The 47,771-nt window shown below is 68.9% G+C and carries 51 protein-coding genes; 27 read left to right on the forward strand and 24 right to left on the reverse strand.

The window, feature by feature from the left end; all coding sequences use genetic code 11:
- Window positions 1–10: 10 nt before the first annotated feature.
- Together tnpA and ACO1BU_RS23405 are read right to left on the reverse strand one after the other, a co-directional pair.
- Complete coding sequence (gene tnpA, locus ACO1BU_RS23400; RefSeq protein ID WP_424138381.1) at window positions 11–403, reverse strand: IS66-like element accessory protein TnpA; 393 nt, start codon at window positions 401–403, stop codon at window positions 11–13.
- Window positions 404–588: 185 nt separating this feature from the next.
- Window positions 589–1,038 carry a MaoC/PaaZ C-terminal domain-containing protein gene (locus ACO1BU_RS23405; protein ID WP_424138382.1) on the reverse strand — a complete coding sequence of 150 codons (450 nt, stop codon included), beginning with the start codon at window positions 1,036–1,038 and terminating at the stop codon, window positions 589–591.
- 66 nt (window positions 1,039–1,104) lie between these two features.
- Between ACO1BU_RS23405 and ACO1BU_RS23410 the strand changes: the two genes are divergently transcribed.
- Window positions 1,105–1,410: a hypothetical protein gene (locus tag ACO1BU_RS23410; protein ID WP_424138383.1), complete on the forward strand. Its 306-nt coding sequence runs from the start codon at window positions 1,105–1,107 to the stop codon at window positions 1,408–1,410.
- The gene (locus ACO1BU_RS23415; protein ID WP_424138384.1) at window positions 1,350–1,754 is read left to right on the forward strand and encodes a hypothetical protein; all 405 of its coding nucleotides are present in this window, start codon (window positions 1,350–1,352) and stop codon (window positions 1,752–1,754) included. Before ACO1BU_RS23410 ends, ACO1BU_RS23415 begins: the two co-directional genes overlap by 61 nt.
- A 12-nt stretch (window positions 1,755–1,766) precedes the next feature.
- Here the strand turns inward: ACO1BU_RS23415 and ACO1BU_RS23420 are convergent, their stop codons facing one another.
- Both ACO1BU_RS23420 and ACO1BU_RS23425 read right to left on the reverse strand, forming a co-directional pair.
- Window positions 1,767–2,201 (reverse strand): DUF2171 domain-containing protein, encoded by a 435-nt coding sequence (locus tag ACO1BU_RS23420; RefSeq protein WP_424138385.1) that lies wholly within the window; start codon window positions 2,199–2,201, stop codon window positions 1,767–1,769.
- Between the two features lie 47 nt (window positions 2,202–2,248).
- A complete protein-coding gene (locus ACO1BU_RS23425; RefSeq protein ID WP_424138386.1) occupies window positions 2,249–2,458 on the reverse strand; it encodes a hypothetical protein in 210 nt (69 codons plus the stop codon).
- A gap of 176 nt (window positions 2,459–2,634) precedes the next feature.
- On the opposite strand from ACO1BU_RS23425, the gene ACO1BU_RS23430 reads away from it, so the two are divergent.
- Window positions 2,635–3,984 carry a GDSL-type esterase/lipase family protein gene (locus tag ACO1BU_RS23430; RefSeq protein WP_424138387.1) on the forward strand — a complete coding sequence of 450 codons (1,350 nt, stop codon included), beginning with the start codon at window positions 2,635–2,637 and terminating at the stop codon, window positions 3,982–3,984.
- A 45-nt stretch (window positions 3,985–4,029) separates the two neighbouring features.
- Here ACO1BU_RS23430 and ACO1BU_RS23435 read toward each other — a convergent pair whose 3' ends face one another.
- Together ACO1BU_RS23435 and ACO1BU_RS23440 are read right to left on the reverse strand one after the other, a co-directional pair.
- On the reverse strand, window positions 4,030–4,977 hold the full coding sequence (locus ACO1BU_RS23435) for a dihydrodipicolinate synthase family protein (protein ID WP_424138388.1): 948 nt from the start codon (window positions 4,975–4,977) through the stop codon (window positions 4,030–4,032).
- Window positions 4,974–5,684: a ribonuclease activity regulator RraA gene (locus ACO1BU_RS23440; protein ID WP_424138389.1), complete on the reverse strand. Its 711-nt coding sequence runs from the start codon at window positions 5,682–5,684 to the stop codon at window positions 4,974–4,976. Before ACO1BU_RS23440 ends, ACO1BU_RS23435 begins: the two co-directional genes overlap by 4 nt.
- A 131-nt stretch (window positions 5,685–5,815) precedes the next feature.
- Here ACO1BU_RS23440 and ACO1BU_RS23445 point away from each other — a divergent pair, with 131 nt between their 5' ends.
- A complete protein-coding gene (locus ACO1BU_RS23445) occupies window positions 5,816–6,229 on the forward strand; it encodes a hypothetical protein (protein ID WP_424138390.1) in 414 nt (137 codons plus the stop codon).
- 6 nt (window positions 6,230–6,235) lie between these two features.
- Here ACO1BU_RS23445 and ACO1BU_RS23450 read toward each other — a convergent pair whose 3' ends face one another.
- The 5 genes from ACO1BU_RS23450 to ACO1BU_RS23470 form a co-directional block, all read right to left on the reverse strand.
- Window positions 6,236–7,180 (reverse strand): protein-methionine-sulfoxide reductase heme-binding subunit MsrQ, encoded by a 945-nt coding sequence (locus tag ACO1BU_RS23450; RefSeq protein ID WP_424138391.1) that lies wholly within the window; start codon window positions 7,178–7,180, stop codon window positions 6,236–6,238.
- Entirely contained in the window at window positions 7,177–7,782 is a 606-nt protein-coding gene (locus ACO1BU_RS23455) for a hypothetical protein (protein ID WP_424138392.1), read from the reverse strand. The genes ACO1BU_RS23450 and ACO1BU_RS23455 overlap by 4 nt, the downstream gene beginning before the upstream one ends.
- Before the next feature lie 65 nt (window positions 7,783–7,847).
- Complete coding sequence (locus ACO1BU_RS23460) at window positions 7,848–9,080, reverse strand: CaiB/BaiF CoA transferase family protein (protein WP_424138393.1); 1,233 nt, start codon at window positions 9,078–9,080, stop codon at window positions 7,848–7,850.
- 2 nt (window positions 9,081–9,082) lie between these two features.
- Window positions 9,083–10,057, reverse strand: a complete 975-nt coding sequence (locus tag ACO1BU_RS23465; RefSeq protein WP_424138394.1) for a Bug family tripartite tricarboxylate transporter substrate binding protein — start codon at window positions 10,055–10,057, stop codon at window positions 9,083–9,085.
- A 20-nt stretch (window positions 10,058–10,077) separates the two neighbouring features.
- Window positions 10,078–10,968, reverse strand: coding sequence for an HpcH/HpaI aldolase/citrate lyase family protein (locus ACO1BU_RS23470; protein WP_424138395.1), 891 nt, complete (start codon window positions 10,966–10,968; stop codon window positions 10,078–10,080).
- Window positions 10,969–11,034: 66 nt separating this feature from the next.
- Here ACO1BU_RS23470 and ACO1BU_RS23475 point away from each other — a divergent pair, with 66 nt between their 5' ends.
- Window positions 11,035–11,634 (forward strand): HD domain-containing protein, encoded by a 600-nt coding sequence (locus tag ACO1BU_RS23475; protein WP_424138396.1) that lies wholly within the window; start codon window positions 11,035–11,037, stop codon window positions 11,632–11,634.
- A gap of 23 nt (window positions 11,635–11,657) precedes the next feature.
- Here the strand turns inward: ACO1BU_RS23475 and ACO1BU_RS23480 are convergent, their stop codons facing one another.
- Complete coding sequence (locus ACO1BU_RS23480) at window positions 11,658–13,211, reverse strand: winged helix-turn-helix domain-containing protein (RefSeq protein ID WP_424138397.1); 1,554 nt, start codon at window positions 13,209–13,211, stop codon at window positions 11,658–11,660.
- Window positions 13,212–13,433: 222 nt separating this feature from the next.
- Here ACO1BU_RS23480 and ACO1BU_RS23485 point away from each other — a divergent pair, with 222 nt between their 5' ends.
- Both ACO1BU_RS23485 and ACO1BU_RS23490 read left to right on the forward strand, forming a co-directional pair.
- Window positions 13,434–14,426, forward strand: coding sequence for a D-2-hydroxyacid dehydrogenase (locus tag ACO1BU_RS23485; RefSeq protein ID WP_424138398.1), 993 nt, complete (start codon window positions 13,434–13,436; stop codon window positions 14,424–14,426).
- Between the two features lie 154 nt (window positions 14,427–14,580).
- Window positions 14,581–15,408, forward strand: a complete 828-nt coding sequence (locus ACO1BU_RS23490; RefSeq protein ID WP_424138399.1) for an MBL fold metallo-hydrolase — start codon at window positions 14,581–14,583, stop codon at window positions 15,406–15,408.
- A 16-nt stretch (window positions 15,409–15,424) separates the two neighbouring features.
- Here ACO1BU_RS23490 and ACO1BU_RS23495 read toward each other — a convergent pair whose 3' ends face one another.
- The 6 genes from ACO1BU_RS23495 to ACO1BU_RS23520 form a co-directional block, all read right to left on the reverse strand.
- A complete protein-coding gene (locus ACO1BU_RS23495; RefSeq protein ID WP_424138400.1) occupies window positions 15,425–16,621 on the reverse strand; it encodes a phosphoglycerate kinase in 1,197 nt (398 codons plus the stop codon).
- Window positions 16,622–16,682: 61 nt separating this feature from the next.
- Window positions 16,683–17,729 carry a type I glyceraldehyde-3-phosphate dehydrogenase gene (gap, locus tag ACO1BU_RS23500; protein ID WP_424138401.1) on the reverse strand — a complete coding sequence of 349 codons (1,047 nt, stop codon included), beginning with the start codon at window positions 17,727–17,729 and terminating at the stop codon, window positions 16,683–16,685.
- Between the two features lie 123 nt (window positions 17,730–17,852).
- Window positions 17,853–19,904, reverse strand: coding sequence for a transketolase (tkt, locus tag ACO1BU_RS23505; protein ID WP_424138402.1), 2,052 nt, complete (start codon window positions 19,902–19,904; stop codon window positions 17,853–17,855).
- Between the two features lie 337 nt (window positions 19,905–20,241).
- Window positions 20,242–21,486, reverse strand: a complete 1,245-nt coding sequence (locus ACO1BU_RS23510; RefSeq protein ID WP_424138403.1) for a Zn-dependent hydrolase — start codon at window positions 21,484–21,486, stop codon at window positions 20,242–20,244.
- Between the two features lie 68 nt (window positions 21,487–21,554).
- Entirely contained in the window at window positions 21,555–22,193 is a 639-nt protein-coding gene (locus ACO1BU_RS23515) for a glutathione S-transferase family protein (RefSeq protein WP_424138404.1), read from the reverse strand.
- Between the two features lie 46 nt (window positions 22,194–22,239).
- Window positions 22,240–22,815 carry a TetR/AcrR family transcriptional regulator gene (locus ACO1BU_RS23520; RefSeq protein ID WP_424138405.1) on the reverse strand — a complete coding sequence of 192 codons (576 nt, stop codon included), beginning with the start codon at window positions 22,813–22,815 and terminating at the stop codon, window positions 22,240–22,242.
- Window positions 22,816–22,966: 151 nt separating this feature from the next.
- Here ACO1BU_RS23520 and ACO1BU_RS23525 point away from each other — a divergent pair, with 151 nt between their 5' ends.
- The 7 genes from ACO1BU_RS23525 (at window position 22,967) to ACO1BU_RS23555 (ending at window position 31,060) form a co-directional block, all read left to right on the forward strand.
- Window positions 22,967–24,247, forward strand: a complete 1,281-nt coding sequence (locus tag ACO1BU_RS23525) for an MFS transporter (RefSeq protein WP_424138406.1) — start codon at window positions 22,967–22,969, stop codon at window positions 24,245–24,247.
- A 580-nt stretch (window positions 24,248–24,827) separates the two neighbouring features.
- On the forward strand, window positions 24,828–25,607 hold the full coding sequence (locus tag ACO1BU_RS23530) for an aldolase (RefSeq protein ID WP_424138407.1): 780 nt from the start codon (window positions 24,828–24,830) through the stop codon (window positions 25,605–25,607).
- Window positions 25,540–26,499, forward strand: coding sequence for a DMT family transporter (locus tag ACO1BU_RS23535; RefSeq protein ID WP_424138408.1), 960 nt, complete (start codon window positions 25,540–25,542; stop codon window positions 26,497–26,499). The genes ACO1BU_RS23530 and ACO1BU_RS23535 overlap by 68 nt, the downstream gene beginning before the upstream one ends.
- A gap of 45 nt (window positions 26,500–26,544) precedes the next feature.
- On the forward strand, window positions 26,545–27,729 hold the full coding sequence (locus tag ACO1BU_RS23540; RefSeq protein ID WP_424138409.1) for a class I SAM-dependent rRNA methyltransferase: 1,185 nt from the start codon (window positions 26,545–26,547) through the stop codon (window positions 27,727–27,729).
- A gap of 104 nt (window positions 27,730–27,833) precedes the next feature.
- Entirely contained in the window at window positions 27,834–28,304 is a 471-nt protein-coding gene (locus ACO1BU_RS23545; protein ID WP_424138410.1) for a MarR family winged helix-turn-helix transcriptional regulator, read from the forward strand.
- Window positions 28,301–29,950 (forward strand): MFS transporter, encoded by a 1,650-nt coding sequence (locus tag ACO1BU_RS23550; RefSeq protein WP_424138411.1) that lies wholly within the window; start codon window positions 28,301–28,303, stop codon window positions 29,948–29,950. The genes ACO1BU_RS23545 and ACO1BU_RS23550 overlap by 4 nt, the downstream gene beginning before the upstream one ends.
- An 18-nt stretch (window positions 29,951–29,968) precedes the next feature.
- Window positions 29,969–31,060 (forward strand): HlyD family secretion protein, encoded by a 1,092-nt coding sequence (locus ACO1BU_RS23555; protein WP_424138412.1) that lies wholly within the window; start codon window positions 29,969–29,971, stop codon window positions 31,058–31,060.
- Window positions 31,061–31,091: 31 nt separating this feature from the next.
- Here the strand turns inward: ACO1BU_RS23555 and ACO1BU_RS23560 are convergent, their stop codons facing one another.
- Genes ACO1BU_RS23560 through ACO1BU_RS23570 form a run of 3 tightly spaced genes read right to left on the reverse strand, consistent with a single transcriptional unit; the run spans window position 31,092 to window position 34,405 of the window.
- The gene (locus ACO1BU_RS23560) at window positions 31,092–32,195 is read right to left on the reverse strand and encodes a patatin-like phospholipase family protein (protein WP_424138413.1); all 1,104 of its coding nucleotides are present in this window, start codon (window positions 32,193–32,195) and stop codon (window positions 31,092–31,094) included.
- Window positions 32,192–32,983: a 3-hydroxybutyrate dehydrogenase gene (locus ACO1BU_RS23565; RefSeq protein ID WP_424138414.1), complete on the reverse strand. Its 792-nt coding sequence runs from the start codon at window positions 32,981–32,983 to the stop codon at window positions 32,192–32,194. The genes ACO1BU_RS23560 and ACO1BU_RS23565 overlap by 4 nt, the downstream gene beginning before the upstream one ends.
- 51 nt (window positions 32,984–33,034) lie before the next feature.
- On the reverse strand, window positions 33,035–34,405 hold the full coding sequence (locus ACO1BU_RS23570) for an FAD-dependent oxidoreductase (RefSeq protein ID WP_424138415.1): 1,371 nt from the start codon (window positions 34,403–34,405) through the stop codon (window positions 33,035–33,037).
- A gap of 300 nt (window positions 34,406–34,705) precedes the next feature.
- Between ACO1BU_RS23570 and rpmH the strand changes: the two genes are divergently transcribed.
- From rpmH to argB, 6 genes are all read left to right on the forward strand, one after another.
- Window positions 34,706–34,840: a 50S ribosomal protein L34 gene (gene rpmH / locus ACO1BU_RS23575; RefSeq protein WP_424138427.1), complete on the forward strand. Its 135-nt coding sequence runs from the start codon at window positions 34,706–34,708 to the stop codon at window positions 34,838–34,840.
- Between the two features lie 41 nt (window positions 34,841–34,881).
- Entirely contained in the window at window positions 34,882–35,223 is a 342-nt protein-coding gene (gene rnpA / locus ACO1BU_RS23580; RefSeq protein ID WP_424138428.1) for a ribonuclease P protein component, read from the forward strand.
- Window positions 35,220–35,453 carry a membrane protein insertion efficiency factor YidD gene (gene yidD, locus ACO1BU_RS23585; protein ID WP_424138416.1) on the forward strand — a complete coding sequence of 78 codons (234 nt, stop codon included), beginning with the start codon at window positions 35,220–35,222 and terminating at the stop codon, window positions 35,451–35,453. The genes rnpA and yidD overlap by 4 nt, the downstream gene beginning before the upstream one ends.
- A gap of 12 nt (window positions 35,454–35,465) precedes the next feature.
- Window positions 35,466–37,229 (forward strand): membrane protein insertase YidC, encoded by a 1,764-nt coding sequence (yidC, locus tag ACO1BU_RS23590; protein WP_424138417.1) that lies wholly within the window; start codon window positions 35,466–35,468, stop codon window positions 37,227–37,229.
- Window positions 37,226–37,897: a ribosome biogenesis GTP-binding protein YihA/YsxC gene (yihA, locus tag ACO1BU_RS23595; RefSeq protein ID WP_424138418.1), complete on the forward strand. Its 672-nt coding sequence runs from the start codon at window positions 37,226–37,228 to the stop codon at window positions 37,895–37,897. Before yidC ends, yihA begins: the two co-directional genes overlap by 4 nt.
- A 207-nt stretch (window positions 37,898–38,104) precedes the next feature.
- The gene (argB, locus tag ACO1BU_RS23600) at window positions 38,105–38,989 is read left to right on the forward strand and encodes an acetylglutamate kinase (protein ID WP_424138429.1); all 885 of its coding nucleotides are present in this window, start codon (window positions 38,105–38,107) and stop codon (window positions 38,987–38,989) included.
- A gap of 19 nt (window positions 38,990–39,008) precedes the next feature.
- Here the strand turns inward: argB and ACO1BU_RS23605 are convergent, their stop codons facing one another.
- A complete protein-coding gene (locus ACO1BU_RS23605) occupies window positions 39,009–40,130 on the reverse strand; it encodes a DUF2336 domain-containing protein (RefSeq protein WP_424138419.1) in 1,122 nt (373 codons plus the stop codon).
- A gap of 229 nt (window positions 40,131–40,359) precedes the next feature.
- Here ACO1BU_RS23605 and dapD point away from each other — a divergent pair, with 229 nt between their 5' ends.
- Genes dapD through ACO1BU_RS23620 form a run of 3 tightly spaced genes read left to right on the forward strand, consistent with a single transcriptional unit; the run spans window position 40,360 to window position 42,883 of the window.
- Window positions 40,360–41,196 carry a 2,3,4,5-tetrahydropyridine-2,6-dicarboxylate N-succinyltransferase gene (gene dapD, locus ACO1BU_RS23610; RefSeq protein ID WP_424138420.1) on the forward strand — a complete coding sequence of 279 codons (837 nt, stop codon included), beginning with the start codon at window positions 40,360–40,362 and terminating at the stop codon, window positions 41,194–41,196.
- A complete protein-coding gene (gene dapE, locus ACO1BU_RS23615) occupies window positions 41,196–42,323 on the forward strand; it encodes a succinyl-diaminopimelate desuccinylase (RefSeq protein ID WP_424138421.1) in 1,128 nt (375 codons plus the stop codon). Before dapD ends, dapE begins: the two co-directional genes overlap by 1 nt.
- Entirely contained in the window at window positions 42,311–42,883 is a 573-nt protein-coding gene (locus ACO1BU_RS23620; protein ID WP_424138422.1) for a hypothetical protein, read from the forward strand. The genes dapE and ACO1BU_RS23620 overlap by 13 nt, the downstream gene beginning before the upstream one ends.
- 1 nt (window position 42,884) lies before the next feature.
- On the opposite strand, the gene ACO1BU_RS23625 is transcribed toward ACO1BU_RS23620, so the two are convergent.
- Window positions 42,885–44,147: a DNA polymerase IV gene (locus tag ACO1BU_RS23625; protein WP_424138423.1), complete on the reverse strand. Its 1,263-nt coding sequence runs from the start codon at window positions 44,145–44,147 to the stop codon at window positions 42,885–42,887.
- A gap of 56 nt (window positions 44,148–44,203) precedes the next feature.
- Window positions 44,204–45,100 (reverse strand): ROK family protein, encoded by an 897-nt coding sequence (locus ACO1BU_RS23630; RefSeq protein WP_424138424.1) that lies wholly within the window; start codon window positions 45,098–45,100, stop codon window positions 44,204–44,206.
- Window positions 45,101–45,285: 185 nt separating this feature from the next.
- On the opposite strand from ACO1BU_RS23630, the gene ACO1BU_RS23635 reads away from it, so the two are divergent.
- The 4 genes from ACO1BU_RS23635 to ACO1BU_RS23650 are packed head-to-tail and all read left to right on the forward strand — an operon-like array spanning window position 45,286 to window position 47,623.
- Window positions 45,286–45,537: a sulfurtransferase TusA family protein gene (locus ACO1BU_RS23635; protein WP_424138430.1), complete on the forward strand. Its 252-nt coding sequence runs from the start codon at window positions 45,286–45,288 to the stop codon at window positions 45,535–45,537.
- A complete protein-coding gene (locus tag ACO1BU_RS23640) occupies window positions 45,537–46,460 on the forward strand; it encodes a histone deacetylase family protein (protein ID WP_424138425.1) in 924 nt (307 codons plus the stop codon). The genes ACO1BU_RS23635 and ACO1BU_RS23640 overlap by 1 nt, the downstream gene beginning before the upstream one ends.
- A 15-nt stretch (window positions 46,461–46,475) precedes the next feature.
- Window positions 46,476–46,727, forward strand: a complete 252-nt coding sequence (locus tag ACO1BU_RS23645; RefSeq protein WP_424138426.1) for an exodeoxyribonuclease VII small subunit — start codon at window positions 46,476–46,478, stop codon at window positions 46,725–46,727.
- A gap of 8 nt (window positions 46,728–46,735) precedes the next feature.
- Window positions 46,736–47,623, forward strand: a complete 888-nt coding sequence (locus ACO1BU_RS23650; RefSeq protein WP_424138431.1) for a polyprenyl synthetase family protein — start codon at window positions 46,736–46,738, stop codon at window positions 47,621–47,623.
- Window positions 47,624–47,771: the final 148 nt, after the last annotated feature.

Here is a 47,771-nt window from a genome sequence, read left to right on the forward strand (position 1 = left end):
GGGATCGGGATCATCCGCGCAGCGCCCCCAGCACGCGCCGCAGTGCGGAGGGGCTCACCGCCTCCGGCACCCGCACCGCCGTGCCGTCCGGCAGCACGATCTCGATCCGCCCCTCGGGCGCCCCGCCCGGATCAAGCGGTGTGCCGGGCACCGACCCAGCAGCGCACTCCGGCCCCGGAGCGGGCAGTTCGGGCACGACGCGCACCGGCACGAAGCTCGGCATCGCCTCCACAAGGCGTCCACGCCGCTGCGCCTCGCGCCACTGCCAGAGCAGGCCGCGGCTGACGTCGTGCCGCCGGGCCACCTCCGTCAACGACGCCCCGCCCTCGATCTCGGCCAGAATCCGGAGCTTATCCTCCGTCCGCCAACGCCGACGCCGCTCGACCCCGCTGATGATCTCCATCCCACCCACCTGCCCTTACCGACACTCTTACGAACGTCAGTAAGATCAGCGGGCACCCAGGCCAGGGAAGGCGGCCGTCGGCGGATGGGTACTTTCACGCCCTGCTGCTCGGCGTGCAGGCCGTGGTGGACCGGGTCCTGCTCGCCCTGGCCGCGGGCTAGCTCCTGGTCAGCCCGGGAAGCCGATCACCGGCGCAGGTGGTGCAGCCCCGTCGCGTCCAGAACGATGACGCCATCGGTCACGCGCGTCGCCACGTAGCGCAGCCGGGCGGAGCCGCGGTCTTTCCGCGCACGCGAGGGGGTGACCGACACCACCTCCACCGCCACGGCAACCTCCTCATCGGGCCGCAGCGCCGCCGGCCAGCGGATTTCCATGGCGGAGCCTGCCAGGCTGATATCTTTTAGCAACGGGCTGGCCATCAGCATGCCGAAGCAGGCCGAAAGGGTGTGTAGTCCCGCCGCCACCACGGTTCCGAAGATGGAATCCTGCGCCGCTTCCTCGTCCAGATGGAAGGGCTGCGGGTCATAGCGGCTGGCGAAGGCGTAGATCTCCTCGCGCGACAGCGAAAGGCGGCCCAACTCGTAGCGGTCGCCGGGGTGCAGCTCGTCGAGGGACCGGAGGCGGGGGATGGTCATGCGGCATCCCTTACCCTCGCGCCTCGCCCTCTTGAAGGCGCGGCCCGGCGGGGCGACATGCCTTCCATGACCCAGGCTTCGCACCGGCCCCCGGTTCTCGACATGACGCCGGAGGGCGATTTCCGTGACGGCCCGCAGCCGCTGAGCGGTGGCGGCTGGCTCGATCGCGCCTTGCTGCGGCTCGGTGGGGTAGCGGTTCTCGCCATGGCCATGGCGGGCGGGCTGGTGCTCGTCGCCGGGGCCGTGCTGCTTCTCGGGCTGCTGATCCCGGTGGTCATCCTGGCCGGGCTGGTCGGCTTCGTCTCGCTCTGGTGGCGCATGCGCCGGGCGGGGCGCGCCGGCATGCCTGCTTTTGTCGTGATGCGCCGCTGAGTCCTGCGGGATTCACGCCGGATCCTTCGCGGCTTTATGAGGTTGGCCGCGATGGACGGCCTTACACGCTTGATCCCGATCCGCCTGGCGCCCTTGAGGCCCTGAACACCCGCGCGCGCCGCTGGTGGGTCGCGGCTGTCCTGCTGAATGCTCTGACCATGGGGGTGGCCGCAGGTGCTGCGATGCTGGTGTCGCGCAGCGTCGCGGCCTGGTTCGGCATCCTACCGATCCTGACCGCGCCAATGCTGCTCGTTTCGCCCATCATGCGGCGCCGGGGGCTGCGATCGCCACGTCGTATTCACCGCAGCCGCCCGGAGGATTTCCCGCCGCCTGAGATGCCTTGAGGCTGGCCTGGCTCAGCGGGGATTCTCGATCCCGTAATTGGTCGGCCGATGCGGCTCATAGGCTGCACCGGGGGAGCGATGCTCCCGGTCGCCCTTGGGACCATGGGCCTGGGCGCGGCTGCCATGCGGCCCGTCATTCCGCTCCTGGCCGACCTGCGCACCGGCATCCGGATCGAGGGAAAGCCGCTGCTGCATCTCAGCTTCCGAGACGCAGGCCTCGTTTGCCTGAGCTGCGGGCATGGAAAGCCGTACCATCCCGCCATCCAGCCCCGCCACGGTGGTCAGCGGAAGATAGCGATGAACGCCCCCCGCAGCCGGGTCGTTCTTCGCTAGCTTTATGAAGTCGCCCTCCACATGGTCCACCATGCCGAATGGCTTCCCGTCGCTGCCGACGACGGGCATGTGGTCCTGGATCTCGCCATTGGCGAGCTTGGCCGCGTTGACCATGCGCTACTCCTTGATTCCCTGTGGACCTGCTGGAATGCCGTGGAGGCTTACTGCCGGCCGGGCGAAGTCCCGTCCGCGCGGGAGGTCTGGCCAGCCTTGCGGTTGTCGGGGGAGGGGTCCTCACCCCGCAGCTTGGCATTTCCGACGATGTCCACCTCGGGACCTCCGGGCTTGCTGTTGCCGCCACCCTTGCTGTTGCCGGCGGCCGGCATCTCGCCGGCCTTCTCCTGGTAGGCGCTCTTCCCTTTATCAGCCATTGCCAAACTCCTGCGCCGGGCTCTTGTTGTTTCGTCCCAACGCGCGGGCGCCCCGGGGTGTTTCGGTAAGGAGGGCCGGTTTCCTCTCCCGAAACATTGGAAGGATGCCGCTTGCCGGGCGTCCCGCCAGATGGAAGCCTCCTCGCGACGGCCATAGAGCCGCGGAGGAACACGCCATGCATCGTCGCAGTCTCGGCCAGGGGGCACTGGCCGCCATCCTCGCCCAGGCCATCGCTCCTGATCTTCTGGCGCAAGATGCGCCCGGTGGGGCGGGCTGGGTGACCAGCTGGGCCGGTTCGGTTCAGGGTCCTTACCCCGTCGGCAACCCATCGGCGCAGCCAGACCAGTCCTTCATCTTCCCCGATCGGGCGGAAGGGGCGCGCGACCAGACGCTGCGGATGGTCTTGCGCCCATCGATCTGGGGACGGCAGGCGCGCCTGCGCTTCTCCAATGCCTTCGGGACGCGCCCCCTGGTGCTGGATGGCGTGCATATCGGGCTGCAGCATGGGGGTGGGGTGATTGTGCCGGGGACCAACCGGCCCGTTCGCTTCGGTGGAGCAGAGGCGGTGACCATCCAGCCGGGCGGTCAGGCTTGGTCCGATCCCGTGGAGCTGCCCTTCGCGGCCGATCCGGATACAGCCCTGCTGATGGGGCGCAAGCTCGCCGTTTCCTTCCACGTCGTCGGACCGAGCGGCCCGATGACATGGCATGCTAAGGCCCTGCAGACCTCCTATGCCACCGCGCCGGGCGCCGGCTCGAAGGGCGCAGAGGAGGGAGAGGGCTCCTTCCCCTTCTCGACAGCGTCCTGGTTCTTCCTGGACGCGCTGGACATGACCGCGCCCGCTGGCACCCCCGTCATTGTCGGCTTTGGCGACTCCATCACGGACGGAACGGCCTCGACCATGAATGGAGATGACCGCTGGCCGGACGTCCTGGCCCGGCGACTGAACGCCACGATGGGCAACCGCGTCTCCGTGGTGAATGCCGGAATCGGCGGCAATCAGGTGGTCGGCCCGGCGGAGTACGGCCCGGACAAGCCGTTCCCTGGCGGTCCCTCCGCTCTCTCGCGGCTGGAGCGGGACGTGATCTCGCTCTCCGGCGTGACGTCCGTGATCTGGCTGGAGGGAACCAACGACTTCAGCCGCAACGGCAATGCGCCGTTCGAGAAGGTGCGGGACGGGATGAAGGAGGGCGTCCGCCGCCTGCGGGAGGGCATCCCAGGGGTGCGCGTGATTGGCGCGACTGTTACCTCAGCCCTCGGCAGCACCAGCGCGGCCCATGGCCATGCCGGGCAGGACGAGAACCGGAAGGCGCTGAACGCCTTTATCCGGGATGGCGGGCTGTTTGACGCCGTGGCGGATTTCGATCGGGTGACCCTCGATCCAGCAACGGGCGGGCTGAAGAGGGAGATGATCCCGGATTCCACCACCGGCGGACCGGGCGACAAGCTGCATCCCAACCGCGCCGGCTATCTCGCGATGGGTTCCGCCGTGGAGCTCGCGGCGGTGCTGCCGGCCCGCCGGTAGGGCAATGTGCCGAAGGGCGCGGGCGCGCCCTTCGGCAGGTCACTCTCAGGCGGCCTTCCGGGCGCCGACATCCGCGCGCTTGTCGAAGCGCGCCACGCGGGAGAGCAGGTAGTCCACCTCCTCCCGCGCCTTGGCCGTCAGCCCAGCCCCCGGACGGCGCTGCGCGTCACTGGCCAGCACGCCGCGGCGCATCAGCACATATTTCCGCACGGCGAGGCCGGTCGGCCCCTGCTGCTGCTCGTAGCGGAGCAGCGGCAGATGGGCGTCGAACAGGTCATGGGCCTGGTCGCGCTTACCCTCAGCCTGAAGGCGCACGAGTTCGGCCAGCATGTCCGGGAAGGCGTAGCCGGTCATGGCGCCATCCGCCCCGCGCTCGCACTCGAAGTCGATGAAAAGCCCACCATTCCCGCAGAGGATGGAGATGTGCTTCATCGAGCCGTCGCGCTCGAAGCCGCGCAGGGCGGAGATCTTCTCCAGCCCGGGCCAGTCCTCGTGCTTCACCATCACGCAGTTCGGGTTGGCCTGCACGATCCGGCGGATCACGCCGGGGGTCATGATGACGCTGAAGGTCTGTGGGAAGTCCTGGACGACGAAGGGCACGTCGGGCCCGATCGCCTCAGCCGCCTGGGCGTAGTAGCCGACGATCTGGTCATCGGTCCGGAGCGTGTTCGGGGGGGCGATCATCACCCCCGCCGCGCCTGCATCCATCACCGCCTTGGTCAGCGAGGTCATGGCCGCGAAGCCCGGGGCGGAGACGCCGACGATCACCGGGATGCCGGCCCGCTTGATCATGCGGGAGGCGAGCGAGACGCTCTCCTCCATGTCCAGCTTCGGGGCCTCGCCCATCACGCCGAGCACGGTGATGCCGGTGCACCCGCTCTCCACGCAAAAATCGGTGTAGCGGTCGTTGGAGGCCTCATCGAGCCGGCCGTCCTCGTGGAAGGCCGTGGGAGCGATGGCATAAACCCCCTTGGCCTGGGTGAGGTCCGTCATCCCTGGTTCTCCTTTTTCCAGGCCTCGTAGCGGGCCTTGTTCTCGGCATTGGGCGGATAGAGGCCAGGGAGCGCGGCGCCGCCCTCGACCTGGGACATGATCCAGGTCTCCTGCCTCTCCTGCTCCACGGCGGCCTCGGTCACGGCTTCCAGCAAGGCCTGCGGGATCAGCACGGCGCCGTCCTGGTCCACCACCACCACGTCACCCGGGAACACGGCGACGCCGCCGCAGCCGATCGGCTGCTCCCAGGCCACGAAGGTCAGGCCGGCGACGGAGGGCGGGGCGGCGGCGCCGTTGCACCAGACCGGAAGGCCGGTGCCGAGCACGCCGGCGATGTCCCGCACCACGCCATCGGTGATCAGGGCGGCCACGCCCTTCTTCGCCATGCGAGCGCAGAGGATGTCCCCGAAGATGCCGGCATCCTGCACGCCCATGGAATCGACCACGGCGATGCAGCCCTCCGGCATCGCCTCAATGGCGGCGCGGGTGGAAATGGGAGAGGACCAGCTCTCCGGGGTGGCCAGGTCCTCGCGGGCCGGGACGAAGCGCAGGGTGAAGGCGCGGCCGACCAGGCGGGGCTGGCCCTCACGGATCGGCTTGGTGCCGCGCATCCAGACGTTGCGCAGCCCCTTCTTGAGCAGCACCGTCGTCAGCGTGGCGGTGGAGACGCCTTCCAGCGCCTTTTTGATTTGGGGATCCAGGTCCAAGGGCGGTCTCCTCCGCGATGTGAGCGGCTGGCTTCCGGCTTCGCGCGGGCGGGAATGCGCGTCAAGCGGGTCGGGCTTTGCTGAGGCGGGGTGAGGCACCATCTAGGGCCACAATGGACCGGGCAGGGTGGATGAAGGGGCTTTTGGGGGCGGCATTCTGGGCCGCCATGGCGGTGATGGCACCGGCCGAGGCGCAGGAGCGCCGCATGTTCCGGGTGGGACCCGGACCACGGATCGTCACGGCACCTTTGGATGGAAGCGGGCTCATCCTGGCCGGCCCGTCCAGAATGACCCTGGCGGACCGGGAGACGATCCGCCGCTGGCTGTGTCCCAATGGCGGTTCGCCGGTGCGCGGCCGCCCCGGGCGGTGCGATGGGCGCGGCTCGCCCCGTGGGATCGCGGGCCGTGGCGGCGCCGATTCCGAAGTGGCGGGCTGGTTCGATGACCTGCCTGCCGCAACCCATCGCCAGTTGGCCTGCCCGGAGGGTACCAAGGCGACCGAGGCGCGTGCCAATCCCGGCGTGGTCCGCTGCCTGCCGGGGTAGGCCAGCCTATTCCCGCAACCGGCTGGGCCTCACGATCTGCGGCGGGCCTTTGAAGACCTGTCGCGCGCCCCAAAGCATCCCGGCCAGGGCCGCGACCCCAAAGCCGACGATCAGCACCCAGACGGATGGCCGGATCTCGAATTCCAGGTCGAAATTGGCTGCGAAGATCATGGCGGCTGGCAGCTTCGTCGCCAGCGCGTACCAGAGATATTCCGCTGCCGCCGCGCCGGTTGCTGCCAGTAGGGCAAGCGGGAAGAGCGGCACCGGGTGGCCCCGCCAGCGCGCCGGCACCAGCCGCCACAGCATCAGCCACAGAAAGAAGCCGGTCATCAGCACCGGCTCGGATACGTTGATCTTTGACTGCATGTAGAAATGCAGGATGCCGAGCGCGGTCAACGGATAGGCAAGCCGGTGCAACGGCTTCCATTCCCGCCCGAGCCGCCGCAGCCAACCATCGGTTGAGGTCCAGCCGAGCACTGCGAGGCCGAGCAGCGCTGTGAAGCCGGTGGAGAGATAGGGCCGCTTCACAATCTCCAGCAGCACATGCCCGAGGCGCAGATGCTGGTCCCCGACATAGAGGGCGAGGTGGACGAGGCCGTAGCCAAGCGCCGCGAGCCCGAGCATCCGCCGGATCTGCATGACGCGGGGCCAGCCAAACACCCAGCGCGCCGGCATGACGGCAAGGCTGATGAGCAGGAACCGGATGCACCAGCTTCCGGTCTGGTGCGTCGCTTCGGTCAGCGGCTCCGGCCCGAGATTGTCGGTGGCCCAGATCCAGCCGAGCCAGAGCAGCGGGGCGAAGCAGCCCAGCAGCGTACCGGCCTTGAACCAGGAGAAGCGGCCGCCGCCATCCAGCCAGGGCCAGGGGCCCGGCTTAGGCGGGGGCGGACCTTCCCGCCGCGTGCGGCGTGGACGGGTCGCAGCTGGAGAGGGGAGGGCTGTGTCGCTCACATCGGGGGAACCACGCCGTCCTTCGCCACGGTAATCCGTGCGGCGGAGAGGGTGCCGTCAGCGCCGGCCGAGGCGATCAGGAAGACCTGCACCCCAGGCTTCAGGTCGTCCATGCTGGCCGGGATCGGCGTGACCACCGGCACGTCAGGCGGCACCAGAACCTTCACCTGCTGCCCGCGCGTGGTGAGGGTAAGGCTGCGCCCATCATTGCCCTGAACCGCTGAATCCACAGTGGCGTTCGTCATGGAGGAGCTCGGCGTCAGGTCCCAGGCATAGTGACCTTCGCCGGTGCCTCGCATGGATTCGGGGAAGACGAGCACCTCCAGCGCGCGCCAGACACCGTCTGGGCCGGGTTCCGCCGCCGTTCCGATGAAGGTGCCGGGGGTGACAGAGGAAAGTTCCACCCGGCGCAGAGCTGAGACACCGATATTGTCGGGCAGGTGCACCGTGACCTTCTGCCCTTCCCGAGTAGTGACGGTGAGGTCGCGGCCCGAAAGACCGTCGATCGTGCCCCGGATGCGGCGAGGAGTTCCCTGGGCCAGGGCCGGCAGCGGACCCGCTAGGGCAATGCCTGTGAAGGCCAGAAGCAAGCGCCTGTTCATCGCGTCACTCCGTTTCGCCCCGCCTCATGCCGGGCCATCTCAATCTGCGATAACGCGGGGGAACGTCAGCCGCACACGACCCCTGCCGCGCGCAAACGTTCCAGCTCCCCAGCGCCCAGCGCGGGGCCGAGGATCTCGTCATTGTGCTCCCCAAGCGTCGGCGCCGGCCGGGCGAGGATGCCGGGCGTGCCGGAGAGGCGCGGGACCTCGCCATGCATGGGTATCCAGCCCATCTCGGCATCGGGCACCTCGATCAGGCTCTCATGCTCCGCAACATAGCGGTCCTGCTCCAGCGCAGGGGCATCCATGATCGGGCCGATGGTCACGCCAGCGGCGTCGAAATGCGCCAGGTTCTCCGCCATGCTCCGCTCGGCAACGAAGGCGCCGATGATCGCGTCGAGTGACTCCCAGTTCCGCAGCCGCGCGGCATTGGTGGCAAAGCGCTCGTCCTGCAGCAGCTCTGGCCGGCCGATCGAGGCGAAGAGCTTCGCCGTCATTCCCTGGGTCGAGGAGGAGAGGCAGACCCAGCCTCCATCCTTCGTGCGATAGGCATTGCGCGGCGCTGTGTTGGTGCTGCGGCTGCCGGTGCGCGGCTTGCGGCGGCCCGTCAGGCGCCAGTTCGCGATCTGCGGTTCCATGACCGCGAAGATCGGATCGAAGAGCGAGACATCGATCACCTGCCCCCGTCCATATTCACCCTCCGCCGCGCGCAGGGCGATCATCGCGGCGGAGGCGCCATAGAGGCCGGCATAGGCATCGCCCATGAACATCGGCGGCAGCACCGGCTCGCGATCCTCGAACCCGTTCACGGCCGCAAAGCCGGAATAGCCCTCCACCAGCGTGCCGAAGCCCGGCTTGTGGCGGTATGGGCCGGTCTGGCCCCATCCGGAGACACGCACAATCACGAGCTTCGGATTCAGCGCCAGCAGCGCCTCAGGGCCGAGCCCCATCGCCTCCATCACGCCGGGGCGGAAGCTTTCCACCAGCATCGATGCCGTACTGGCTAGGCGGCGCACGGCCTCCTGGCCCTCGGGCGACTTCAGGTTCAGGCAGATACTCTTCTTGTTGCGGCACCAGGTCTTCCAGGCCGTGGAAATCCCCTCGACCTTCCAGGCGCGCAGCGTGTCTCCCTCGGGCGGCTCCACCTTCACCACCTCCGCGCCGTGATCGGCCAGCACCTTGGTCAGCAGATTGCCGGCCACGAGGCGCGACAAGTCCACCACGCGAACCCCGTCCAGCGCGCCCCGCGCCGCAGGGTCGAATTCACGGCGGCGTAGCCGGGGCTTGTCTTCGGTCATGCTCATTCGACGCGGATATTGGCCTTGGCCGCCACCTCCCGCCACTGGGCGAGGTCGCGCTGCAGAAAGGCATCGCCCTCCGCAGCGGAACGCGGCGTGGGCTGGGCGCCCTCGCTCTCGAGATAGGTGGCAAGGCGGCCGCCGGAGAGCGCCTCATTCGCCACGGCGTTGATCCGGTCCCGGATCGCGGGCGGAATCCCGCGTCGCGCCAGCATGCCCCACCAGATGCCGGCCTCGTAATCGGGAAAGCCGCTTTCGCGCGGCGTCGGCGCCATGGGGCCGCCGGCCGGGCGATTTTCACCGGTCCAGCCCAGCACTTTCACCCGTCCACTGCTGATCACGCCGCGCGCCGAGGGAATGGTGGTGAAGATGACCTGGATCGTGCCGGCTGCAAGATCCGTCGTGGCGGGACCCATGCCGCGATAGGGCACGTGCTGCATCCGCAGCGGCCCCGCCGCGCCGCCCGCCTTCTGGGCGAAGAGTTCGGCGCCCATCTGGTTGATGCTGCCGGGGCCGGAGCTGCCGTAATCCACCTTGCCCGGATTGGCGCGGGCATAAGCCGCCAGCTCAGCCAGGTTGTTCGGCGGAAAACTCGGCGCGGCGACCACGACCAGCGGTGCCACCGCCGCCATCGCCACCGCCTCGAAATCCGCGGCGGGATCGTAGGGCGTGCGCTGCACCGCCGCGCTGGTGGAAAAAGTGGAGGAGGTGACCATCAGCGTGTAGCCATCAGCCGGGGCGCGCGCGACCTCGGCCGAGCCGATGGTGCTGCCGGCGCCCGGCCGGTTCTCGACGACAAAGGGCTGGCCCAGCCGGGCCTGCAGATGCTCCGCCAGTGGCCGCGCGACGGCGTCGTTGCTGCCGCCGGGCGGGAAGGGGACCACCACCCGGACCGGGCGCGAGGGCCAGGGCTCCTCCGCCCGCGCAAGGGCGGGCAGGGCCAGCGCCGCGGCGCCAAGCGCCCTTCGTGTCAGCATACTCATCGTTTCCTCCAGCCTCAGTCCGCGCCGGGCAGGCCGAGCTTGCGCGCCAGTTCCAGCACCAGTTCCGCGCCCGCCACAAAGGGCGCGTCCACCATGCTTCCATCGACCATGAAGGCCCCCATCCCGGCCGTGATGCGTTCGCGCCCCACCTCCACAACGCGGCGCGCGCGGGCGATCTCGGCGGCGCTCGGCTGGAAGGCCTCATTGGCCAATGCAACCTGGGAGGGGTGGATGCAGCTCTTGCCGGCATACCCCATACGGCGCGCGGCCAGCGCCTCGGCGCGATAGGCCTCGGGCTGGTCCACCTTGGCGAAAGCGCCGTCATAAGCGGGTATGCCGGTCTCGGCGGCGGCCAGGCGGATAGCCATCCGCACATGCGCGAGAACAGCGGGATCTGTCCGATCGATGCCGTAAGGCTCCAACAGGTCAGCATAGCCGATCTGGAGCCCGGTCACGCGTGGATGGGCCGCCGCGATCTCATGCGCGACACGCAGGGCGCGCGGTGTCTCGATATTGCAGAGAATCCCGATCGGCGCCGTCACGCCGTTATCGCGCTCTGCCTTCTCCAGCGTCTCGGCCGCCAGCGCCACCTCTTCCGCATCGCGGATCATGGGGAGGTTGATCATCCGCGTGCCCGGCACCGCGACAGCGGCCATATCCGCCGCGAAATGCGGCGTGCCGATGCCGTTCACCCGGACGACCACAACCTTGCCGCCGTGCTCGCCTGCCCGCAGGAAGCTGGCCAGGGCCTCCCGCGCCGCGTCCTTACGGTTCGGCGCCACGGCGTCCTCGAGATCGAAGGAAAGGGCATCAGCGGCCGAGGCGGCGGCCTTGGCAAAAAGCTCTTCCCGTGACGCCGGGACGAAGAGCTTGCTCCGCATCGGCGGGATAACCGGACGTTCCATGGCGGGAAGGCTAGACGCGCCGCGCCGGCCATGGAACGCCTGCCCCGATCACGAAAGGAGGCTTCCATGCCCGACGTTTCTCCCACCGGCATCACCCTGAACGACGGAAGTGCAGCGCAGCGTCGGGCGGTGCGGGACTGGCTGGCGGGGCTTGACCGCCTCTCACCCGCCATGGCGGAGCAGGTGATCACGGCCTGGGTCAGCGCCTGGACCTCAAGCCCCTATCAGGCGCTTGAGGATATGCCCTACTCGACCCTCGCACCCGAGCACCGGCTGATGGACCATGTGAATCACGTCACCCGCGCGGGGTTGGACCTGGCGGTGCGCGCGGAGGCCGATTGGGGCGTGGCGGTGGAGCCAGACATCCTCTGCGCCATCCTCATGCTGCACGACGTGGACAAGCCGCTAATGTATGTCCGGGAAGGTGGTGTCGTGCGTAACTCGACCCTGTCGCGCGAATTGCCGCATGGCGTGCCCGGGGCGATGCTGCTGCGGGAGATGGGCTTCCCGCACCGGGTGGTGCACACGGTCGCGACCCACGCGCACAACCAGCCCTTCCATGGCAGCAATCCCGAGGCCTGGATCCTGCACTACGCGGATTTCTTCGCGACCGACCGCGCACTGCTCTTGGCGGGCACGCAGCCCTTCTACCAGCGCGGGCACTGAGGCGGCCGGACGGGCCTCGCCTCCTATTCTGCTGCTGGAATCAGCCGCGCCATCCCCACCGCCTCGAAGGCCGACTGGAACCTCGCGAGGTCCTCGGGGCGGCGGAAGAACCAGTGGCGCGCATGGTTGCGTGGTACCCAGCCGGGCTGCAGGCGCAGCACCTCGCGTAGCGCGGACCGGGCCTCCTCCATCCGCCCTGTCTCCACGGCAGCAACAACCAGGGAGTGGTAGCAGGGCGCGTAATCCGGCAGCCGTGCGGCGCAGCGCCGCAGCTCCACCAGGGCTTCGTCCGGCTTTCCCGCGAGCAGCAGGGCGCGGCCGAGCAGTGCATAGCCGGTCGGCGGGCCCATCGGGTCGAAGGACAGCGCGAAGCGCATCGCCTCCACCGCCTCCTCCGCATGGCCCGCATGGGCCAGCACCTCGCCCGAGGTGATGCGGCTGGCAAAGAAGGCCGTCTTGCCCGTGCGGAAGGCCGAGCGGGCCATTTCCACCGCCTCGTCCCAGCGGCGGTGCAGCATCAGGGCGAAAGCGAGGCGCGAGACACAGAGCGGCGAGTCCGGTGCCAGTTGGACGGCCTGCTGCGCCATGCGCAGCATGGGTTGCCAGGCCTCCTCCGCTGTCAGCGGGCCCCAGCCAGAGGTTATCGCGCGCTGCACCGTGTAGGACTGCCAGGCATAGGGCAGGGCGTAATCCGGATCGGCCGCCATCGCGGCGGCGAAGAGATCATAGGCGAGCAGCGTATCGGCCGCCGTGCTGCGCTGATGATGCTCCTTGCCCAGCAACAGCAGGTCCCGGACATTGCGTTCCGCGGGCGCCCGGCGGCGGGCGCGGAGCAGGTTCTGCCAAGCGAGCTGGCGTGCCAGAAGGGCGGCGAGGTTCCACACGGCCTCAGCGGGCAGCGCGGGCGAGATGTCGCGGAGCGGCTCGATCCGGTCGGCCCAGAGTGTCGCGCCGCCCGCTGTCTCCAACCTCGCCGTGACACGCCAATGCGTGCCCTGCGCGTTGATCTCGCCGAGGAGGCGGTAGCCATGCGCTGCCTCGACCTCCGCATCGGATACGACCAGCACATCCTCGCAGCGCGCGAAGGCGGCGATCAGGTCGGTGGTGAGCGTGGCGGCGGCGCGGCCGGAGAGGGGGTCGCTGTCATGGCTTTCAAAGGGCCGCACGGCCACGACATCGCGCCGGTCCGTCTCGCGATCCCCCGTGGCCGGCATCATCGCCGGGGTCGGCGGCGGCGCGTGCAGCGGAGCTTCGCGCCGCACCTCGGCCACCAGCACATAGCCACGCCGCGGCAGGGTCCGCAGGATGCTGGCCGCGCGATCCCCAAAGGCACGGCGCAGGTCGCTGACACATTGCGTCAGGCTGTCATCGGTAACCGCGACATCGGGCCAGAGCGCGCGCAGCAGCTCCTCCCGCCGCAGCAGCCGGCCGGGATTCATGACGAGATGGCAGAGGAGGGAAAAGGCCTTCGGCCGCAGCACCAGCTCTGTGCCGCCGGGCCCGCGCAGCGTGCCGCGTGCAATATCCAGCCTGAATTCATCGAAGCGGTATGCCGGCTCTTCCTTTCCAGGCCCCATCACTCTGATCCCCTCTTCGACCCTCGCCGGATACTCCGAACGAGTTCCGAACATTTCCGGACGTTCAGATACCATAGATTATCACCGGATCCGCAACGGTTTCCGGGTGTGCCAGCCCGGGCCCGACATTCCCACACGCAGACCGCCATTCGCCGAGGCCGTGGATCCAACGCCGAATGCCTGCCCCTTCACGGCCTGGGCAGCCCGTGCGAAAGCCGTCCCATGCGCATCCACATCCAGAATCCGGCCAATGACCCGCATTTCGCGGTGACCGAGGCGCAGTGGCAGGCGGCCATCGACCGCAATCCGGACATGGCTGGATTGCAGGCAAGTTTCGCGAAGGATGACGCCGGCTTCGCGGCCGCCCTGCCGGAGGCGGAGGTGCTGCTGGCCTGGGCGCGGACGCTGCGGCAGCGCTTTCCTGTCGGCGCGCTGCCCGGCGCGGCGCCGAAGCTCAAGGTGATCGCCTGCACCTCGGCCGGGGTGGATGGTGCGGCGCCCTTCGACTGGCTGCCGGATTCCATCGCTTTCCTGAACAACCGTGGCACCCATTCGGACAAGGCCGGCGAGTTCGGGATCATGGCGATCCTGATGCTGCAAACCCGCATGCCCGCCTTTGCCGAGCAGCAGCGGCGTGGCGAGTGGAAGCCGATCCATGCCACCACGCTGGAGGGCGCGCGCGTCGTCATCATCGGCATGGGCTCGCTCGGCGGCGGCGTGGCGCGGCGTGCCAAGCAGTTCGGCATGCATGTCATCGGCGTGCGGAACGGGACGGACCCGCACCCGGATTGTGACGAGACCTACCCGACCGATGCACTGGAAGCCGTACTGCCGAAGGCGGATTTCCTGGTCCTGGCCTGCCCGCTGACGGAGCGCACCCGCAACCTGCTTTCGCGCGACCGGATCGCGCTCCTGCCCAAGGGGGCGCGGCTGGTGAACATCGCGCGTGGCCCGGTCTGGGATCAGGACGCCGTCTGCGACGCTCTCGAGGCTGGCCACCTCGAGGGCTGCGTGACCGATGTGGCCGTGCCGGAGCCGCTGCCCGCTGATCACCGTCTCTGGCGCACCCCGGGGATGGTCGTGACGCCGCACATCTCGGCCGATGACCGGGCGCGCTACAACGACCGCACGCTGGACATCCTTTTCGAGAATCTCCGCGCCCTCCGCGAGAACCGCTCGCTGCCGAACCGGGTCGACCCGGCCAAGGGCTACTAGGCCGCGGCGCCACCCGTATCCAAAAGCCCTGGGGAAGGCGGCACCGGCCTGCCGTCCCTTCGCACCGGAGCAGGGTCGCAGGAAATTTCGTGCCGCACAGGATGGAGATGGCAGCCGGCTCAACTGGCGGCGCCGGGCGCGCGTTCTTCCAGCCATGCGAATTCACGCCATCGAATGCGGTTCCATGCGTCCCTTCGGCGGGCGTCTCTGGGATGGGGAGACGCCGGGCCTTGGCCCGGCTCACCTAGCCTGCCGATGCCTTCTGGCCGAGACGGAAGCCGGGCTCGTGCTGGTCGATACGGGATTCGGCCTGGACGACGTGGCCCGCCCGGTGCCGCGCCTCAGCCGGGCCTTCTATATCGCTGACCGGGTGCATCTGGAAGCGGACGAGACCGCCGTCTCGCGGTTGCGGCGTCTGGGCTTCGACCCGCGCGATGTCCGCCACATCGTCATGACGCATCTGGACTTCGACCATGCCGGCGGCCTGACCGACTTCCCGGAGGCCCAGGTCCATGTCCATGCGCGGGAGGTCGCGGCATCGCGGCGCCGCGATACGCCCATCGCGCGCGGCCGCTACCGGCCTGGCCAGCTCGCCCATCCCCTGCTGGAATATGGGGCCGAGGGCGAGCCCTGGTTTGGCCTGCCGACGGTACGGGGCCTTCAGGGGCTGCCGCTCTCCATCTTCCTTGTTCCACTTCCGGGCCATACGGCGGGCCATTGCGGCGTGGCGCTGGACACGGGTGATGGTTGGGTGCTGCACGCCGGCGACACGATCTTCATGCATTCGGAGCTCGAACAGCCGCTCCGGATGCCGCCGCTCGTGTCAGCCTACGCCAATGTCATGCAGGTCGATCGCGAGGCTCGGCTTCGGAGCCGGCGCCTGCTGCAGGCGCTGGCCCGCGACCACGCCGAGGAGGTGACGATCCTCTGCACCCATGACCCGTCACTGCCGCCGGGGGCGGAGCGCCGGGTCCTGGCCTGAGGCCGGGGAGCGGCGATCAGCCCTGCTGGAGCGCCGCGACGCCCGGCAGGGTCTTGCCCTCCAGCCATTCCAGGAAGGCGCCGCCGGCACTGGAGACATAGGTCATGCGCTCCGCCACGCCGGCATGGCGCAGGGCCGACACCGTGTCGCCACCACCGCCAATGGACTTCAGCCCGGCGGACTGGGTCAGCCCCGCCACGCTCTCGGCCACCGCCACCGTCGCCGCGTCGAAGGGCGGGATCTCGAAGGCGCCGAGCGGTCCGTTCCAGACAAGGGTGGAAGCCTTGCGCAGCCGGTCCTCGATCGCGGCGATCGTCTCCGGCCCGACATCCAACGCCATCATGTCGGAGGGCACAGAATCCACCGCCACGGTGCGGGTGGCCGGATTCTCCTTGAACTCGGTGGCCACAACGAGGTCCCGCGGCAGCAGGATCTCGCAATTGCCGGTCTTCGCATCATTGAGGATCTGCATGGCCGTCTCGTGCATCTCCGCTTCCTGCAGAGACCTGCCCATGGCGTAGCCCTGGGCGGCGAGGAAGGTGTTGGCCATGGCGCCGCCGATGACCAGCACGTCAACCTTCTTGGAAAGGTTGCCCAGCAGGTCGAGCTTGGTGGAGATCTTCGCGCCGCCGACGATGGCTACCACGGGGCGGGAAGGGCTGCCCAGCGCCGCCTCGAGCGCCTCAAGCTCCGCCTGCATCAGCCGGCCGGCATAGGAAGGCAGCAGCTTCGCGACACCCTCGGTGGAGGCATGGGCGCGGTGGGCGGCGGAAAAGGCATCGTTCACATAGGCGTCGCCCAGCTTCGCCAACTCGGCCGAAAGCGCCGGGTCGTTCTTCTCCTCGCCGGCGTGGTAGCGCGTGTTCTCCAGCAGCAGCACGTCGCCGTCCTGCAGCTTCGCCACAGCGGCCTCCGCCTCCGGGCCGATGCAGTCATCGGCGAAAGCCACGGGCTTACCGAGGACGGAGGACAGCGCCTCCACCAGCGGCTTCAGCGACATCTCGGGGACGCGCTTGCCCTTCGGGCGGTCGAAGTGGGAGAGGATCACCACCTTCGCGCCCTTTTCCGACAGCTCCTTGATGGTTGGGGAGAGCCGCTCGATCCGGGTGCGGTCGGTGATGGCTCCGTCCCGGACCGGGACGTTCAGATCGGCGCGCACCAGCACGCGCTTCCCGCGGGCGTCGAGGTCGTCGAGGGTACGGAAGGAAGCCATCGGCGTTGTCCTGGGAATAGGGCAGAAATGGGCGGGGGCGCCGAAGCGCCCCCGTTCAGTCTCAGAGCGAGCCGAGCAGGGCCGCGGTGTCGCTCATGCGGTTCGAGAAGCCCCACTCATTGTCGTACCAGGACATCACGCGCACCAGCCCGCCATCGACCACCTGCGTCTGCGTCGCGTCGAAGGTGGAGGAGTGCGGATCGTGGTTGAAGTCGATGGAGACCAGCGGCGCGGTGTTGTAGCCGAGGATGCCCTTCAGCTCGGGCGACTCCGAGGCCTCCTTCATCGCGGCGTTGATCGCCTCCTTGGTCAGGCCCTCGGTCTTCGCAGGCACGAAGTCGAGCGAGACGAGGGAGACATTCGGGGTGGGAATGCGGATGGCGGTGCCGTCCAGCTTGCCCTTCAGTTCCGGCAGCACGAGGCCGACCGCCTTCGCGGCACCCGTGGAGGTCGGGATGGCGGAGACGGCGGCGGCGCGGGCGCGGTGCAGGTCTTTGTGCAGCGTGTCCACGGTGTTCTGGTCACCCGTATAGGCGTGGATGGTCACCATGTAGCCGCGCAGGATGCCGAACTTCTCATGCAGCACCTTGGCGATGGGCGCCAGGCAGTTGGTCGTGCAGGAGGCGTTCGAGACGATCTGGTGCGACGGCTTCAGGATCTTGTGGTTCACGCCATAGACGATGGTCGCCTGGGCGGAATCATCGGCATGCGCCTCGGCCCAGGTGACGGGGGCGGAGACCAGCACCTTGCGCGGGCCGGACTGCAGCAGCAGCGCCGCCTTGTCGGAACTGGTGAAGATGCCCGTGCACTCCGCCGCCACGTCCACACCCTGCCAGGGGAGCTTGGTCGGGTCGCGCTCGGCCGTCACCTTGATCGGCTTATAGGTGCGGCCGGCGGCCGAGATCACCATCGTGTCGCCCTCGACGCGCACCTCACCGGGGAAGCGGCCATGCACGCTGTCGTAGCGGAAGAGATGCGCATTCGCCTCGACCGAGCCGAGGTCGTTGATGTGGGTGAACTCGACGTCGTCGCGCCCGCTCTCCAGAGCTGCGCGGAGAACCAGTCGGCCGATGCGCCCGAAGCCGTTGATCGCTACCTTGACCGCCATATCCGTCCCTTTCCTAGGCGTGTACGCCGATTCCTATGCGTGCAAGCCGAATAGCCGAAATATGCGTCCGGACGAAGGGGCCGGGGGCGTGAGCGCCGGTGATCGGCGATCACGCCCACGACATCAGTTCACGCGCCGCTTCACCGCCGCCACCACGGCCTCTGCGGTGATGCCGAAGTGCTTGTAAAGCTCGTCTGCCGGCGCGCTGGCGCCGAAGCCCGTCATGCCCACGAAGATGCCATCGGGCCCCAGCCAACGCGACCAGCCGAATTCCAGCGCCGCCTCAATGCCAACGCGCAGCGCGGTGCCGAGCACCGCCTGCTGCCAGCTCGGGTCCTGCAGCTCGAAAATCTTCCAGCAGGGCATGGAGACGACGGCGGTCGGGATGCCCGCCTCCTCCAGCATGTCCCGCGCCGCCATGGCGAGCATCACCTCGGAGCCCGTGGCGATCAGCGTGGCCTTCCGGTCGCCGCTCGCCTCGGCCAGCACATAGGCACCCCGCGCCGTGCGGTTCTCGCCCACATCGGTGCGCAGCGTCGGCAGGTTCTGGCGCGACAGCGCCAGCACGCTCGGTCCATCCGCCCGCTTCACCGCCAGCTCCCAGGACTCCGCCGTCTCGATCACATCGGCAGGGCGGAATACATAGAGGTTCGGGATGGCGCGGAGGGCGGGGAGCGTCTCCACGGGCTGGTGGGTCGGGCCGTCCTCGCCCAGGCCGATGCTGTCATGGGTCAGCACATGCACCACCCGCTGCCGCATCAGCGCGGCCAGGCGGATCGAGGGCCGCATGTAGTCGGAGAAGACGAGGAAGGTGCCGGAATAGGGGATGATGCCCCCATGCAGCGCCATCCCGTTCATGGCTGCCGCCATACCATGCTCGCGAATACCCCAGTGGACATAGCGCCCGCCGAAATTCTCGGCGGTCATCGCGGGAATGCCCTTCACATTGGTATTGTTCGAGCCGGTGAGGTCCGCCGAGCCGCCGACCATTTCGGGCAGGGCGGGAACCAGGGCTTCCAGCGCGCGCTGGCTGGCCACCCGGGTCGCAATCTTCGGCTTCTCGGCCGCGGCCTTGGCTTTCCACTCGGCCAGCGGGGCGTCCCAGCGCTCCGGCAGGCGGCCAGCCATGGCGCGCTCGAAGTCGGCGCGTTGCGGGTGCTTTGCCAAGCGCTTCAGCCAGGATCGCCGCGTGCCGCCGCCGCGCTTGCCGGCGGCTTCCCAGGCCTCGCGGATATCCGCAGGAACCTCGAACGGCCCGGCCTCCCAGCCCATCGCTGCCTTGGCCGCTGCCGCCTCCTCCGGGCCCAGCGGCGCGCCGTGGCTGCCCGCGGTGCCCGCCTTCTTCGGCGCGGAGAAGCCGATAATGGTTCGGCAGGCGATCAGCGTCGGCTTGCGGGACTTGGTCGCGGCTGTCAGGGCCGCGGCAACCGCCTCGTGGTCATGGCCGTCCACGCGCCGCACCGCCCAGCCATAGGCCTTGAAGCGCGCCAGCGTGTCCTCGGAGACGGAGAGGGAGGTGTCCCCGTCAATCGAGATGTGGTTGTCGTCCCAGAGCACCGTCAGCTTGCCCAGGCAGAAATGCCCGGCGAGCGAGGCCGCCTCATGGGAGACGCCTTCCTGCAGGTCGCCGTCGCCGCAGATCACCCAGGTGCGGTGATCCACAAGGCTCTTGCCGAAGCGGGCGGCCAGATGCCGCTCCGCCATGGCCATGCCGACGGCGGTGGCGATCCCCTGGCCCAGCGGGCCAGTGGTGGTCTCGATGCCCGGATGCTCACCCACCTCCGGATGGCCGGCGGCGGGGGAGTGGAGCTGGCGGAAGCGCTTGAGTTCGTCCACGCCCATGCCGGCATGGCCGCTGAGATGCAGCCAGGCATAGAGAAGCATTGAGCCGTGGCCCGCGCTGAGCACGAAGCGGTCGCGATCCGGCCAGCGCGGATCGGCTGCGTCATGCTTCATGAAGCGGGTGAAGAGCACCGTCGCGGCATCCGCCATGCCCATGGGCATGCCGGGGTGGCCGGACTTCGCCGCCTCCACCCCGTCGATGGCCAGGGCGCGGATGGCATCCGCCATGCGGCGCACCGGTGTCGCAGGGCGGGCGAGGATCGCCTCCTGCGCCACCAGCGCGGGGCTGCGCCCGGGGGTGGTGGGCTGGTTGTCAGGTTCCGTGGTGGCCAAGGGGGTCTCCGCGGCGTCATCGGGCGCATCGCGTCGCCGACCGAGCACGTGCATCCCATCGCGTGCCGGTGGCTATAGAGGGGCCTCGTGCCGCTGCCAACCCTGCGGCTCGGTGTTCGCGGCCGCCTAGCCGGTCCGCCGAGCGGTGGGCAGGCCGCGGCAACCTCGGCGGTCGGGCTCCGGAAACAGCGGAGATCAGTCTTTGGCTACCTCGGCCAGAGGCTTAGGGCGGGTTCTTCGCCCCCGCCGTGACAGCGGGCGAACCGGTCGCCCGTCAGAACGGCTTGTGCGCTTGTGCCCGCGTCAGCCGCTCCAGCCTTTCTATTGAGAGGCTGCCTCAGGTCGGGCGGTTCGCCCGCGCCAGGATCGCCTCGAACAGAACCTGGCAGCCATCGGCCGCTTCCTCGGGCAGGATGCTCTCCGCCTCGTTGTGGGAGAGGCCGTCCTTGCAGGGGGTGAAGATCATCGCGGCGGGGATGCGGCTGGCCACGTAGATCGCGTCATGCCCCGCGCCGGAGATGATCTCGCGCGCCGGCAGGCCGAGCCGCGCGGCCGCATCGCGCACCAGGCCGACGCAATCCGGGTCGAATGGCTGGGCAGGAATGCGGAACAACTCGCGCAGTTCAAGCGTCAGGCCGATTTCCTGTGCAATCGCCTGGGCTTTGGCGGGGAAATCGGCCGCCAGCGTCTCGATCTCAGCGCCCGAGGGGTGGCGGAACTCGACGGAGAATCGAACCTCGCCTGGGACAACGTTGCAGGAATTCGGGAAGACCTGCAGCCGGCCGACCGTACCGCGGCCATCCTCGCCGCGGGCGCGCATCAGGGAATCCACCAGGTTCACGACGCGGGCGGCGCCCAGCAGCGCGTCCCGCCGGGCGGAGGGCGGAGTGGTTCCGGCGTGCGAGTCCTGGCCGGTCAGCACCGCGTCGTACCAGACCTGAGCCTGGCCGCCGGTGACGATGCCGATGCGCTTTCCCTCGCGCTCCAGGATCGGGCCCTGCTCGATATGCAGCTCGAAATACGAATCGGCGTCGAAGGCCCTTGCAGGGTGCTCGCCCTTGTAGCCGATGGCTTCCAGCGCCTCGATCACCGACACGCCGTCGAGGTCCTTCAGCGCGTATGTCTCGGCCATGTCATAGACGCCTGACCATACACCGCTGCCCATGAGGGAATGGCCGAAGCGGCTGCCTTCCTCATCCGTCCAGTTGACGAGCTCCAGCGGTGCCTCGGTCTCGATGTTCAGGTCCTTGAGGGTGCGCATCACCTCGAGCCCGGCGATCACGCCCAGCGCGCCGTCGAACTTCCCGCCCGTGGGCTGGCTGTCCAGATGGCTGCCGAAGAGCACGGGCTTGCGCTTCGGGTCACGGCCGGGGCGGCGGGCGAACATATTGCCCATCTCATCCACCCGCACCGTCAACCCAGCTTCCTGGCACCATTGCGCGAACTGATCCCGGCCGGCGCGGTCCACCTCAGTCAGCGTCAGGCGCTTCACGCCACCCTTGGGCGTCGCGCCGAACTGCGCCATCGCCATCAGGCTGTCCCAGAGCCGGGCCGCATCAATGCGCTGGTTGGTGCCGGACATGCGCCGCTCGCTCCATCGTGGTGATAGGTGCGATCAATGCTGCGCCGCCGCAGATGCGGCAAGACCTCTCAGCCCGGCGCCATCATCACGGGGCCTCCGGCCTCTACCGCGCGCCGATAGGCCGGGCGCGCCCGCATCTCCTCCAGCCAGCGCCAGAGATGGCGGCGTTCCGCGGTCAGTCCGCCACGCGCGACGCTCGCCTCCACAGGGTAGATCATCTGGATATCGGCCGCGCTGAAGGCATCGCCCGCGAAGTACGGGGTCCGGGCGAGCGTCGCATCCATGTGGTCGAGATTGCCGCCGATCTGCGCGTCGATCCGCGGCAGAGCCGGCGCGGCGGCAGGGCCGAGGCGGGAGAGGTATAGCTTTACGAGGAGCGGCGGCATCGCCGAGCCCTCGGCGAAATGCAGCCAGTACAGATAGGCGCGATGGGCCGCGCTACCGGCCGCCGGGCGAAGGCGGCCTTCCTGGTCGTGGCGTTCAAGCAGCGATTCGATGATCGCGCCGGACTCCGCCAGCACCCCCGCCTCATCATCCTCGACCACTGGCGACTTGCCGAGGGGATGGACCCGCTTCAACCCGGGCGGGGCGGCCATGGTCTGCGGGTCGCGCGCGTAGGCGACCAGCTCATAGGGAAGGCCCAGCTCTTCCAGCAGCCAGAGAATGCGATGGGAGCGCGAGGTCGCGAGGTGGTGCAGGCGAATCATGCGGGCCTCCCGTATGGTTCCGGGCGCAGCCTTGCACCGACAGGCCTCAGGCCGCCAGTTCCTCCCGCACGGCGGTCAGGACCTCCTCCGAGAATGGGTCCCCGCCTGTCGCGCGTGCGATGGACAGCGCGCCCACCACCGCTGCCAGCGCGAGCAAGGCCCGCTCGCGCCGGCGGCGCTTCACCGAGGCCGGAAGAAGCCGCTCCATCGCTTCCGCCAGGCCGCGAATGCCGGCGGCATAGGCGCGCCGAACCGCCCCGCCCGGTACGTCCCGCGCCGCCTCAGCCACGAAGCTCGGCGCAGCGCAGCCCTGTCCCGGCGCATCGCGATGGGCGGTGCCAAGATAGAAGTCGAGCAAGGTGGCCAGCCCCTGGCCTGAAGGGTCCTCGGCCAGGGTCATCCAGCGGTTGCGGCCGCGCGCGAAGGCCTCCGCGCAGGCCTCGGCCGCCAGGGCCTCCTTGGAGCCGAAATGGCCGTAGAATCCGCCATGCGTCAGACCGGCCGCGGCCATGACCTCCGCCACGCTCACCGCCTCGATCCCGCGCTCGCGGAACAGGCGGGAGGCCACTTCCAGCACCGCCTGCCGGTTCTCCGCCACCTGGGCCCGCGATGACCGCGCCATTTCCGTTCTCCCACCCTGCCTGCAACGACTGCCGGTTGACTTTAACATGATAGCGGTCATTTTTATTCATGACGACCATCATGAGATCATAAATGGCCCTCCTCCGCTTGGCTTCCACACCGCGCAGTGCTTGGACGAGGAGTATCGCCTGATGTTCGCGCCCGCCCTCAATGCGCGGCTGGCCCGGCACGGGATCCATTATGGCTGGGCGATGGTCGCGCTCACCTTCCTCGTCTCGCTCTCCTCGGCGGGCGCGATGGGCATCCTGGGCGCGCTGCTCCTGCCGCTCCAGCGGGAGACGGGTTGGACGACGGCCTCCATCTCCGGCGCTCTGGCCCTGCGCGTCCTGCTCTTCGGCCTGATGGGCCCCTTCGCCGCCACCATCATGCAGCGCTACGGCCTGCGGCGGACCGTCGCGACAGCGTTGGCGCTGGTCGTCGCGGGCTGCCTGCTCTCCACGGCGATGACGCAGCTTTGGCAGCTCTGGCTCTTCTGGGGCGTCATCATCGGCCTCGGCACGGGCATGATGGCGATGGTGTTGGGCGCGACAGTGGCTAATCGCTGGTTTTTGCAACGACGCGGCCTCGTCCTGGGCATGCTGACGGCCGCCAACGCCACGGGACAACTTGCCTTCCTTCCGCTCGCGGCTTGGCTGGCGGAGGACCAGGGCTGGCGGATCGCCATGGCGCCGGTTCTCGTGGCCTGTGCCGTCGCGGGCGTGCTCATGGTGCTGTTCGCGTGCGACCGGCCGGAGCAGCTCGGCCTGCGTGCCTATGGCGAGGCGCCGGACGCTCCGGTCACTCCCGCCGCGCCGCCTTCCGCCAACCCCGTGCGCACCGCCTTCGCCACCCTGGCCGAGGCGTCGCGCAGCCCGGTTTTCTGGATCCTCTTTGCCAGCTTCGCGGTCTGCGGCCTCTCCACCAACGGGCTGATCCAGACGCATTTCATCCCGCTATGCGTGGATTTCGGGATGCAGGAAATTCAGGCGGCCTCGGTACTCGCGCTGATGGGCATCTTTGACTTCCTGGGCACCGTCGCCTCGGGCTGGCTCTCGGACCGGTATGACAGCCGCAAGCTGCTCTTCTGGTACTACGGGCTTCGCGGCCTTTCGCTGCTCCTCCTGCCGATGAGCACCTTCTCGCTCTACGGTCTCTCGATCTTCGCTGTCTTCTATGGGCTGGACTGGATCGCGACGGTGCCGCCGACGGTGAAGCTCGCTGGCCAGGCCTTCGGGCGGGAGAAGGCGCCGCTGGTTTTCGGCTGGATCTTCATGGGGCACCAACTCGGCGCGGCAGCGGCGGCCTTCGGCGGCGGCCTGAGCCGGGATGTGCTCTCCAGCTACTTGCCGGCCTTCTATGTGGCCGGCGCGGCTTGCCTCATCGCAGCGGTGATGGTGCTCGGGGCGCGGGCGCGAAAGGTGGCGCCGGCGTGAGAAAGCGCCGCACCGGGACCTTCTGCCCGGCGGGCAGTCTCACCGTGCTTGCCCGCTTTGGTGCCGCCGCCGCCCAGGGGAATGCAACAACGTAGCCACAATCCGTTCCAAGTCGAAACTTGGGTGTCGGCCCTGAGCGGCCCAAGGTTGGTGCGCGGCCAGGAAATAAGAACGTCACGCACCAGGAGGACTAATCATTGCATGCTATTGTCAACTTCTTCGCTCAGCTGACCTCGCCGCTCTGGCGATTCACCCGGGAAAGGCCCTGGCTTGCGGCGACCCTTCTCGGCGTCGCCTCCGCGATCTGCTTTCTGGAGGACATTCACTACGTCCGAACGATCCTTGGGCTCGGGGCATGCTCGGTCCTGATTGCCAAGTCTGAGAGGGATTTGCGGCAGGAGCGTGCGCTGGCCGCGAGCGGCCAGGGATAGGGAGACATCTGGCCGCTGCTTCCCGGCGGGCGCCCGGGCCAGTAAGCTCTGGCGTCCTTTTTCTTGCGATCGTCCCGAACCCGCATCGTGCCCTTGCGGTCCGGGTCCGCCCAAGCGATTTTGCGCGCCTTACCAGGCCGGAATCCGCCATGGCGCAAGCGCACTCTTCCACCCCGCCGCTGCTCCGTAACAGCAGCCTCGACACGCCGGAGATCCGACAGGCGCGGGTGGATCTCGCGGCCTGCTTCCGCATGGCCGCACGGCTGGGCCTGCAGGAGGGAATTTGCAACCACTTCTCCGTGGTGGTGCCCGGCCGGCCGGACCTGATGCTGGTGAATCCCTATGGCTATGCCTTTGGGGAGATCACGGCATCCCGCTTGCTGATCTGCGATCTCGAGGGCAACGTCCTGGCGGGGGAGGGGGTGCCGGAAGCCACCGCCTTCTATATTCACGCGCGGCTGCACCTTCGCCATCCGCGCGCGGTGGCCGCGTTCCACACCCATATGCCTAACGCCACGGCGCTTTCCATGCTGGAAGGCCCACCACTCGTCTGGGCCGGCCAGACCGCGCTGAAGTTCTACGGCCGGACTGCGGTGGACGAGGATTATAATGGCCTGGCCCTGGACTCCGCCGAAGGTGACCGCATCGCTGCCGTGATGGAGCAAGCCGATATCGGCTTCCTGAAGAATCACGGCGTCATGGTCGTCGGTCCTTCCATCGCCGAGGCCTGGGACGACCTCTACTACCTGGAGCGCGCGGCCGAGGTGCAGCGCCTCGCCCTCGCCACCGGCCGCCCGCTGAAGGCGGTACCGAAAGAGGTGGCTGAGCGCACCGCTGCGCAGATGCGCGGCGGCGGCGAAAGTGCGCGGCTGCACCTGGAGAGTATCAAGCGAATCCTGGCACGCGAGGAGCCGGACTATCTCGACTGATTCGCGTGGGCGGCGTGTTGGGCTGCTCTGCGTCGCCCTTACCACGCTGGGCTGGGGGCTGAACTGGCCGATCCTTAAGGCCCTGTTGACCGAGCTTCCGCCCATGGCGGCCCGGGGCTTCGCCGGCCTGTTGGCGAGCCTCGTTCTGGCTGGCTTTGCACTGCTGCGCGGCCTGCCGCTCAGCGTTCCCGTCGGAAAACGCGGCGCGCTGGTCCTGTCTTCGCTCCTGAACGTCACGGCCTGGATGGGGCTGGCGACCTATGGCCTGCTCTATGTCGGGGCGGGGGAGGGGGCGATGATCAGCTATACCATGCCGGCCTGGGCCTCCCTCCTGGCCTGGCCGGTGCTGGGGGAGCGGATAACGGCCCAGCGCCTGCTCGCGCTGCTGGCCGGCATGGCTGGTGTGACCGTCCTGGTCACGGGACAAGGGGTGGCCCTGGACTGGGCCAAGATGCCCGGTGTCCTTCTGCTTCTCGCGGCTTCGATCCTCTTCGCCCTGGCCACGGTCTGGTTCAAGCGGAACCCGCTGGGATTGAACCCCATCACTTCCGTCGCCTGGCAGGTGGGCCTCGGCTGCCTGCCGCTGGCGATTATCTCAGTCCTGACTGAACAGTTTTACTTTGGTGCCCTGTCCCCGCAGGGCTGGGCTGCCTTTCTCTACCTGGCGGCTGTTCCGCTCTGCCTCTGCTATCTCACCTGGTTCGCTGCCCTGGCTGTGCTGCCGGCCGGGGTGGCGGCGATCGGCACCCTGGGTACGCCACTGATCGGTGTCCTCTCTGGCGCTCTTATCCTGGGCGAGCCGATTGGATGGCGGCAGGTTCTGGCGCTGGCCCTGACCCTGGGCGGCATCCTGCTCGCGGTCCGGGCACCGCAGAGCGTCAGGACGGACTGACAGGACGGATGCGCGGCGCGCCGTTCCGGCCTATTGGGGCGCCGCATGTCAGATATTCCGATCATCCGCCTGCTGCCCGGCCGCGACCGGCGCGCCAAGTCCGGCCATCCCTGGATCTTCTCCAACGAGGTGGCCATGACGCCGGCCGCCCGCGCCATCCCGCCCGGCAGCGTGGTGCGGGTGGAGGGCGATGACGGCAGCCGGCTCGGCATCCACCAGTTCAACCCGCATTCCTTGATCGCTGCGCGCCGCCTGTCCCGCGATCCCGCGGCGGTGATCGATGACGCCTTCTGGCAGGCACGGATCGCCGATGCCCTGGCGCTCCGCACCCGCCTCTTCCCGACGCCGCATTACCGCCTGGTGCATGCCGAGGCTGACGGGCTGCCCGGCCTGATCCTGGACCGCTATGGCGATCTGATCGCCCTTCAGGCGAACACTGCCGGTATGGAGATGGCCACCCCCGCCATCCTGCGCGCGTTGGACACCCTGGTTGCCCCGCGCGCCGTGGTGGCGCGGAACGAGGCCGGGGTGCGCTCGCTGGAAGGCCTGCCCGAGGTTACCGCCCTACTGCGTGGAACCGACGCCGCCGGCACGGTGGAGGAGGGCGGAGTCAGCTTCTCCGTGGACCCGCTGGGTGGGCAGAAGACCGGCTGGTTCTTCGACCAACGGGAGAACCGCGCCCGCGTCGCCAATCTGGCCCGGGGCGAGACGGTGCTCGACGCCTTCTGCCACACCGGTGGCTTCGGGCTTCAGGCCGCGGCGGCTGGCGCGGCCCGTGTGACCCTGCTGGACCGCTCTGAGCACGCCCTGGCCACCGCCATGGGCACCGCCCGGCGCAATGGGCTGGCGGACCGGGTGGAGGCTGTTCGGGGTGAGGCCATGGAGGCGCTCGAGCGGATGGGACGGGAAGGCATGCGCTTCGGCGTTGTCGTCGCCGACCCACCTGCCTTCGCGAAAAGCCGGAAGGACATTCCGGCCGCGATCCGGGCCTATGCCCAGCTCGCGCGGCGGGCGGCAGGGCTGGTCGCGCCGGGCGGCTTTCTCTTTATCGCCTCCTGCAGCCACCACGTTCCGTCCGGGGAGTTCGCGGACACTGTGATTGGCGGGATCCAGCGGGCGCGGCGGGATGCCCGGATCCTGGCGATGACAGGAGCTGGGCCGGACCACCCCGTACATCCCATGCTACCTGAAAGTGCATATCTTAAGGCGCTGACCTTCCAGCTTTCTTAGAATTAATGCTGCGGTGCAGAAAAGCCCGCGCCACGACCTTGAACCTCGCCGATTCGAGAATTAGTTAGCAAGCTAACGTTAGCAAGCTACCATAGATCGCGAAGATGGCCCTGGACGTGGATTTCGTAACGGCACTCCGCCGCGTGACCCAGAAATGGCGCACGCGGTGGGATGCCGAGCTGCGCGACAGCGGCCAGACCTTGGGCCGCTCGCGCGCGCTCCTGCTGCTCCATCAGGGCGGCGGCGATGTGATGCAGCGCGACCTCGCCGAGCAGCTCTCGGTGGAGCACCCGACCCTTGTGCGCCTTTTGGATGGGCTGGAGCGGCAGGGCCTGATCCGGCGTGAGCCGGTGCCGGGCAATGCGCGCGCAAACCGGATTGTCCTGACGGAGCAGGCGGCGCCTGTGGTCGCCGAGGTGGACGCTGTCTCGGCCAAGCTGCGCGAGCGCGTTCTTCGTTCCATCCCGCGGGAAGACATCGCGACGGCGTTGCGCGTGCTCGAGAGCATCTCGGCACGGCTCGAGGAACTGGACAGCATCCCGGCCGAGCCGGACATGGAGACGGCGGGACGATGAGTGACAGCCCCGCGGCAATGCCGGGGGCAGGAGTCGCCGCGCCAGCGCCTGCCCCGGCCCCACAGCCGCCCGACGAGCTGGCGCCACTTCCGCGCCTGCTTCTCTACATTTTTGCCTCCCTGATCTTCGGCCTCGCCCAGGGTTATGGGAACAACCTGGTCATGGCCAATCTCCAGGCGGTGCAGGCCACCTTCAGCGCAACCACCAACGAGGCGGCCTGGCTCTCCGCGGCCTATAGCTCCACGAGCATCACGGCCTCTCTGCTGGTCTGGAAGATCCGTACGCAGTTCGGGCTGAGGCTCGTCGCCAAGATCTGCCTGGCGCTCTTTGTCATGGCGTCGCTCGCCCATCTGCTGGTGAGCGATCTGCAATCGGCCGTGCTGCTGCGCGCCGTCTCGGGCTTCCTGGCGGCGCCGCTCCAAACGCTGGCTTTTCTCTATGTGCTCGAAGTGCTGCCGACGCGGCACAAGCTCACCATCGGCATCGGCTTCGGCCTGATCGGGTCCCAGATCGCGACGCCTTTGGCCCGGCTGGTCTCGCCTGAGCTGCTGGATCTGGGGCTCTGGGACCAGCTGAACATGCTGGAGCTGGCACTCTCCGTCATGGCGCTGGCCCTGGTTTTCCTCTTGCCGATCACCCCGCCGCCCCGGGCCAAGGTCTTCGACCGGGTGGACATCATCAGCTTGCCGCTCCTGGTCGTCGGGCTTGGGCTCCTGGCCGTGGTGCTGAGCCTCGGTCGTTATTACTGGTGGACCGAGGCGCCCTGGCTCGGCGTCTGCCTTGCCGGCGGCATCGGCGCGCTGACCCTGCTGGTCGCGGTGGAGCTGAACCGCAGCCAGCCCATCGTGAACCTGCACTGGCTCTCCTCCACCGACATGATCCTGTTCGGCGGGTCGATGTTCTTCGCCCGATTTATCCTGTCTGAGCAGACCACGGGCGTGATCGGCTTTTTCCAGAATCTCGGCCTGCTCAACGAGCATATGGCCGGGATGCTCTGGGTGATCTTCTTTGCCACCCTGATCGGCTACCTCAGTGTCTCCTTCATCAACCGCCCGGAGAACCGGGCCGCCATTCACTTGGTGGCGCTGGCGATGATCACCATCGGCGCCTGGATGGAGAGCCACGGGACCAACCTGACCCGCCCGCAGGACCTCTATGTTTCCCAGGCGCTGGTGGCCTTCGGCGGCGCCATCTTCCTGCCTCCGGCGGTAGGCTGGGCATTCGGCCACACGCTGCGCGCCGGCATCAATTACCTGACCAGCTTCTTCGCGGTGTTCCTCGCCTCTCAGAATCTCGGGTCACTGCTCGGTTCTTCCGCGCTCGGCACCCTCGTGATCGTCCGGGAGAAATTCCACTCCAGCCAGATCGTGGAGTCTCTCACCCTTGCCGATCCGCTGGTCGCGCAGCGGATCCAGCAATACGGGGCCTCCTATGCGCGCGTCCTAGGGGATCAGGCGCTCCGCGGTGCGGAGGGCTCCGCCTTGCTCGGGCAGGTGGCGACGCGCGAGGCCTATGTCCTTGCCTATAACGACCTCTTCCTCGCGGTCGCCGTCGTCTCCGCCTTCTGCCTTCTCGGCCTCATCATTCACCAGCTTCTCGTCTGGCGCGGGCGGCGCGTGGCAGCACGCGCGGCCCAGGCGGCCTGACCCCCAACGCAGGATCCCATGACCTTCCCGAAGTTCCCCGGCTCGCGTGCCACCATTCCCGCCCTTCTTATCGGGCTCGTGGGCGTCCTTCTCGTTCTCTACACCTGGCGGCTGCCCCCCTTCACCTCGACGGTGCAGGTCACGGACGACGCCTATGTGCGTGGCCTCGTCACCACGGTCAGCCCGCAGGTGGCCGGCTACCTCGTCGAGATCCCCGTGCAGGACTATGCCGAAGTAAAGGAAGGCGATCTGCTGGCGCGGATCGACGACCGGATCTTCCAGCAGCGAGTGGCGCAGGCGCGGGCCCAGCTCGCCGCCAGCCAGGCGGCCCTGAGCAACCTCGATGTTCAACGCCGCACCAAGGAGGCGCAGATCGAGGTCGCCCACGCGCAGATCGAGAATGCGGAGGCGGTGCTGACCAAGGCTCAGGCGGATCTGCGCCGGATCGAGCCCCTGATCGAGCAGAACATCCAGTCACGGGCCCAGGGCGACACGGTGCGCGCCGCGCTGCGGCAGGCTGAGGCGGGGCTGGCCCAGGCCCGGGCATCCGAAAGCGTGGCGCAGCAATCCCTGGCTGAGACCCTGGCCACCCGCACCAATCTGGAGGCCGCCGTGCAGGGCGCCGAGGCCTCCATGCGTCTGGCCGAGATCGACCTCCAGAATACCCGCATCCTCGCGCCGGGCGACGGGCGTTTGGGCGAGGTGGGGGCGCGCGTCGGGCAGTATGTCACGGCCGGCACGCAGATCACTTCCCTGGTGCCCGACCGGCGCTGGGTGGTCGCGAATTACAAGGAGACACAGCTTGCGGGCATGCGGGTCGGACAGCCCGTCACCTTCCGGGTGGACGCTCTGCGGGGCGCTGAGTTGACCGGGCGGATCGAGCGCTTTTCACCCGCCACCGGATCGGAGTTCAGCGTGATCCGTGCGGATAACGCCACAGGCAACTTCACCAAGGTGGCCCAGCGCCTGCCTGTGCGGATCGCTATCGACCCGAACCAGCCACTCGCCCGCGAGCTGGCGCCCGGCATGTCCGTGGTCGTCCGGATCAACACGGCTGCCCCCGTGCTGGCCGGCTCGGAGGATAGCAGCGTCAAGGCCGCACAGAACTGAGCGGCCCGGCACGGCGCGCCGGCTGCGCGCGCTAAAGGAAGCGCGCGCGCAGATCCACGCTGTCCCGCCGGCCGAGCGCCGCGCGATTTTCTGCCAGCCAAGCCTCGGCCGCTGCCCGGCCATTCTCGCGCAGGCTGATAAGAAAGCCCCATTCCCCATTGTATTTGGTGGAAATATCCAGCTGGCGCATATGCTCCTCATCCTGGATCAGGTGGATGAAAAGGCGCTGGTAGCGGGGTGGCTTCAGCACCCCCTGGTCCACCAGGCGCTGCACGAACTCGATCGCACGCATCTCATACATCAGCGAAGCATTGAAGCCGATCTCATTGATTCTCGTGTTAATATCCTGCACGGTCTGCGGGATATCCGGGCGGGAGAGGGGGTTGATCCCCACCAGCACGATGTCCGGCGGGCCGCCGCTGTCATAGAGCGGCCAGAGCGCCGGATTGCCCATGTAGCCACCATCCCAGAAGGCCTCGCCATCGATCTCCACGGCGCGGAACAGGTTGGGCAGGCAGGCGGAGGCGAGCAGCGCCTCCCGCGTCACCTCATGGCGGGCGAAGACGCGTGGTTTGCCGGTGCGGACATTGGTGGCCGTCACGAAGAGCCGGGGCGCCTCCGGATGGGCGCAGAGGACGCCCAGGTCCAGCACCTCCTCCAGTACCCGCCGTAGCGGGTTCATCTCAATGGGGAAGGGATTGAGCTGATAGGGCGAGAAGAGCCGGGTGATCGTGTCGAAGGCCTGCCAGGCGAAGCTGCGGCTGAGATCGGGACCCCAGAGAAGCTCCTCGAAGGGGCTGTTCCGCAGCGGGCTGAAGGCTGCGCGGGTGCCAATCGCGGTCCAAAGCCGGTCCAGCAGCGCCGCCGCGCCTGCCCGGCCTCCCTCAGCCATACCCTGGGCGAAGGCCGCGCCATTGATGGCACCGGCGGAGGTGCCGGAGATTGCGGCTACCTCGATCGACTCCTCCTCCAGCAGGCGCAGCAGCACGCCCCAGGTGAAGGCACCATGAGTGCCTCCGCCCTGGAGGGCGAGGTTAATCCGGTGTGGTGCTGTCGAGCGTGCGACGGCGGGGGCGGCCGGGGTGCCCTCGATCGGGGGCAGCCCCTCCTTCCCGCCTTCGGGCGCGGCGCTCAAGAGGCGGTCCAGGCGCCGTCGATCGAAAGGGCGGAACCGTTCACCGCCCCGCTATTCGGGCCGCAGAGATAGACGGCCATCTGGGCCACCTCCTCCACCTCCACCCAGCGCTTGCTGGGCTGCTTCTCCAGCAGGTAGTCGGCCAGCGCGACCTCCTCGGAAACGCCGTGCTTCTTCGCCAGGGGGGCGACCTGCGCCTCCGCCAGCGGGGTGCGGACGAAGCCCGGGCAGATGGCATTGCAGGTCACATTGGTGCGCGCGACCTCGATCGCGACCGTCTTGTTCAGCCCGACCACCCCGTGCTTGGCCGCGACGTAAGCGGCTTTATAGGGCGAGGCGACGAGGCCATGGGCGGAGGCAATGTTGACGATCCGCCCCCAGTTCCGCTGCTTCATCCCGGGAAGCAGCGCCTTGATGGCGTGGAAGTTCGAGGAAAGATTAATCGCGAGGATCGCGTCCCACTTCTCCTCCGGGAACTCCTCCACGGGGCTGACAAACTGGATGCCCGCGTTATTGATGAGGATGTCCACCTGCCCGAGCGCGGCGGTGGCCTCAGCGCACATCTGCCGCACGCCTTCGGCCCTGGAGAGGTCGGCGCCGGAATAGGGCGTCTCGCCCCCCTGCACGGAAGCGACCTCGGCCCGGGCGGCGGCGATCTGCTCGGGCGTGCCAAAGCCGTTCAGCATGACCCGCGCCCCCTCCCGGGCGAAGGCAAGGGCGATAGCGAGGCCGATTCCGCTGGTGGAGCCGGTGACGAGGGCGGTGCGGCCCTCCAGGGACTTTGTCATGCGCAAGCTTCCTCGGTAGGCCCGGGCGGGCCGGGCTGCGGCAGGAGAAGCCTAAGGCAGCCGCTTCGCAATCCCCGCGAGCCAGCGAAGGGAGGGGTGGGTCAGCATCGGCGCCCGGTGCTCCAGTGCCGCGCGGGCAATGGCGGCGGAAAGCGCGGGATGGGGCAGGGAGACCGAGGCCAGGTCCGAAACCGGGCGGCCGAGGCCCATGGCGAGCATCCCCGCCATTTCCAACCCGCCGGCGGCGAGGAGGCTGGCCCCGACCAGCCGCCCGCGGCGGTCCACCGAGAGCTTCACCAGCCCTTCGAAGATGCCCTCCGCCGCCGCGCGGGCCGTATCGGCCAGGGGCCAGCGAAGGGCCTCGACGCTGTCCTCCGGCGTCGTCGCGCCGAGCTGGACCAGGGCCGGCTCGGTGCGGATCGCCCGCACTGGCACTGGAAGTTCCGATGTGCTGGGCGCCCGGAACAGCATGCTGCGGGCTAGGATGCCTACATCCCCGGCACCGGGGCGGCCCAGAACGCCGCCCGCTGCCCAGACGCGGCGGCTTCCCAGTAGCCGCAGCCCGGCATCGACGGTCAGGCCGCCTTCCTGCGCGGCCAACCCGGCGGCGGTCAGGTCCAGCCCGGCGAGCCGGGGCATCCGGCCCATGGCGAGCAGCAGATGCGATCCATCCAGCCGCGTTCCATCGGCAAGGAGCAGGGTGAAACCGCCCGGCCTCCGCTCAACGCGCGCGATTTCATGACCCTCTATCAGGGTCACGCCGTCCCGCCGCAGCGCGCGGGCCAGCCCCTCCGCCAATTCCGGATCGGCCTCCGGCGCGATTCGGGCGGGCTCGATTACCGTGGCGTGGGATCCCAGCCGGGCGAAGGCCTGGGCCATCTCCAACCCGAAGCCGCTGCCGCCGAGAATGACGAGGTGCTCCGGCGCCGATTCGAGGCCGTGGAGCGTGTCGACGGTCAGATAGGGGATGGATTCCAGCCCCTCCAGCGCTGGCACGATCGGGGCGGCGCCGGCGGCGATAACCGCGCGGCGGAACCGCCATTCCCGGCCGGCGGCACCCACCGAGTCCGGGCCGGCAAAATGCGCGGCGGTGCGGACAACCTCCACACCCATGGCCTCGAACCGGGCCTGGGTGGAGTCGGGTGCGGCTTCCGCATCTGCGGCGGCCAGGTGAGTGCGCAGGGCCAGCCAGTCCGTTTTTGCCTCACCCGTGCCGATGCCGAAGCGCGGGCCGCCCCGCATGGCTGCAGCCCGGGCGGCACAGGCGCGCAACGCGGCCTGGGCAATCTCGGGGTCCGGCGCCTCGCCGCCCATGGGGCCGCGCTCGAACAGCGTGACGCGCAGGCCAAGCGCGGCCGCCAGGGCCGCCACGCCACGTCCGGCCTCGCCGGCCCCGATTACGGCGATGTCGGTCTCTGGCATAAATCCCCTTCCGGCGCTGCATACCCCCGGCCCAGGCCGCGGCGGGCCTTGGATAACGCCGTGCGCCAGGAAGGGTAGGGGGCAGGCTTCGGTTGACGCGGGCGTGACACGCTTTCTATACAGCGCCACCCGCGCCGGGCATCCCGCCGCGGCTGCCTGTGTCCGCGTGCCTATTCCTGGCCGCGAACGAGGTGGCCGGGTGGACCGGCGAAAGACCGGTCGGCGGTGCCGTCCGGACCACACCATTCGAAGCCGCCCTTTCGATCCGGGCCGGCCCGCACCCTGACGGAGCGTCTTGCCGTGAAGCGTACTTACCAGCCCTCCAAGCTCGTCCGGAAGCGCCGGCACGGGTTCCGGTCCCGCATGGAGACGGTGGGCGGCCGCAAGGTTCTGGCCAACCGCCGCTCCAAGGGCCGCAAGAAGCTGTCGGCCTGAGGCCTTACGGGGGCGCCTGTGACCGGCGCCCCATTGGTCACCTGCCCATGAAGCTGCCCCGGATGAAGAAGCGGCGCGATTTCCTGCGCGCCGCCCAGCGCGGAAAGCGCGTCGCCCGGCCGGGGCTGGTGATCCAGGCCCTGCCGGAGACGGGTGGGCCTTTGCGCCTTGGCTTCACTGTAACAAAAAAGGTCGGCAATGCCGTGGTGCGCAACCGCACCAAGCGGCGCCTGCGCGAGGCCGCGCGGCTGGTCCTGGGCGATTCGCCGCCTGCCGGATGGGACATCGTGCTGATCGGCCGCGACGAGACGCGGGATCGTCCCTTCACCCAACTGCAGGGTGATCTGCGCGGGGCGCTGAAGCAGACCGGCGTGCCCCTATGAACCCCGCAGCCGAGGTCTTGAAGATCGGCGTGCGCACCTACCAGTTCACGCTGCGTCCCTTCATCGGCGCGAATTGCCGATTCCATCCTCATTGCAGTGCCTACGCGATCGAGGCCCTGACGGAGCACGGCGCGCTGCGCGGCACCGCCCTGACCGCCCGCCGCATTCTCCGCTGCAACCCCTGGAACCCGGGCGGCTACGATCCCGTGCCGCCCGCGACGAAGACCTGAACGCCGGACCCGATGGACAACAAGCGTCTCCTTGCCGCGATTGCGATCTCGATCGGCATCCTGCTGCTCTTCGACGTGTGGAACCGTCCTGCCCGGGACGCCGCCCAGCGTCAGGCCGCGCAGCAGGTCCAGCAGTCGCAGACCAGCTCCGTGCCGCTGCCTCAGGGGAACACAGCCCTGAATCCGGCGGGAGTCGCCAGCACCGGCCCGAATGACGGCGCGCCGACCAGCCCCGCCCCGCGCCTGCGGATCGAGAGCCCGCGCGTGGAAGGCAGCGTGAACCTGCGCGGCGCCCGCATCGACGACCTGGTGCTGCGCGACTATCGCGAGACCATCCAGCCCGGCAGCCCCAATGTTCGCTTGCTGGCCCCGCGCGAGGACAATGCGTCCTATTTCGCGCAATGGGGCTGGACGGCCGCAGATGGCCGCACCGCCGTGCCCGGCCCGAACACGGACTGGACGGCCGAAGGCACCACCCTGACGCCTTCCACCCCCGTCACCCTCCGCTGGGACAACGGCCAGGGCCAGCGCTTCGAGATCGCGCTCTCCCTCGACCAGAACTTCATGGTCACGGCCGAGCAGCGCGTGGTGAACACGGGCTCCGAGCCTGCGCAGGTCCTGCCCTGGGCCCGGGTGCGCCGCGAGCACACGCCCCATGTCGCCGGGTACTACATCCTGCATGAGGGCTTCGTCGGCGTGGTCGACGAGCGTCTGCGCGAAGTGAAGTACGCCGATGCCAAGACCGAGGCGGCGCGCCGCAATGGCGCCCCGGCCTTTGAGAGCGACAGCGCCGGCGGCTGGGCTGGCTTCACCGACAAGTACTGGCTGGCGGCCATTGCGCCGGTGGACCAGTCCTCGCGGAACCATGCCGCTTTCCGTGTGACGCAGGAGAACGGGCAGGACCGCTGGCAGGTGGATTTCGCGCCGACTGGCCCCGTGACCGCAGCGCCCGGCGCCACGGCCGGCTTCGCCACCCGCCTCTTCGCCGGCGCGAAGGAGGTGAAGCTGCTTGATGCCTATACTGATAACCTGGGTATCAAGGATTTCTACTCGGCCGTCGATTTCGGCTACTTCTGGTTCCTGACCAAGCCGTTCTTCTATGCGCTCGACTGGCTCTTCGGCGTGGTCGGTAATTTCGGCGTGGCGATCCTGATCTTCACGATCGTGCTGAAGGGCCTGTTCTTCCCGCTGGCGAGCAAGTCCTACAAGTCGATGGCCCGCATGAAGGCGCTGGGGCCGAAGATGCAGGAGCTGAAGGAGCGCCATAAGGACGATCCTGCGAAGCTGCAGCAGGAGATGATGGCCATGTACAAGGCGGAGCAGGTCAACCCTGCCGCCGGCTGCCTGCCCATCCTGATCCAGATCCCGGTCTTCTTCGCGCTCTACAAGGTGCTGTTCGTCACCATCGAAATGCGGCACGCGCCCTTCTTCGGCTGGATCCGCGACCTTTCGGCGCCCGACCCGACCAACCTGTTCAACCTGTTCGGCCTGATCCCCTGGGATCCGCCCCTGTTCCTGCACATGCCGGCCTGGGCGATCATCATGGGCATCACCATGTACGTTCAGTTCAAGCTGAACCCGACGCCGCCGGATCCCATCCAGGCCAAGCTGTTCGGCTTCATGCCGATCATCTTCACCTTCATGCTGGCCAGCTTCCCGGCGGGCCTGGTGATCTACTGGTCCTGGAACAACCTGCTCTCGGTCGCCCAGCAGTATTACATCACCCGGCATGACCGGGAGGTACGGCGGCTCGAGAAGGCCGCGGCACGAACGTGACGGGGGCGGATACCCGCGATGCGGAGGAGGCAGCCCGGATCGAAGCCGGGCGCCTGCTTTTCGCCCGCCCGGTCCGGTTCTTCTTCGCCGCGCAGAAGCTGGAAGGGCTGCCCCCGACGACGGGACCGGAGATAGCCTTTTGCGGGCGCTCCAATGTGGGCAAGTCTTCCCTGATCAACGCGCTGGCCGGGCAGAACGCCTTGGCCCGCGTCTCCCACACGCCCGGCCGCACGCGGCAGCTCAACTTCTTCGCTGCTGGTGAGGGGACGGAGCATCCCCTTACCCTCGTGGACATGCCCGGTTACGGCTTCGCCCAGGCCAGCAAGGCCGTGAAGGCTGACTGGCAGGGCCTGATGTTCGACTATCTACGTGGTCGTCCGACGCTGCGCCGGGTTTTCCTGCTGATGGATGCCCGGATTGAGACGAAGGACGGCGACCGCGCGGCCATGGACCTGTTGGGCGAGGCCGCCGTGCCCTTCCAGATCGTCCTGACCAAGTCCGACGACACAAAGCCCGCCTCCCGCCTCGTCAGGCGGCAGGAGGAAATGGCGGAGATCGTCCGGAAGCGCGTCGCCGCTCATCCCGTGGTGATCACGACGTCCTCAGCGAAGGGCACGGGCATTCCGGAGCTGCGGGCGGCCCTGGCAGAGATCGCTGCGGCGGGCTGACGGCCGGAGCCGGGCAGGGGGTCTGGGCAGCAGGGCCTTCCAGGCTCCGCGGCCCGATTGCGGAGAAGGCTTTGCTGCGGGCAGGCCGCACATGCGCCCGCCCCGGGTTGACCGCGCCGTGCCGTGCCCCTTACCACCCCGGGGATTGCGCGCGGCCCGGCCGGGCGCGACGCGCCCGACCTTTCGGGCCGCCTTCCGGGGAATGTCATGAGCACCGACGCGCAAGATCAGATGGCCATCCTTGCCGGCGCGCTGCCCTATCTGAAGCGCTATGATGACCAGATCGTGGTGGTGAAGTATGGCGGCCACGCGATGGGCGAGGAGGAGAGCGCCCTGCGCTTCGGCCGCGACATCGCGCTGCTGGAGCAGGTGGGCGTGAACCCCGTGGTGGTGCATGGCGGCGGGCCGCAGATCAACGCCATGCTCAAGCGGCTGGACGTGAAGTCCACTTTCATCAACGGGCTCCGCGTCACGGATGCCGGCATGGTGGATGTGGTCGAGATGGTCCTGGCCGGCACGGTGAACAAGCAGGTGGCCGAGGCGATCACCCGCGCGGGCGTCATTGCGGTCGGTATTTCGGGCAAGGACGGCAACCTGATTCGCGCCCGCAAGGCGCAGCGCACCATGCGCGACCCGCAGACGAATGAGGAGCGGGAGATCGACCTCGGCTTCGTCGGGGAGCCGGAGCATGTCGACACCAAGGTGCTGGAGCTGCTGATCGGCGCAGACATCGTGCCCGTGGTCGCCCCGGTGGGCGTGGGGGCGGATGGCCAGACCTACAACATCAATGCCGATACATCCGCGGGCGCCATTGCCGGCGCGCTGAAGGCGGCGCGGCTGCTGATGCTGACCGACGTGCCGGGCGTGCGTGGCCCGGATGGGAACCACATCCCCGAGATGACGGTGGCCGAGGTACGCGCTGGCATCGAAGCCGGCTGGATCTCGGGCGGCATGATCCCGAAGGTCGAAACCTGCATCTACGCCATCGAGAAGGGCGTGCAGGGGGCCGTGATCCTGGACGGCCGGGTGCCCCATGCGGTGCTGGCAGAGCTGTTCACGGCCGGTGGCCCGGGAACCCTCATCAAGCCGTAGCGCCAGCGCGCGTTCTCGATCAGGCCGGGACGAGAAGGCCGTCCACCAGGGCCTGCATCGTCTCCGGCTCCATGGCCCAGCCCGTGCCGGGCTGGGCCAGAAGCTCCTCGGGCCTGCTGCCCGCCAGCCGCATCTGCGCAAGCGCGGCGGCCCGCGTGGAGAGCCCCGCCTTCCAGCAGAGTGCGACCGTGACGGGCCCCTGCCGCAGCGCCAGGGCCCTCGACACGACCCCGGCCGGCAGTCCGCTCAGCCCCGCGAGGATGCGGGCGCAATCCGATACCTGCGCGAGCCGTGCGGCACTGGTGAAGCTTTTCTCGTCCATGCCCCAGGACTGGGCGGCGGCGGGCCGGGGGAAAGGTGCCCCGGCGCGCGGGGTGCCGGGTGTCACCATGTCCAGGTCAGTGCGGGTGAGGAGGAGGTGCAGCGCCTCCTCTGCCAGAACGCCCTGAAGGCTGCGGACCACCGCGCCACTCAGGGCCGGGCGGCGCACGATCGCGGCCTGCCAGGCGGCCACCGTGCCGCACCGGGCCGCGATGGCCAGTAGCGTCGCTTCCTGGATCCGGGCCGTGCCATTGGCCAGCAGCGCCGCGACGGCCGGAACATCCGCCCGGGCTGCGATGGCATCCGAGGGCGCCTCGGGAAGGTTTGGGCGGCGGGCGATGGCCACCAGCGTCTCGGGCACGGGTGGATCGGCGATCAACAGAAGAAGGTCCTCCTCCTCCAGCAGCGGAGAGCCGCGCAGGACCGGCTCCGCCACGGCCATGGCGACATCCCGCGCCAGGCGTAGGATCAGCGCGCGCGGGACATCGGGTTGCTCGGCCACCAGCTCCGTGACCGCCGCGCGAACAGCGATGACATCATCCTCCACCAACAGGCAAAGCGTGTCCCAGGTGGTCCGGCGCTGGCGGTCCGAGCTCGCCGGGTCTAGCAGGGGCGCCAGCGAGGCGAGCTTGCGCGCGAGCACCCGCCGCACCCCCGGTTCCGAATCGCGGGCCAGGACCTGGTCGGCGAGCGGCGGCGTGGCCGCGTTCGCAGCGATGGCGGCGCGCACGGTGATGGCCGGGTCATTGGCCAGGAAGAAGAGCATCTCGGGTGCCGTATCCGCCCGCTCCGCCAGCCGGGCCCGCGTCGCGTCATCCATGCGACGGGGTGAAGGAACCGTGCCGCCATCCATCATCGCCTCCTGCGGTGGCCGGGGTCGCGCGCTACCCGGATGGGCGGCGCGGAACCCCGTTGCTGGCCCAGGCTGCGCGCCACCGGTGAAAGAAGGCTGAATCCCGCGCCGCCTTTACGCCAAGCGGCGCTGCGGCGCGTTGACAGCCCGTCGGGACCGCGCGATGGGGTCCGCCCCCGCTTCTCAGGACCCGAAGATGGACCTCTCCGCCCTTCAGCCCCGTATCGAGGCGCTCTGGGAGCGCCGTGCCGACCTGACCTCCGCCACCAGGGGCGAAGACCGCGACTCCATTGAGGCGGCGCTGGAAGCGATGGATTCCGGCAAGGCCCGCGTCGCCGAGCCGGACGGGAATGGCGGCTGGCGGGTGAACCAGTGGCTGAAGCAGGCCGTGCTGCTTTCCTTCCGGCTGGAGGACAGCGTGCCGATGGATACGGCCGCGGGTGCCTATGACAAGGTGCCGCTGAAATTCGCAGATTGGGGCGAGAACCGCTTCAAGGAGGCCGGTTTCCGCGCGGTTCCGGGCGCCGTGGTGCGCCGCTCCGCCTATATCGCGCCGGGCGTGGTGCTGATGCCGAGCTTCGTCAATCTCGGCGCCTATGTGGACCGCAACACGATGGTGGACACCTGGGCCACGGTCGGTTCCTGCGCGCAGATCGGGAAGAACTGCCACCTCTCCGGCGGCGTCGGCATTGGTGGCGTGCTGGAGCCGCTGCAGGCCAATCCGGTGGTGATCGAGGATGACTGCTTCGTCGGCGCCCGTTCCGAGGTGGCCGAGGGTGTGATCGTCGAGCGCGGCTCCGTCCTCTCCATGGGCGTCTTCCTCGGTGCCTCCACGAAGATCATCGACCGTGCGACGGGCGAGGTCTTCGTCGGGCGCGTGCCGGCCTATTCCGTGGTGGTGCCCGGCAGCCTGCCCGGCAAGCCGCTGCCGGACGGCACGCCCGGACCGTCGCTCTACTGCGCGGTGATCGTGAAGCGGGTGGACGCGCGTACGCGCGAGAAGACCTCGATCAACGAGCTGCTGCGCGACTGATGGCAGCCGATCCCCTTCCCATCGCGCAGGATCTCATCCGCTGCGCCTCCGTTACCCCGGCGGATAACGGCGCTATCGCGGTGCTTGAGCGGGCGCTGGAGCCGCTGGGCTTTCAGTGCACGCGGCTGCGCTTCGGGGAGGTGGAAAACCTTTTTGCGATCCGCCGCTCCGGCGGCAACGGGCCGCATCTCTGCTTTGCCGGGCACACCGATGTGGTGCCGCCAGGGGAGGGGTGGGCGCATCCGCCCTTCGCCGCGACGGTCGAGGACGGGGTGCTCTACGGGCGCGGCGCGGTGGACATGAAGGGAGGCGTGGCGGCCTTCGTCGCGGCCGCCGCCGATGCGGTGGCCAGCGGAACGGCCGACAAGGGCACGCTCTCCTTCCTCATCACCGGAGACGAGGAGGGCGAGGCGGTCGACGGCACCACCAAGGTGCTGGACTGGATGGCGGAGAACCATCTCGTTCCCGACATGTGTCTGGTGGGCGAGCCCACGAGCAAGGTGCGGCTGGGGGACACGATCAAGATCGGCCGCCGCGGCAGCTTCTCTGCCGAATTCACCATCCACGGCATGCAGGGCCACGTCGCCTATCCCGAGCGTGCGGACAACCCGATTCACCGGCTCGGGCGGGTGCTCTACCGGCTCACCGAGAAGCCTCTCGACGAGGGGACCGAGTGGTTCCAGGCCAGTACCCTGCAGGTCACCACGGTGGATGTCGGCAACCCCACGAACAATATCGTGCCGGCCAAGGCCTTCGCCCGGCTGAACATCCGCTTCAACCCGACGCATTCCGCCGCGAGCCTGGAGGCCTGGATCCGCCGCATCCTGGCGGAGGAAGCCCCGAAGCACGAGGCCAGGTTCTCCTGCTCCGGCGAGGCTTTCCTGACGGAGCCCGGCCCCTTTGTGGACGCGCTGCGCCGCGCCGTGCGGGCGGAAACGGGGGAGGAGGGAACGCTGGACACAGGCGGCGGCACTTCCGACGCCCGCTTCATCACCCGGCTCTGCCCGGTGGCGGAGTTGGGCGCGGTGGGCAGCACCATGCACAAGGTTGACGAGCGCACGCCCGTGGACGAACTGCGCCGCCTCGCCGCCCTCTACGGTGCGGTCATCCGGGAGTGCCTGGGCTGAATACTCCCATTGTCTCCGCGGAGGCCCAGATCGTCGCAGGCCTCCGGGCCGCTTGGCTGCTTGGCCAGGGCAAGGAAGAAGGGCTGCGCTTTGCCCTTCTCTCGACGCAGGGCGCGGCGCGCTCCTTCTGGGCAGGCGCCTTCTGCCTTGTTCCATTCCTCCTGATCCGTGCGCGCGGCGGTGACGCGCTGCTCGATGCCGGCCTGCCGCTTGAACTGATCGGCTATGTGCTGGGCTGGGTGGTGTTCCCGCTGGTTTCCGTCGCGCTGGTGGATGCTTCCGACCGCGGGCCGCTCTGGCCGCTTTTCATCGCGGCCTGGAACTGGACCAACCTGGCGCAATACGCCGCGCTTCTTGCCGCGAGCTTGGTGGCTCCCCTGATACCCGGGGGCCTCGGCTCGGCATTGACCCTGGTCGCCTTTGGCTATGCCATTTGGCTCGAATGGTTCGTCACCCGGGCGGCGCTTCGGATCAGCGGCCCGCGCGCGGCGGTCTTCGTGCTGCTGGATATGATGATCGGACTGTCCATCGCCTCGGTGGTAGCCCGCCTCGGCGGCTGATTCAGCGCCGTCCGGTCATGCTGCGGCCAGACTGCACGGCGCCCTCCCCGAAGCGGGACCGCAGCGCCTCCATGGCCGCCCAGCGCGCGGCGCGGCGCGGCGCCTCGGGGTCGGCCAGGTCGCCCCTGTCGGCACTCGCGCCCTCCACCAGCGGCTGGGCGCCGATGCCGATCAGACGGAAGGCCGTGCCATCCGCCTCCCGCGCCAGGAGCGGCTTGGCCGCGGCATAGATCGTCTCCGGCACCGCGCTGGCGCCGGGCAGGCGGACATGGCGGGTGCGGAGGGCGAAGCGGCTGGTCTTCAGCTTCAGCACCACGCCCCCGGCGGCAAAGCCCTTCTCGCCGAGCCGCCGGGCCAGCTTCTCGCACAGACGCCAGAGGATCGGTTCCATCTCCGCCGGCAGGGTCAGGTCGCGCTCGAAGGTCGTCTCGGCGGAGATTGACTTGGTCTCGCGCTCCGGGCGGACGGGGCGGGAGTCCTCACCCCGCGCGCGGGCCACCAAGCTCGGGCCATCCTCCCCGAAGCGCCGCAGCGCGTCCCGCAGATCCAGGGATTGGAGCTGGCCGAGGGTGGAGAAGCCCATGCCGGCAAGCTTCGCCGCGAAGGCAGGGCCGATGCCCGGCAGGATGGTGACGGCTTCCGGCGCGAGCAGGGCGGCCGCCTCGGCCGCGCCGATGCAGGCCAGGCCGCGCGGCTTGTCCCGCTCCACCGCGATCTTGGCCAGAAGGCGGTTAGGCGCGAGGCCGATGGAGACGGTGACGCCGACCTCTCGCTCCACCTGTCGCGCAAAGCGGGCCAGGGCCACGGCCGGTGGGGCGCCGTGCAGGGCCTGGGTACCGGACAGGTCCAGAACCGCCTCGTCGATGGACATGGCCTGCACCAGCGGCGTCAGCCCTTCCATCAGGGTGCGGATCTGGCGCGAGGCCGCCACGTATTTCCTGAAATCAGGCTTGATGACCACCGCGTCCGGGCAAGCCTTCAGCGCCTTGAACATTGGCATGGCGGATTTCACGCCGCGTGTCCGGGCGACATAGCAGGCGGCGGAGACCACCCCGCGCTGGCCGCCGCCCACGATCACCGGTCGGCTGGCCAACTCCGGGCGGTCGCGTTTCTCGACGCTCGCGAAGAAGGCGTCGCAGTCGATATGAGCAATGGGCAGGGCGAAGAGTTCGGGGTGGGCGGCCATCCTCGCCGACCCGCAGGCCGCGCATCGGCGGCGGTCATCCGTGGCAGTCGTGAAACAGTCCCGGCAGAGCGAGGGCATGGCGCGGCCCTAGCACGGAACGGGAACGCCCGCCCGAGTCGCTCTTCCCGCCGGGATCAGCCCTTATCCCAGAGCCGGGCGGCGCCGAAGACGCCGGAGCTGTCGCCATGCTTCGCCTGGACCAGATTCACCTTCTTCGCGTCCCCGAAAATCCAGCGCGCCATAAGGTCCGGCACATCGGTGTAGAGATGCTGGAAATTCGAGACCCCGCCGCCGAGGACGATCACGTCGGGGTCCATGATGTTCACGATCATGGCCAGGGCGCGCGCCAGCCGATCCGCATGGCGCTCCAGCCCGGCCTGGGCCACGGGATCGCCGGCCCGGGCGCGGTCATCGATGGTGCTGGCGTTGCGGTTTCCCGGCCCGTCCGTGTCCGCGGCCAGGGCGGGGCCGGAAAGGAAGGTCTCCAGGCAGCCATGGCGGCCGCACCAGCATTTCGGGCCGGGGAATTCCTCTGGCTTCATCCAGGGCAGGGGGGTATGGCCCCATTCCCCGGCCACGCGGTTCAGCCCGTCCAGCGGTCGCCCATCGACCACCCAGCCCCCGCCAACACCAGTGCCGAGGATGGCCGCGAAGACCACCGGATAGCCCTTGCCGGACCCGTCCGCCGCCTCGCTCATTGCCAGGCAGTTGGCGTCGTTCATCACCCGGACCTCCCGGCCCAGGGCGGCGGCCAGATCCTTGTCCAGCGGGTTGCCGTTCAGCGCCTGGGTATTGCCGTTACGGACCAGGCCGGTGTGCGGATTGATGCTACCGGGGATGCCGACCCCGACCGTACCCTTCCGCCCCAGTTCCTCCTCGGCCTCCCGCACCAGCGAAACGATGGTCTCAAGGATGGCCGCATAGCCGCTGCCGGTGGGCTTCCGGCGGCGCAACAAGACCTCGCCGGCCTCGTCCAGCGCGACGATCTCCGTCTTGGTTCCGCCAAGGTCTACGCCGAGCTTGATGGTCATGCGCGATGAATGCCGGGGCGCCGCGGCGCCGTCCAGCGGTTGGGCGGTCACAGCCTCGTTCGGTGCGCTGGACTTGCGGCGTTCCAGGTGGTGGATTGGCCGGTCTCATGGCTGCATCCCCGAACCCTCCCAAGCCCGGCGCGCCCAGGGCAGCCACCCCCAAGCCCGGCGAACGGCCCGAAACCGTGCTCGACGTCCAGGGGCTGAGCTGCCCGCTGCCGGTGCTGAAGGCTAATAAGGCCCTCCGCGGCCTGCCTGCCGGCGCGCGGCTGACCGTGCTGGCGACGGATGCCGCCAGCGTGGCCGACTTCCAGGCTTTCTGCCGGGAAACCGGCCATGCCCTGGTCTCCTTCAGCGAAGCGGCGGGCGTCTATCGCTACACGCTGCGCAAGCGGGACGATCCGCCTGCCGGACCCGGGGCAGGGGACGCCGGCTGATGCTGCTGCTGACACACCCGGCATGCCTGCGCCACGAGAACGGCCCGTACCACCCGGAATGCCCGGATCGCCTGCGGGTCGTGATGCAGGCGCTGGAGGCGCAGGAGTTCTCGAACCTCGTGCGCGCCGAGGCGCCCGAGGCGAGCCGCGAGCAACTGTTGCGCGTGCATCCGGCCACCTATGTGGACCGGATTCTCTCCACCCGCCCGGCGGAGGGGGAGAGCGTCCAGATCGACGGCGACACCGGAATGAACGCCCATTCCGCCGAGGCCGCGCTGCGCGCCGCCGGCGCCGGGGTGGAGGCGGTGGACTGCGTCATGAGCGGGGAATTCCCCCGCGCCTTCTGTGCCGTCCGTCCGCCCGGCCATCATGCCGAGCCGGAGACCGCCATGGGCTTCTGCTTTTTCTCCAACGCTGCGATCGCCGCCCGTCATGCCCAGGTCGTGCACGGGGTGGCGCGGGTCGCCGTGCTGGACTTCGACGTGCATCACGGTAACGGCACCCAGGCGGCCTTCTGGAATGAGCCGAGCCTGATGCTCGCCTCCTCGCACCAGATGCCGCTCTATCCTGGCACGGGGGCGCCCTCGGAACGGGGGGTGGGCAACATCCTCAATGTGGGGCTGCCGGCGGGAACGGAGGGTCACGGCTTCCGGCGGGTCTGGGAACATGAGATCCTCCCCGCCGTCGAATCCTTCGCCCCAGGGCTGATCATCATCTCGGCGGGCTTCGATGCCCACCGCGCCGACCCGCTCGCCTCGTTGCGCCTGGTGGAAGCGGATTTCGCCTGGATCACGGAGGCGATTGGCCAACTTGCCAACGTCGTCTGTGGCGGGCGGGTGGTGTCCATGCTGGAAGGCGGCTACGACCTCGGCGCTCTTGCCCGCTCCGCGGCCGCACATGTGCGCGCCCTGATGAGCGCGTGATACCGGATTGATCGAATGTCTGACCCTGAACACTCCCCTGGCCTCCCCGATGTGGAGAGTCTGTCTTTCGAGGAGGCGATGACCGAATTGGAGGGCATCGTGCGCCGCCTGGAAGGCGGTCAGGCCAAGCTGGAGGAAGCGATGGACTCCTATGCGCGCGGCACGGCGCTGCGGGCCCATTGCGAGCGTAAGCTGGCCGAGGCCGAAGCGCGGGTGCAGGCCCTGGTGCCCGGCGCCGCCGGCCCGACCCTGCGGGACGTGGAGTGAGCACGGCGATGTTGCAGGAAGCGATGACCGCCGCGGCCTCCGAGGTCGATGAGGCGCTGGACGGGCTGCTGCCACCGGAGGAGGGGGACGAGCGCTCGCTCTTCGCCGCCATGCGTTACGCCACCATGGGCGGTGGCAAGAAGATGCGCGCCTTCCTGGTTCTCGAGAGCGCGCGGCAGTTCGGCGTGGCCCGCCGTTCGGCGCTGCGCGTGGCGGCGGCGGTGGAAATGCTGCACGCCTATTCGCTGGTGCATGACGACCTGCCGGCGATGGACAATGACGACCTCCGCCGGGGCAAGCCGACCGTTCACCGCGCCTGGGACGAGGCCACGGCCATCCTGGTGGGCGATGCCCTCCAGACCCAGGCCTTCCTCACCCTGGCCGCGCCCGAGACCCATTCGGACCCAGCCGTGCGGGCGGAACTGTGCCTGCAACTGGCCTGCGCCTCCGGGGCACGGGGCATGGTGGGCGGACAGATGCTCGACATGTTGGCGGAGAAGGCGACAAAACCCCTCGACGAGGCCCAGATCGGGCGACTCCAGCTTCTCAAGACGGGCAAGCTGATCGAGTTCTCGGCAGAGGCAGGTGCCATTCTCGGCAAGGCCGCCGCGGCGCCGCGCCAGTGCCTGGTCTTCTATGGCCGAGAGATCGGTGCCGCCTTCCAGATCGCGGACGACCTGCTGGACCTGACCGCGACGCCGGAGGAGGCCGGGAAGGCCACCGGCAAGGACGCGGGCGCGGGCAAGGCGACCCTGCTGGGCCTGCTGGGGCCGGAGCGGGCCCGGGCCCAGGCCGAGCGGCTGGTTGAGCAGGCCAAGAAGCATCTCGATGGTTTCGACGAACGTGCCGACCTGCTGCGCGCCCTCGCCGACCATGTCATCCGGCGGAAGAACTAGCGTTGATTCAGGAACGAACTAAGGAAACCGTCATGAGCTCCGTGCCTGAGACGCCGTTGCTGGACCGGGTTCGCGTGCCTGCGGACCTGCGGAATTTCTCGCCGGAGCAGTTGCGGCAGCTGGCGGATGAGTTACGGGCCGAGACGGT

The organism is Roseomonas chloroacetimidivorans, from assembly GCF_049629625.1.
Taxonomy (GTDB): Bacteria; Pseudomonadota; Alphaproteobacteria; order Acetobacterales; family Acetobacteraceae; genus Roseomonas; species Roseomonas chloroacetimidivorans.

Excerpts from the sequence above, each read along its gene's own strand:
- ACO1BU_RS23550 (WP_424138411.1), top strand. The coding sequence starts at position 28,301 with ATGAGTGACAGCCCCGCGGCAATGCCGGGGGCAGGAGTCGCCGCGCCA.
- ACO1BU_RS23435 (WP_424138388.1), bottom strand. The coding sequence starts at position 4,977 with ATGACGGACCTCACCCAGGCCAAGGGGGTTTATGCCATCGCTCCCACG.
- ACO1BU_RS23475 (WP_424138396.1), top strand. The coding sequence starts at position 11,035 with ATGCCCGACGTTTCTCCCACCGGCATCACCCTGAACGACGGAAGTGCA.
- ACO1BU_RS23625 (WP_424138423.1), bottom strand. The coding sequence starts at position 44,147 with ATGCCCTCGCTCTGCCGGGACTGTTTCACGACTGCCACGGATGACCGC.
- ACO1BU_RS23645 (WP_424138426.1), top strand. The coding sequence starts at position 46,476 with ATGTCTGACCCTGAACACTCCCCTGGCCTCCCCGATGTGGAGAGTCTG.
- ACO1BU_RS23420 (WP_424138385.1), bottom strand. The coding sequence starts at position 2,201 with ATGGTCAACGCGGCCAAGCTCGCCAATGGCGAGATCCAGGACCACATG.
- dapD (WP_424138420.1), top strand. The coding sequence starts at position 40,360 with ATGGACCTCTCCGCCCTTCAGCCCCGTATCGAGGCGCTCTGGGAGCGC.
- ACO1BU_RS23445 (WP_424138390.1), top strand. The coding sequence starts at position 5,816 with ATGAAGGGGCTTTTGGGGGCGGCATTCTGGGCCGCCATGGCGGTGATG.
- ACO1BU_RS23480 (WP_424138397.1), bottom strand. The coding sequence starts at position 13,211 with ATGGGGCCTGGAAAGGAAGAGCCGGCATACCGCTTCGATGAATTCAGG.
- ACO1BU_RS23525 (WP_424138406.1), top strand. The coding sequence starts at position 22,967 with ATGTTCGCGCCCGCCCTCAATGCGCGGCTGGCCCGGCACGGGATCCAT.
- yidC (WP_424138417.1), top strand. The coding sequence starts at position 35,466 with ATGGACAACAAGCGTCTCCTTGCCGCGATTGCGATCTCGATCGGCATC.
- ACO1BU_RS23455 (WP_424138392.1), bottom strand. The coding sequence starts at position 7,782 with ATGAACAGGCGCTTGCTTCTGGCCTTCACAGGCATTGCCCTAGCGGGT.
- argB (WP_424138429.1), top strand. The coding sequence starts at position 38,105 with ATGAGCACCGACGCGCAAGATCAGATGGCCATCCTTGCCGGCGCGCTG.
- ACO1BU_RS23495 (WP_424138400.1), bottom strand. The coding sequence starts at position 16,621 with ATGGCTTCCTTCCGTACCCTCGACGACCTCGACGCCCGCGGGAAGCGC.
- ACO1BU_RS23520 (WP_424138405.1), bottom strand. The coding sequence starts at position 22,815 with ATGGCGCGGTCATCGCGGGCCCAGGTGGCGGAGAACCGGCAGGCGGTG.
- ACO1BU_RS23605 (WP_424138419.1), bottom strand. The coding sequence starts at position 40,130 with ATGGATGACGCGACGCGGGCCCGGCTGGCGGAGCGGGCGGATACGGCA.
- ACO1BU_RS23530 (WP_424138407.1), top strand. The coding sequence starts at position 24,828 with ATGGCGCAAGCGCACTCTTCCACCCCGCCGCTGCTCCGTAACAGCAGC.
- ACO1BU_RS23430 (WP_424138387.1), top strand. The coding sequence starts at position 2,635 with ATGCATCGTCGCAGTCTCGGCCAGGGGGCACTGGCCGCCATCCTCGCC.
- ACO1BU_RS23465 (WP_424138394.1), bottom strand. The coding sequence starts at position 10,057 with ATGCTGACACGAAGGGCGCTTGGCGCCGCGGCGCTGGCCCTGCCCGCC.
- ACO1BU_RS23460 (WP_424138393.1), bottom strand. The coding sequence starts at position 9,080 with ATGACCGAAGACAAGCCCCGGCTACGCCGCCGTGAATTCGACCCTGCG.
- dapE (WP_424138421.1), top strand. The coding sequence starts at position 41,196 with ATGGCAGCCGATCCCCTTCCCATCGCGCAGGATCTCATCCGCTGCGCC.
- ACO1BU_RS23545 (WP_424138410.1), top strand. The coding sequence starts at position 27,834 with ATGGCCCTGGACGTGGATTTCGTAACGGCACTCCGCCGCGTGACCCAG.
- ACO1BU_RS23485 (WP_424138398.1), top strand. The coding sequence starts at position 13,434 with ATGCGCATCCACATCCAGAATCCGGCCAATGACCCGCATTTCGCGGTG.
- ACO1BU_RS23410 (WP_424138383.1), top strand. The coding sequence starts at position 1,105 with ATGACCCAGGCTTCGCACCGGCCCCCGGTTCTCGACATGACGCCGGAG.
- ACO1BU_RS23630 (WP_424138424.1), bottom strand. The coding sequence starts at position 45,100 with ATGACCATCAAGCTCGGCGTAGACCTTGGCGGAACCAAGACGGAGATC.
- ACO1BU_RS23470 (WP_424138395.1), bottom strand. The coding sequence starts at position 10,968 with ATGGAACGTCCGGTTATCCCGCCGATGCGGAGCAAGCTCTTCGTCCCG.
- ACO1BU_RS23510 (WP_424138403.1), bottom strand. The coding sequence starts at position 21,486 with ATGTCCGGCACCAACCAGCGCATTGATGCGGCCCGGCTCTGGGACAGC.
- gap (WP_424138401.1), bottom strand. The coding sequence starts at position 17,729 with ATGGCGGTCAAGGTAGCGATCAACGGCTTCGGGCGCATCGGCCGACTG.
- ACO1BU_RS23490 (WP_424138399.1), top strand. The coding sequence starts at position 14,581 with ATGCGAATTCACGCCATCGAATGCGGTTCCATGCGTCCCTTCGGCGGG.
- ACO1BU_RS23565 (WP_424138414.1), bottom strand. The coding sequence starts at position 32,983 with ATGACAAAGTCCCTGGAGGGCCGCACCGCCCTCGTCACCGGCTCCACC.
- yidD (WP_424138416.1), top strand. The coding sequence starts at position 35,220 with ATGAACCCCGCAGCCGAGGTCTTGAAGATCGGCGTGCGCACCTACCAG.
- ACO1BU_RS23650 (WP_424138431.1), top strand. The coding sequence starts at position 46,736 with ATGTTGCAGGAAGCGATGACCGCCGCGGCCTCCGAGGTCGATGAGGCG.
- ACO1BU_RS23570 (WP_424138415.1), bottom strand. The coding sequence starts at position 34,405 with ATGCCAGAGACCGACATCGCCGTAATCGGGGCCGGCGAGGCCGGACGT.
- ACO1BU_RS23515 (WP_424138404.1), bottom strand. The coding sequence starts at position 22,193 with ATGATTCGCCTGCACCACCTCGCGACCTCGCGCTCCCATCGCATTCTC.
- ACO1BU_RS23640 (WP_424138425.1), top strand. The coding sequence starts at position 45,537 with ATGCTGCTGCTGACACACCCGGCATGCCTGCGCCACGAGAACGGCCCG.
- ACO1BU_RS23555 (WP_424138412.1), top strand. The coding sequence starts at position 29,969 with ATGACCTTCCCGAAGTTCCCCGGCTCGCGTGCCACCATTCCCGCCCTT.
- ACO1BU_RS23540 (WP_424138409.1), top strand. The coding sequence starts at position 26,545 with ATGTCAGATATTCCGATCATCCGCCTGCTGCCCGGCCGCGACCGGCGC.
- tnpA (WP_424138381.1), bottom strand. The coding sequence starts at position 403 with ATGGAGATCATCAGCGGGGTCGAGCGGCGTCGGCGTTGGCGGACGGAG.
- ACO1BU_RS23425 (WP_424138386.1), bottom strand. The coding sequence starts at position 2,458 with ATGGCTGATAAAGGGAAGAGCGCCTACCAGGAGAAGGCCGGCGAGATG.
- ACO1BU_RS23405 (WP_424138382.1), bottom strand. The coding sequence starts at position 1,038 with ATGACCATCCCCCGCCTCCGGTCCCTCGACGAGCTGCACCCCGGCGAC.